This is a genomic window from Mesorhizobium sp. EU05-FHT14A09, assembly GCF_058790995.1.
Window position 1 is genome coordinate 565,308 of record NZ_JBYTDF010000004.1, and the last position, 53,911, is coordinate 619,218.

52 protein-coding genes (1 of these 52 running past the window's edge) are annotated in these 53,911 nt (G+C 61.6%); 27 read left to right on the plus strand and 25 right to left on the minus strand.

The genetic code is table 11. The features are described 5' to 3' along the window. The 3 genes from AC3WTO_RS17740 to pth form a co-directional block, all read left to right on the plus strand. On the plus strand, positions 1-1,224 hold the 3' portion of the coding sequence (locus AC3WTO_RS17740; RefSeq protein ID WP_492462058.1) for an MFS transporter. Its footprint begins 3 nt before the window's first position; only the last 1,224 of its 1,227 coding nucleotides appear in the window; the start codon falls outside the window, past its left edge; it ends in the stop codon at positions 1,222-1,224. A gap of 341 nt (positions 1,225-1,565) precedes the next feature. Beyond that, on the plus strand, positions 1,566-2,201 hold the full coding sequence (locus AC3WTO_RS17745; protein ID WP_492462059.1) for a 50S ribosomal protein L25/general stress protein Ctc: 636 nt from the start codon (positions 1,566-1,568) through the stop codon (positions 2,199-2,201). A 27-nt stretch (positions 2,202-2,228) separates the two neighbouring features. Then, positions 2,229-2,972 carry an aminoacyl-tRNA hydrolase gene (gene pth / locus AC3WTO_RS17750; RefSeq protein WP_492462060.1) on the plus strand — a complete coding sequence of 248 codons (744 nt, stop codon included), beginning with the start codon at positions 2,229-2,231 and terminating at the stop codon, positions 2,970-2,972. A gap of 5 nt (positions 2,973-2,977) precedes the next feature. Here the strand turns inward: pth and AC3WTO_RS17755 are convergent, their stop codons facing one another. Further along, positions 2,978-3,346, minus strand: coding sequence for a hypothetical protein (locus tag AC3WTO_RS17755; RefSeq protein ID WP_492462061.1), 369 nt, complete (start codon positions 3,344-3,346; stop codon positions 2,978-2,980). Between the two features lie 143 nt (positions 3,347-3,489). On the opposite strand from AC3WTO_RS17755, the gene AC3WTO_RS17760 reads away from it, so the two are divergent. From AC3WTO_RS17760 to AC3WTO_RS17775, 4 genes are all read left to right on the plus strand, one after another. Next, positions 3,490-3,897, plus strand: a complete 408-nt coding sequence (locus AC3WTO_RS17760; RefSeq protein ID WP_492462062.1) for a GFA family protein — start codon at positions 3,490-3,492, stop codon at positions 3,895-3,897. A 104-nt stretch (positions 3,898-4,001) separates the two neighbouring features. Then, on the plus strand, positions 4,002-5,105 hold the full coding sequence (gene ychF, locus AC3WTO_RS17765; protein ID WP_492462063.1) for a redox-regulated ATPase YchF: 1,104 nt from the start codon (positions 4,002-4,004) through the stop codon (positions 5,103-5,105). A 146-nt stretch (positions 5,106-5,251) separates the two neighbouring features. Next, positions 5,252-6,163, plus strand: a complete 912-nt coding sequence (locus AC3WTO_RS17770) for an MBL fold metallo-hydrolase (RefSeq protein WP_492462064.1) — start codon at positions 5,252-5,254, stop codon at positions 6,161-6,163. A 16-nt stretch (positions 6,164-6,179) separates the two neighbouring features. Then, positions 6,180-6,962 (plus strand): APH(3')-II family aminoglycoside O-phosphotransferase, encoded by a 783-nt coding sequence (locus AC3WTO_RS17775; protein ID WP_492462065.1) that lies wholly within the window; start codon positions 6,180-6,182, stop codon positions 6,960-6,962. A 45-nt stretch (positions 6,963-7,007) separates the two neighbouring features. Here the strand turns inward: AC3WTO_RS17775 and trpB are convergent, their stop codons facing one another. Both trpB and AC3WTO_RS17785 read right to left on the minus strand, forming a co-directional pair. Continuing rightward, positions 7,008-8,225, minus strand: coding sequence for a tryptophan synthase subunit beta (trpB, locus tag AC3WTO_RS17780; RefSeq protein ID WP_492462066.1), 1,218 nt, complete (start codon positions 8,223-8,225; stop codon positions 7,008-7,010). 180 nt (positions 8,226-8,405) lie between these two features. Continuing rightward, positions 8,406-9,215: a helix-turn-helix domain-containing protein gene (locus AC3WTO_RS17785; RefSeq protein ID WP_492462067.1), complete on the minus strand. Its 810-nt coding sequence runs from the start codon at positions 9,213-9,215 to the stop codon at positions 8,406-8,408. Positions 9,216-9,445: 230 nt separating this feature from the next. On the opposite strand from AC3WTO_RS17785, the gene corA reads away from it, so the two are divergent. From corA to AC3WTO_RS17805, 4 genes are all read left to right on the plus strand, one after another. After that, the gene (gene corA / locus AC3WTO_RS17790) at positions 9,446-10,420 is read left to right on the plus strand and encodes a magnesium/cobalt transporter CorA (protein WP_492462068.1); all 975 of its coding nucleotides are present in this window, start codon (positions 9,446-9,448) and stop codon (positions 10,418-10,420) included. A 125-nt stretch (positions 10,421-10,545) separates the two neighbouring features. Beyond that, a complete protein-coding gene (locus AC3WTO_RS17795; protein ID WP_492462069.1) occupies positions 10,546-11,010 on the plus strand; it encodes a MaoC family dehydratase in 465 nt (154 codons plus the stop codon). Next, the gene (locus AC3WTO_RS17800; protein ID WP_492462070.1) at positions 11,007-11,474 is read left to right on the plus strand and encodes a MaoC family dehydratase; all 468 of its coding nucleotides are present in this window, start codon (positions 11,007-11,009) and stop codon (positions 11,472-11,474) included. The genes AC3WTO_RS17795 and AC3WTO_RS17800 overlap by 4 nt, the downstream gene beginning before the upstream one ends. 160 nt (positions 11,475-11,634) lie before the next feature. Next, on the plus strand, positions 11,635-12,267 hold the full coding sequence (locus AC3WTO_RS17805; protein WP_492462071.1) for a LysE family translocator: 633 nt from the start codon (positions 11,635-11,637) through the stop codon (positions 12,265-12,267). 48 nt (positions 12,268-12,315) lie between these two features. On the opposite strand, the gene AC3WTO_RS17810 is transcribed toward AC3WTO_RS17805, so the two are convergent. From AC3WTO_RS17810 to AC3WTO_RS17860, 11 genes are all read right to left on the minus strand, one after another. Next, entirely contained in the window at positions 12,316-12,858 is a 543-nt protein-coding gene (locus AC3WTO_RS17810; RefSeq protein WP_492462072.1) for an adenine phosphoribosyltransferase, read from the minus strand. A 192-nt stretch (positions 12,859-13,050) separates the two neighbouring features. After that, positions 13,051-14,415, minus strand: a complete 1,365-nt coding sequence (locus AC3WTO_RS17815; RefSeq protein WP_492462073.1) for an MFS transporter — start codon at positions 14,413-14,415, stop codon at positions 13,051-13,053. 152 nt (positions 14,416-14,567) lie between these two features. Further along, a complete protein-coding gene (locus AC3WTO_RS17820; protein WP_492462074.1) occupies positions 14,568-15,260 on the minus strand; it encodes an acid phosphatase in 693 nt (230 codons plus the stop codon). Between the two features lie 131 nt (positions 15,261-15,391). Further along, entirely contained in the window at positions 15,392-16,264 is an 873-nt protein-coding gene (locus tag AC3WTO_RS17825) for a cytochrome c1 (protein WP_492462075.1), read from the minus strand. A 28-nt stretch (positions 16,265-16,292) separates the two neighbouring features. Then, complete coding sequence (locus AC3WTO_RS17830) at positions 16,293-17,594, minus strand: cytochrome b (RefSeq protein ID WP_492462076.1); 1,302 nt, start codon at positions 17,592-17,594, stop codon at positions 16,293-16,295. A gap of 17 nt (positions 17,595-17,611) precedes the next feature. Then, positions 17,612-18,178, minus strand: a complete 567-nt coding sequence (gene petA / locus AC3WTO_RS17835; protein WP_492462077.1) for a ubiquinol-cytochrome c reductase iron-sulfur subunit — start codon at positions 18,176-18,178, stop codon at positions 17,612-17,614. Between the two features lie 334 nt (positions 18,179-18,512). Beyond that, positions 18,513-18,836, minus strand: a complete 324-nt coding sequence (locus tag AC3WTO_RS17840) for a DUF6665 family protein (RefSeq protein ID WP_492462078.1) — start codon at positions 18,834-18,836, stop codon at positions 18,513-18,515. 50 nt (positions 18,837-18,886) lie between these two features. Further along, positions 18,887-20,776, minus strand: coding sequence for an ABC transporter ATP-binding protein (locus AC3WTO_RS17845; protein ID WP_492462079.1), 1,890 nt, complete (start codon positions 20,774-20,776; stop codon positions 18,887-18,889). A gap of 139 nt (positions 20,777-20,915) precedes the next feature. Then, complete coding sequence (locus AC3WTO_RS17850) at positions 20,916-22,820, minus strand: ABC transporter ATP-binding protein (protein WP_492462080.1); 1,905 nt, start codon at positions 22,818-22,820, stop codon at positions 20,916-20,918. 268 nt (positions 22,821-23,088) lie between these two features. Continuing rightward, a complete protein-coding gene (locus tag AC3WTO_RS17855; protein WP_492462081.1) occupies positions 23,089-24,978 on the minus strand; it encodes an ABC transporter ATP-binding protein in 1,890 nt (629 codons plus the stop codon). Between the two features lie 39 nt (positions 24,979-25,017). After that, positions 25,018-25,398: a hypothetical protein gene (locus AC3WTO_RS17860; protein ID WP_492558424.1), complete on the minus strand. Its 381-nt coding sequence runs from the start codon at positions 25,396-25,398 to the stop codon at positions 25,018-25,020. Positions 25,399-25,879: 481 nt separating this feature from the next. Between AC3WTO_RS17860 and AC3WTO_RS17865 the strand changes: the two genes are divergently transcribed. Beyond that, positions 25,880-26,338 carry a tRNA (cytidine(34)-2'-O)-methyltransferase gene (locus AC3WTO_RS17865; RefSeq protein ID WP_492462082.1) on the plus strand — a complete coding sequence of 153 codons (459 nt, stop codon included), beginning with the start codon at positions 25,880-25,882 and terminating at the stop codon, positions 26,336-26,338. 241 nt (positions 26,339-26,579) lie between these two features. Here AC3WTO_RS17865 and AC3WTO_RS17870 read toward each other — a convergent pair whose 3' ends face one another. Continuing rightward, positions 26,580-26,831 (minus strand): hypothetical protein, encoded by a 252-nt coding sequence (locus tag AC3WTO_RS17870; RefSeq protein ID WP_492462083.1) that lies wholly within the window; start codon positions 26,829-26,831, stop codon positions 26,580-26,582. A gap of 99 nt (positions 26,832-26,930) precedes the next feature. Here AC3WTO_RS17870 and hemF point away from each other — a divergent pair, with 99 nt between their 5' ends. Together hemF and AC3WTO_RS17880 are read left to right on the plus strand one after the other, a co-directional pair. Continuing rightward, positions 26,931-27,845: an oxygen-dependent coproporphyrinogen oxidase gene (hemF, locus tag AC3WTO_RS17875; RefSeq protein WP_492462084.1), complete on the plus strand. Its 915-nt coding sequence runs from the start codon at positions 26,931-26,933 to the stop codon at positions 27,843-27,845. 203 nt (positions 27,846-28,048) lie between these two features. Further along, positions 28,049-28,234: a DUF1059 domain-containing protein gene (locus AC3WTO_RS17880; protein WP_129413804.1), complete on the plus strand. Its 186-nt coding sequence runs from the start codon at positions 28,049-28,051 to the stop codon at positions 28,232-28,234. A 12-nt stretch (positions 28,235-28,246) separates the two neighbouring features. Here the strand turns inward: AC3WTO_RS17880 and AC3WTO_RS17885 are convergent, their stop codons facing one another. Genes AC3WTO_RS17885 through AC3WTO_RS17895 form a run of 3 tightly spaced genes read right to left on the minus strand, consistent with a single transcriptional unit; the run spans position 28,247 to position 30,779 of the window. Then, positions 28,247-29,515, minus strand: a complete 1,269-nt coding sequence (locus AC3WTO_RS17885) for a CCA tRNA nucleotidyltransferase (RefSeq protein WP_492462085.1) — start codon at positions 29,513-29,515, stop codon at positions 28,247-28,249. Then, positions 29,515-30,150, minus strand: a complete 636-nt coding sequence (locus AC3WTO_RS17890) for a CoA pyrophosphatase (protein ID WP_492462086.1) — start codon at positions 30,148-30,150, stop codon at positions 29,515-29,517. Before AC3WTO_RS17890 ends, AC3WTO_RS17885 begins: the two co-directional genes overlap by 1 nt. Continuing rightward, entirely contained in the window at positions 30,150-30,779 is a 630-nt protein-coding gene (locus AC3WTO_RS17895; RefSeq protein ID WP_492462123.1) for a DUF1285 domain-containing protein, read from the minus strand. Before AC3WTO_RS17895 ends, AC3WTO_RS17890 begins: the two co-directional genes overlap by 1 nt. 163 nt (positions 30,780-30,942) lie before the next feature. Between AC3WTO_RS17895 and AC3WTO_RS17900 the strand changes: the two genes are divergently transcribed. The 4 genes from AC3WTO_RS17900 to AC3WTO_RS17915 are packed head-to-tail and all read left to right on the plus strand — an operon-like array spanning position 30,943 to position 37,760. Next, complete coding sequence (locus AC3WTO_RS17900) at positions 30,943-31,947, plus strand: AAA family ATPase (RefSeq protein WP_492462087.1); 1,005 nt, start codon at positions 30,943-30,945, stop codon at positions 31,945-31,947. Positions 31,948-31,958: 11 nt separating this feature from the next. Further along, positions 31,959-32,876, plus strand: coding sequence for a DUF58 domain-containing protein (locus tag AC3WTO_RS17905; RefSeq protein ID WP_492462088.1), 918 nt, complete (start codon positions 31,959-31,961; stop codon positions 32,874-32,876). Further along, on the plus strand, positions 32,873-35,686 hold the full coding sequence (locus AC3WTO_RS17910) for a DUF4159 domain-containing protein (RefSeq protein ID WP_492462089.1): 2,814 nt from the start codon (positions 32,873-32,875) through the stop codon (positions 35,684-35,686). Before AC3WTO_RS17905 ends, AC3WTO_RS17910 begins: the two co-directional genes overlap by 4 nt. Before the next feature lies 1 nt (position 35,687). After that, positions 35,688-37,760 (plus strand): hypothetical protein, encoded by a 2,073-nt coding sequence (locus AC3WTO_RS17915; RefSeq protein WP_492462090.1) that lies wholly within the window; start codon positions 35,688-35,690, stop codon positions 37,758-37,760. 110 nt (positions 37,761-37,870) lie between these two features. Here the strand turns inward: AC3WTO_RS17915 and AC3WTO_RS17920 are convergent, their stop codons facing one another. The 3 genes from AC3WTO_RS17920 to AC3WTO_RS17930 all read right to left on the minus strand — a co-directional run bounded on the left by AC3WTO_RS17920 (position 37,871) and on the right by AC3WTO_RS17930 (position 39,169). Next, a complete protein-coding gene (locus tag AC3WTO_RS17920) occupies positions 37,871-38,107 on the minus strand; it encodes a hypothetical protein (RefSeq protein ID WP_492462091.1) in 237 nt (78 codons plus the stop codon). A gap of 344 nt (positions 38,108-38,451) precedes the next feature. Continuing rightward, positions 38,452-38,697 carry a hypothetical protein gene (locus tag AC3WTO_RS17925; protein WP_492462092.1) on the minus strand — a complete coding sequence of 82 codons (246 nt, stop codon included), beginning with the start codon at positions 38,695-38,697 and terminating at the stop codon, positions 38,452-38,454. A 37-nt stretch (positions 38,698-38,734) separates the two neighbouring features. Further along, positions 38,735-39,169: a hypothetical protein gene (locus AC3WTO_RS17930; protein ID WP_492462093.1), complete on the minus strand. Its 435-nt coding sequence runs from the start codon at positions 39,167-39,169 to the stop codon at positions 38,735-38,737. 207 nt (positions 39,170-39,376) lie between these two features. On the opposite strand from AC3WTO_RS17930, the gene AC3WTO_RS17935 reads away from it, so the two are divergent. Together AC3WTO_RS17935 and AC3WTO_RS17940 are read left to right on the plus strand one after the other, a co-directional pair. Next, positions 39,377-40,099, plus strand: a complete 723-nt coding sequence (locus AC3WTO_RS17935; RefSeq protein ID WP_492462094.1) for a response regulator — start codon at positions 39,377-39,379, stop codon at positions 40,097-40,099. Continuing rightward, a complete protein-coding gene (locus tag AC3WTO_RS17940; protein WP_492462096.1) occupies positions 40,096-41,499 on the plus strand; it encodes an ATP-binding protein in 1,404 nt (467 codons plus the stop codon). The genes AC3WTO_RS17935 and AC3WTO_RS17940 overlap by 4 nt, the downstream gene beginning before the upstream one ends. Before the next feature lie 27 nt (positions 41,500-41,526). Here the strand turns inward: AC3WTO_RS17940 and AC3WTO_RS17945 are convergent, their stop codons facing one another. The 4 genes from AC3WTO_RS17945 to choX form a co-directional block, all read right to left on the minus strand. Next, on the minus strand, positions 41,527-41,991 hold the full coding sequence (locus AC3WTO_RS17945; protein WP_492462097.1) for a hypothetical protein: 465 nt from the start codon (positions 41,989-41,991) through the stop codon (positions 41,527-41,529). A gap of 192 nt (positions 41,992-42,183) precedes the next feature. Beyond that, positions 42,184-43,365 (minus strand): choline ABC transporter ATP-binding protein, encoded by a 1,182-nt coding sequence (gene choV / locus AC3WTO_RS17950; RefSeq protein WP_492462098.1) that lies wholly within the window; start codon positions 43,363-43,365, stop codon positions 42,184-42,186. Beyond that, positions 43,362-44,216, minus strand: a complete 855-nt coding sequence (gene choW / locus AC3WTO_RS17955; RefSeq protein ID WP_492462099.1) for a choline ABC transporter permease subunit — start codon at positions 44,214-44,216, stop codon at positions 43,362-43,364. The genes choV and choW overlap by 4 nt, the downstream gene beginning before the upstream one ends. A 123-nt stretch (positions 44,217-44,339) precedes the next feature. After that, complete coding sequence (choX, locus tag AC3WTO_RS17960) at positions 44,340-45,275, minus strand: choline ABC transporter substrate-binding protein (protein ID WP_492462100.1); 936 nt, start codon at positions 45,273-45,275, stop codon at positions 44,340-44,342. A gap of 206 nt (positions 45,276-45,481) precedes the next feature. Between choX and AC3WTO_RS17965 the strand changes: the two genes are divergently transcribed. The 7 genes from AC3WTO_RS17965 to AC3WTO_RS17995 all read left to right on the plus strand — a co-directional run bounded on the left by AC3WTO_RS17965 (position 45,482) and on the right by AC3WTO_RS17995 (position 53,610). Further along, positions 45,482-46,093: a thymidine kinase gene (locus AC3WTO_RS17965; RefSeq protein ID WP_492462101.1), complete on the plus strand. Its 612-nt coding sequence runs from the start codon at positions 45,482-45,484 to the stop codon at positions 46,091-46,093. A gap of 107 nt (positions 46,094-46,200) precedes the next feature. Then, entirely contained in the window at positions 46,201-46,596 is a 396-nt protein-coding gene (locus AC3WTO_RS17970) for a c-type cytochrome (protein WP_492462102.1), read from the plus strand. 151 nt (positions 46,597-46,747) lie between these two features. Then, positions 46,748-47,836 (plus strand): hypothetical protein, encoded by a 1,089-nt coding sequence (locus AC3WTO_RS17975; protein WP_492462103.1) that lies wholly within the window; start codon positions 46,748-46,750, stop codon positions 47,834-47,836. 90 nt (positions 47,837-47,926) lie between these two features. Next, a complete protein-coding gene (locus AC3WTO_RS17980) occupies positions 47,927-49,072 on the plus strand; it encodes a hypothetical protein (protein ID WP_492462104.1) in 1,146 nt (381 codons plus the stop codon). Positions 49,073-49,178: 106 nt separating this feature from the next. Further along, a complete protein-coding gene (locus tag AC3WTO_RS17985; RefSeq protein ID WP_492462105.1) occupies positions 49,179-51,089 on the plus strand; it encodes an AAA family ATPase in 1,911 nt (636 codons plus the stop codon). Next, positions 51,089-52,375 (plus strand): DUF6638 family protein, encoded by a 1,287-nt coding sequence (locus AC3WTO_RS17990; RefSeq protein ID WP_492462106.1) that lies wholly within the window; start codon positions 51,089-51,091, stop codon positions 52,373-52,375. Before AC3WTO_RS17985 ends, AC3WTO_RS17990 begins: the two co-directional genes overlap by 1 nt. A gap of 113 nt (positions 52,376-52,488) precedes the next feature. Next, positions 52,489-53,610 carry a DUF2333 family protein gene (locus tag AC3WTO_RS17995; protein WP_492462107.1) on the plus strand — a complete coding sequence of 374 codons (1,122 nt, stop codon included), beginning with the start codon at positions 52,489-52,491 and terminating at the stop codon, positions 53,608-53,610. Positions 53,611-53,911: the final 301 nt, after the last annotated feature.

A 53,911-nucleotide genomic window follows, 5' to 3' on the forward strand; every position in this document is an offset into this window, starting at 1 on the left:
ATCTTGACCGATACCGCAGCGACAGCCGGTCGCGCGACGAGCGCGGCGACCACCACAGCCTTCACCGTCATCCTGGCGGTGAGCTTTGGCCACTTCATCAACGACATTATGCAGTCGCTGCTTTCGGCCATCTATCCGCTCCTTAAGGACAATTACAGCCTCGACTTCTGGCAGATCGGCCTGTTGACCTTCACCTTCCAGGTCACCGCCTCGTTGCTGCAGCCGGTGGTCGGCATCATCACCGACAAGCGGCCGATGCCGTTCTCCCTGCCCTGGGGCATGGCGTCGTCGCTGGTCGGCCTGATTGTCCTGGCTTATGCCGGCCACTACTGGCTGCTGCTGCTCGGCGCTTCGCTCATCGGCATCGGCTCGTCGATCTTCCACCCGGAATCCTCCCGCATCGCCAGGCTGGCGTCCGGCGGCAAGCACGGCCTTGCCCAATCGCTGTTCCAGGTGGGCGGCAATTTCGGCCAGGCAATGGGTCCGCTGGCCGCGGCCTTCATCGTCGTACCGTTTGGCCAGACCAGCATCTCCTGGTTCGCCATCGGCTCGCTGATCGGCATCATCGTGCTCTGGCAGGTCGGCAACTGGTACATCCGCTACCGCAAGGCGACCGGCAACCGGCCTGCGGCGGTGCACGTCTCGCCCTTCTCGCGCGGCCGGGTGACGTGGTCGCTGGTGATCCTGACGGTTCTGGTGCTCTCCAAGAACGCCTACATCGCCAGCCTGTCCAGCTACTACACCTTCTATACCATCGAGAAGTTCGGCGTTTCCGTGCAGATGTCGCAGGTGTTGCTGTTCGCCTTCCTCGGCGCTTCAGCACTCGGCATCCTGCTCGGTGGGCCCTTCGGTGACCGCTACGGCCAGAAGGCGATGATCTGGTTCTCGATCGTCGGCGTGCTGCCGTTCACGCTGATCCTGCCTTATGCCAACCTGGAATGGACGGTGATCCTCACCATCCTGATCGGCCTGATCCTGTCGTCGGCCTTCTCCAACATCGTGGTGTTCGCGCAGGAACTGGTGCCGGGCCGCGTCGGCATGATCGCCGGCATCTTCTTCGGCTTCGCCTTCGGCATGGGCGGCATCGCCGCCGCCATCCTAGGCGTGGTCGCGGACGCCAAGGGCATCGACTTCGTCTACCAGATCTGTTCGTACCTGCCCCTGCTCGGCCTGCTCACCATCTTCCTGCCCAACATGAAGGAAGCCCGAAAGAGCGCGGCATAATATCAGAGGTCCTGGATGCTAACACATCCAGGACGCCTCAAACGCCGGCGCGGCCCATCCGGGCCACTTGGCTAACGCGCCAACGGGCGCGGCGCGCAAGAACACAGTCAATTGGCGCGCGCTTCAACGGTCATTCATAATGACCGTTGGCTAAGCTGTCGGCAAACCAGAAAAGGCGGCCATGCTTGCGCGTTTGGCCGCCTTCCGCTATAGAGCCGCCACCCGCGTAGACACCCTTGGAGGCAACGCGGACGAGGGCCGCGGATTTCGCGGCTTTCGACATTTTCGGAACCCGGCTTGCCGGATACCGGGAATGCTCCAGCAACGCGAAAGGAAATACCATGAGCCACGATACTTACGAGCTCAAGGCCGAGTCGCGCGAACAGGTCGGTAAGGGGTCCGCCCGTGCAGTTCGCCGCGAAGGCAAAGTGCCTGCAGTTATTTATGGCGACAAGCAGCCCCCTCTGGCTATCGCCCTGTCCTACAAGGACGTCTTCTACAAGATCCATGGCGGTGGCTTCCTGACCACGGTCGCGACGATCGACGTCGACGGCAAGAAGATCCAGGTCCTGCCGAAGGACTATCAGCTTGACCCGGTCAAGGACTTCCCGCTGCATGTCGACTTCCTGCGGGTCGGCAAGAACACCGAAGTCAACGTCGAAGTTCCGGTTCACTTCATCAACGAAGAGAAGTCGCCCGGCATCAAGCGCGGCGGCGTGCTCAACATCGTTCGCCACGAAGTGGAATTCCACTGCCCGGCCAACGCGATCCCGGAATTCATCGAAGTCGATCTGGCCGGTGCCAACATCGGCGACTCGATCCACATCTCGGCAGTCAAGCTGCCGGCTGGCGTGAAGCCGGTCATTTCCGACCGCGACTTCACCATCGCCACCATCGCCGGCTCGGCCGCGATGAAGCCGGAGACCGAGGAAGCAGAAGCCGCCCCGGCCGCTGCGGAAGCCGGCGAAGAGAAGTAATTTTCGCAGCCCGGGAGGGCCGTCACCATGCTTTTGTTCGCTGGTCTCGGCAATCCTGGCGCGAAATATGCCAACAACCGGCACAATGTCGGTTTCCTGGCGGCGGACGTCATCGCCCGCCGCCATTCCTTTTCGCCCTGGTCGCGCAAGTTCCAGGCCGAGATCGCCGAAGGTAGGATCGGCGGCGAGAAGGTGCTGCTCATCAAGCCGCAGACCTTCATGAATCTGTCTGGCCAGGCTGTCGGCGAAGCGCTGCGCTTCTACAAGCTCGACGCTTCGGCAGTGACTGTTTTCTACGACGAAATCGAGCTGCCGGCCGGCAAGGTCCGGGTCAAGATCGGTGGCGGCTCCGCCGGTCACAACGGCATCCGCTCGCTCGACCAGCACATCGGCAACAACTACCGGCGCGTCCGCATTGGTGTCGGCCATCCCGGCGCCAAGGAAATGGTGCATGGCCACGTGCTGGGCGATTTCTCAAAAGCCGACCAGGAATGGCTGGACGTGCTGCTCGACAGCATCGCTGACAGCGCGGATATGATCGCCAAGGGCGACGACAACTCCTTCATGAACCGGGTGACGCTGGCCCTGCGCGACAAGCTGCAGCCGACCGGCCCGGACGACACACCGCCGGCCAAGGCGCCAAAACAGTCAGCCGCGCCCAAGGCGCAGAGCCATATCCGCCAGGCCAGGCCGCAGCAGTCCGCAGTCAAGGTTCCGGAGAACGGGCCGATGGCCGCCATGCTGAAGAAGCTGCTCGGCAACAAGGATTGAGAACCTCACCAGGGGTTCGCCAACCGATATTGGACACGCTCCCACAGCCAGTGGGCACAAGAATCCATCACATCGGCAAAGAGTGTCCGCGCATTGGGAACGCAGACGAGCAGCAGCACACCGAAAAAGACCATCAGTCCGATCGCGACCCTTAGATTTTTCGAGCTGTCCAGCCGATAGTAGCCGTCTTCGTCAAACTCCGTATCGTAGATGAAATCGCTCCACCGATACCCGCCGGGAATGAGGACACTGTCCACTCGCGGAGAATCGGTCAGCCGATCCGGCAGAGGCAGCGGAATGGATCGCCACAAGTGCCACAACAAGCCCAGCAGGGCGAAGACGAAGGGTGCCGCGATATAGTGCCAGATTGCCATTTTACGCATCAATCCGCATCGATACGCTGTGATACGATGAAAGCACGAACCGTTCGGTTAAAGGACTGCGCTCAAATTGAACCATCGGCTTTACCTCATGCAATGAAGGACGGCCGATGCGCTCGCCAGATGAGGTGCCTGCCATGCAAACCCGGACTGCATCCTGTTCCTGCGGACAGCTGAGCATCGAGGTCGACAACCCGCCGCTGGGCGTCGGCATCTGCCATTGTCTTGCCTGCCAGCGCCGTACTGGCAGTGTCTTTGCCGCGCTTGCCGCCTTTGCCCCGCCCTACAGGACAACAGGCACCGCCACCGAATATCTGCGCGTCGGTGACAGGGGATCGCATTATCTGTTCCGCTTCTGCCCGGTCTGCGGCACCAGCCTTTTCCATACCGAGGAAGGTGCCGAGGCCATGTTCGTGGCCGTGGCGGTCGGCGGCTTCGCCGATCCGGATTTCCCGGCACCAGAGGACTCCGTCTACGACTGCCGCCGCCATTCATGGGTCGTCCTGCCCGAGGGGATCAAGGCCTACGACCAGAATCCCGACTGACGGCAGCGGCAATGGCCGTTGCGACGCCGAAAGACTTGACGATCCAAGGCCGTTTCCCCCATAGCCCTGAACAAATTTCGAACTCCCGATAGGACCACATCATCATGGGTTTCAAATGCGGCATCGTTGGGCTGCCCAACGTCGGCAAGTCCACGCTGTTCAACGCGCTGACGCGCACCGCGGCAGCCCAGGCGGCCAACTATCCTTTCTGCACCATCGAGCCGAACACCGGCGAAGTGGCGGTGCCGGATCCGCGCCTGAAGAAGATCGCCGAAGTGGCCAAGTCGAAGGAAATCATCCCGACCCGCATCTCCTTCGTCGATATCGCCGGCCTGGTGCGTGGCGCCTCGAAGGGCGAAGGGCTGGGCAACCAGTTCCTCGCCAACATCCGCGAGGTCGATGCCATCGTGCACGTGCTGCGCTGCTTCGAGGATGACGACATCACGCATGTCGAAGGCCGCATCAACCCGGTGGCGGATGCCGACACGGTCGAGACCGAGCTGATGCTCTCCGACCTCGAGAGCCTGGAGCGGCGCATCGTCAACGTGCGCAAGCGTGCCCAGGCCAAGGACAAGGAATCCATGACCGTCCTGCCGGTGATGGAACAGGCGCTGGCGCTGCTGCAGGACGGCAAGCCCTGCCGCGTCCTGCTGAAAGGCATCGCGGCCGAGGATCTCAGGATCCTGCAGGATCTCAACCTGCTCACCGCCCATCCGGTTCTCTATGTCTGCAACGTCGCCGAGGCAGAAGCCGCGACCGGCAACGAGCACACCAAGGCGGTCGAAGCGATGGCAGCCTCTCAGGGCGCCTCAACCGTCATCATCTCGGCGGCGATCGAGGCCGAAGTCGCGCAGCTTCCGGACGGCGAGCAGAAGGAGTTCCTGGAGGCGATGGGCCTGCACGAGCCGGGTCTCGACCGGCTGATCCGCGCCGGCTACGAGCTGCTGCACCTGATCACCTACTTCACCGCCGGCCCCAAGGAAACGCGCGCCTGGACGATCGAGCGCGGCACCAAGGCACCGGGCGCGGCCGGCGTCATCCACACCGATTTCGAGCGCGGCTTCATCCGGGCCCAGACCATCGCCTATGACGACTTCGTCTCGCTGGGCGGCGAAGTGGCAGCCAAGGAAGCTGGCAAAGCGCGCGACGAAGGCAAGGAATATGTCGTACAGGACGGCGACGTCATGCTGTTCAAGTTCAACACCTGATCGTCCGCATGGCATGAGCCCCGGAGCATTTTGTAGCCATGTGGAATCACCTGGCGTTACAAAATGCGGCGAAAACAAAACCTGGAGCGTTTCCGCGTTTCCGTAAAAAACGGAAACGCTCTAAAGGGCAAAGCAGTAGGTGAGCGATGGTTTCGGCAGCAACCCGACATATGCGCATCCTGCAGCCGGCTCCCGACGTCTATGCCTTTTACGACGGCCGCGTCGAAAACCAGCGATTTGCCGACCACCCGAACTGGGTGGACGACGGAGCGCTCTCGCTCGGCGTCGCCAGCTATGCGCTGGTCAGCGGTGACGAAGCTCTGGTCTACGACACGCATGTCTCGCTCGACCATGCGGCGTTGATCCGGTCCACCCTCGAAGCCAAGGGGGTGAAGAGGTTCACGGTCGTGCTCAGCCACTGGCATCTCGATCATGTCGCCGGCACCGGCGTTTTTGCCGACTGTGCCATCATCGCCAATCGGCGCACCGCGGCTCACCTCGATCGACAGGAGGCCGAGATCGAGGCCGGGACGCTCGAAGGTCCGCCGGCGATTTCACCGCTGGTGCTTCCAACCATCCTGTTCGATGGCGAAATGACACTCGTGATCGGCAGATATAAAGTCAGGCTGATCGAACTCAACATCCACAGCGATGACGCAACGGTGCTGTGGTTGCCTGAGGCACGGTTGCTTCTTGCCGGCGACACGCTTGAAGACACCGTCACCTATGTCGGCGAACCACAGCATTTCGCGCAGCATCTTGTCGACCTGGAACGGCTTCGTTCGCTGTATCCCGCAGCGATCCTGCCCAATCACGGCGCTCCCGAAATGATCGCCGCCGGTGGCTATCGCGACACGTTGATCGACGCCACAGCTGCCTACATCAAAGGCCTTTTGCGCTGCGTCGAGGAACCCCACCGGCGTTCGCTGGGCCTGCGCGAATTCATCGCGCCGGAACTGGAGGCCGGCTGGGTTCACTATTTCGAGCCCTATGAAGCCGTCCACGAAAGAAACGTCGCCACGACGCTGTCCTTCGCCGCGACGTCGACCGACTCGTGAGATCGCGAGCCAGAACATGAATGCCATCCCCTTGCCGCTGCCATTCCCGGAGCTCGTCATCGGCTATGGCGCCCGCCAGCAGACGATCGGCCTCTCGGATGCCGGCGTGTTCAGACTGGAAGCGCCCGGCAAGCCCAGCCTGTTCCTGAAGGTCGACGAGGCGAACGGCTTCGCCGAAGTACCGGCGGAGACCGCACGGCTGCGCTGGCTTGCAGCTCAGGGGATATCTTGCCCCGAGGTGCTGGCTTTCGCGGTGCATGGCGGCCGCAACTGGCTGCTGATGAGCGCCATGCCGGGCAAGAACCTGGAATCTGCTGGCCCCCTGCCCGCCGAAACCACAATCGCCATCATGGCCGACGCGCTGCGGACCCTGCATGCGCTGGATGTGCGCTCCTGCCCGTTCAACCACAGGCTCGAACGACGCATCGCCGATGCCGGCGCGCGCGTGGAAGCGGGGCTGATCGACGAAGAGGATTTCGACGGCGAACGCCTGGGCCAGACCGCGCAGCAGGTCTTTGCCGATCTCGTCGCCCGGCGTCCGGCAAGCGAGGACCTCGTCGTCACCCATGGCGATGCCTGCCTGCCGAATTTCATGGTCGACGGTCACCGCTTCTCCGGCTTCATCGACTGCGGCCGGCTTGGCGTCGCCGACCGCTGCCAGGATCTCGCGCTTGTCTGCAGGAGCATCCGCGACGATCTCGGCGAGGAATGGATCGCGCCCTTCCTCGCTCTTTACGGAAAGCCCGACGCCGACCCGGCCAAGCTCGCCTACTACCAGCTGCTCGACGAGTTTTTCTGATTGCCTGGTGATCTGCCCGCTTGGTGCAGCGATTTTCGCCGCAGATCAGCCGCCGTAGTTCGTCGTCACGAAGTCCACATCCTTGTCCCCCCGGCCTGAAAGGTTGATAAGGATTCGCTCCGACGGCCGGCATCGCTCCGCCAGTTGCATCGCAAACGCGACGGCGTGCGCGCTCTCGAGCGCGGGAATGATGCCTTCAGCCCGGGATAATCGATAGAATGCCGAAACGGCCTGCATGTCGTCCACTGCGGTGAACGACACACGTCCCGCATCATGGAGCATGCAGATCTCGGGGCCGACGCCCGGATAGACAAGCCCGGACGCGATTGAGGACACCTTGGCGACATTGCCCTCCGCGTCCTGAAGAACGATGCAGCGCGCGCCATGCAGCGTTCCAGGCGTTCCGAAGCTCAACGTCGCGGCATGCTCGCCAGGCTCGGCCGATTTTCCCAATGGCTCGATGCCGTGCAGCGACACATCCCTGTCGTCTAGAAAGCCGGCATAGATGCCCATGGCGTTCGACCCCCCGGCCACGCATGCCACGACATGGTTGGGCAGAGCTCCATCGTTCATCGCCATGAACTGTTGCCGGGCCTCTTGTCCGACCACCGATTGAAAATCGCGGACAATCATTGGAAACGGATGCGGGCCGATCGCCGAGCCGATCGCATAAAGTGCCTGTCGATGCTGCCGCACATAAGCATCGTAGGCGGAATCGCTCGCTTCCTTGAGAGCGGACTGCCCGCGTGTCGCGACAACAACAGTTGCCCCCAGAACCTTCATGCGGCTCACATTGGAGTGGGCCTTCTCGAAATCGACCTCTCCGATATGGACCTCGCATTCCAGGCCGAAACAGGCAGCAGCCGTGGCAAGCGCGACCCCGTGCTGGCCGGCACCTGTCTCGGCAATCAGCTTGGTCTTGCCCATGTGGCGCGCCAGCAGGGCGAAACCGACGCAATGATTGAGCTTGTGGGCACCGGTGTGGTTCAGATCCTCGCGCTTGACGAACAGCATCGCGCCGCCGATCTGGGCGGAAAGATTGGCGAGGCGGTGCACGGGGGTGGGACGGCCCTGGAAATGCGCGCGAGCATCCTGGAGCTTGCGCTGAAAATCCTCGCTGCCCAAGGCGCGTCTGTATGTTTCAGCCAAGGCAACCAGTTCGGGCCGCAGCGCTTCGGGATAATCGATACCGCCGTAGCTGCCATAGCGGCCTTCGCTGTCCGGATGGTTTTTCAGATAGGTTTCCGAGGCTTGGCGGGACATAGGATCGACCTCCTGGAGTTGAGGTCCTGTCGATAGGCCAAGCGAAGAATCGTTTCTTGAACGGGATTTGCGTGCCTGGAGCATTTTGTAGCCGAGTGGGGTCACTCCGCGTTACAAAAATGCCGGGAAAACAAAACGAGAGCATTTCCGTGAAAAACGGAAACGCTCCGGTCGGCGCTCCTAATGGCGGGAGGTCCGGAGATCGCGTGACAAGCGGCCGGGAGGAACTCCATAGACCTTCTTGAATTCGCGCGTGAGGTGCGCTTGGTCACAGAAGCCGACTGACTGTGCTGCCTCGCACAATTCAGCGCCTTCGCAGATCAGATCCCGCGCCCTCGCGATCCGCAACTGTCGGAGGTAGGTCTGCGGCGCTATGCCCGTAGCCCGATGAAATGTCCGAATGAAATGGCTCTTGTGAAGCCCGACATGACGGGCGAGCAGGTCCGTGCTGACGGCGTGCATGTATCGTTCTTCGATAAAATCGCAGGCTGCCCGGACCGCGCTCATACCATGTTCGGGAAAGCTGGCCGTCTCGAACGAGCACCTGCGCAACAAGATGCCTAGCGCCGTCTCGACCTGGGTGATGCCCGATGTCGCCGACGACAGCGCATCGATGAATGCCTCGGTCGCTGCGCATTTGCGCAGAACGTCGGTTTGGAACAAGGGAATGGAGGTCCTGCATCCTACGCCGGACAGGCAATCAACGATGAGGTCGCGTGAGGGATAGAGAACCTCATAGTGGACCGATTGATCCAGGCTGCCGCCACCATGGACCTCGAACGGATTGAAGAAAAATACGTCACCGGCCTGCGCCTTCTTGCTCCATCTGTTCGAATACAGCGAAGCGCTTCCGGCGATGACGACAACCACCGAGAATGTCTCGTGCATGTGCAGAGCGAAACGACGCGCAGAAGCGCGCGCGCGGAGAAGATCAGCCGAGCCGAGAGCAAAGCTGCAGGATTCGACAATGGTTCTGGCGCCGGACTGCACTTGAAACCGCGATCATGTCCCCGAGAGCAATGCGACGTTTATTCTACACCGATCACCTTGCGGCAAGTGCATGGCCTGCTCTGCGCGAGGAATCTGGCCATCTTTGAAGCTTGACGCGGCTCGACCCCGGGTCTATCGCGCCCTTGCACCGGCTGGATTTCTCCCCTCGGTGCCGTCATGAGCCTGTGCCCTTTGGGCCTCATATCGTTTCCAGCATGGGAGACCACGCGATGATCAAAGCCTTCGCCGTGGACAATGACCGCCTGCGTCTCGCCGACGACATCGAGCAGAACCGTGACGCCATCGTCTGGGTAGACCTGCTCAATCCCACCAAGGAAGAAGAAGCGGCCATCGAGGCCCTGTTCGGCATCGCCGTGCCGACGCGCGAGGAGATGGAAGAGATCGAGATCTCCAGCCGTCTCTATGTCGAGGACGGCGGATATTTCATGACCGCCAACCTGCCCTCGCAGACCGAAGGCGAGAAACCGGAAATGTCGCCGGTCACTTTCGTGCTGGCGGCAAAGCGCCTGATCACCGTGCGTTATCACGAGCCGCGCGCCTTCAAGACCTTCCCGCTGCGTGCAGAGAAGGTGGCCACCGGCTGCACCAGTGCCGACACCATTCTGCTCGGCTTGCTTGAAGCGATCGTCGACCGCCTCGCCGACATCCTGGAAAAGGCCGGCCGCGACATCGAGGCGATCTCGCGCGACATTTTCGAAGCAACGGCCACCAAGGCCTCGCGCCGTGACCGCGACTTCCAGGAACTCTTGAAGAGCATCGGCCGCAAGGAGGATCTTGCCTCCAGCGTGCGCGACAGCCTGACCTCGCTGCAGCGGGTGGCGGGGTTCCTGGCGCACGCCGCCACGCAGACCAAGATGGGCAAGGACACCCGCGCCCGCATCAAGACGCTGGCTCGCGACGTGCTGTCGCTCGCCGACCACGCCACCTTCCTCTCGCAGAAGATCAGCTTCCTGCTCGACGCCACGCTCGGCATGATTTCGATCGAACAGAACGCCATCATCAAGATCTTCTCGGTCGCAGCCGTGATCTTCCTGCCCCCGACGCTGGTTGCCTCAATCTACGGCATGAACTTCGAGATCATGCCGGAGCTGAAATGGGCGGTAGGCTATCCATTTGCGATCGGCCTGATGATCGTTTCGGCGATATTGCCTTACCTCTATTTCCGGCGGCGCGGCTGGCTTTGACGGCCTGAGACCGGCCGGGCCACGCCATCCACATGGTTTAAAGCGCTGAACCAAGACCCACATGGTCTTGCGGGAGGCCCGGGCAACAGTCACAATAATCGTACAAGCTTGAACGAGGTTGCGGGATGACCGGCAAGACATGGGCCTATGAGGATTTCGAGGAAGGCGCCATCCTCGACCTCGGCACCAAGAAGGTGACGGCGGCAGAGATCATCGAGTTCGCTTCCGAATTCGACTTCCAGCCGATGCATCTCGACGAAGAGGCCGGCAAGGCGAGCCTGCTCGGCGGCCTCTCCGCTTCCGGCTGGCACACCTGCTGCATGTTCATGCGTATGCTGTGTGATGCCTTCCTGCTGGACTCCACCTCGCAGGGAGCGCCCGGCGTCGACCAGGTCAAATGGAAGAAGCCCGTGCTTGCCGGCGACACGCTGACCGGCCGCACCACAGTGCTTGCCAAGCGCCTGTCCAAATCGAAGCCGCGGCTCGGTTTCGTCACCATGCGCGCGGAGCTGTTCAATCAGCGCGACGAGCCGGTGTTCGAACTGGAAAACACCGGTATGTTCCTGACGCGGGCGGGAGGCGAGGCATGACGCTCGACGAGTATTTCGGTATCGGTGTCACCGTCACCCTCGGTTCGCATACCTTCGAGCCGGAGGCGATCAAGGCCTTTGCCCGCAAGTTCGACCCGCAGGTCTTCCATGTCGATGAGGAGGCGGCCAGGAAAAGCCTGCTCGGCGGCCTGTGCGCATCGGGCTGGCACACCGCTTCGACCTGGATGAAATACAATCTGAAGACACCGAAGCGGCCCGATATCGTCTGGGATGGCCCCGGTCCCGAGCCGGAATACGGGCCCTCGCCCGGTTTCCGCAATCTCAAATGGCTGAAACCGGTGTTCGCAGGCGAAACGGTCACCTTCACCCGGACCGGCGTGGCGCATCGCGCGCTGGCCTCACGGCCCGGCTGGCGCCTGCTGACCATCCTGTGCGAGGCTTTCGATTCCACCGGTGACAAGGTTATCGAGTTCGAAAGCTCCGTGCTGGTGAAGGCCGAATAACCCTTACAAAGCTGGGCATTGCCATCGCATGCTGACACCAAGGTGTCAGCATGGCTGCGCTATTGGATCGGCCGTTTAGAGCGCCGCGCGTCCTTTCGGACGCGCAAGCTAGGGACCCGAGGTTCGCCATGGCGGCGCACCCGATTGGGGGATGCGGCCGATGGATACCAGCACCTTGTGGCTCTACTTCGTGTTGTTGGTCGGCATCATCGTCGTGCCCGGCATGGACATGCTGTTCGTGCTGGCCAATGCACTTACCGGCGGACGGCAGGCCGGTGCGGCGGCGACAGCCGGCATCATGATCGGCGGCATCTGCCACACTATCTTCGGCACGGTCTTCGTGACCGGCCTGTCCACCCTGCTGCCGGTGGTGGCGCCAGCCATGATGGTGGCCGGCTCGCTCTACATGCTGTGGATCGGCTTCACGCTGTCGCGCAGCGCGATCGAGGTCGACCGGGTCGAGGCGGCAGCCGCGCGCCCGCTCGGCACGATATTGGCGCAAGGTGTGCTCACCTGCGTGCTCAATCCCAAGGCCTGGCTGTTTGTGCTCGCCGTCTATCCGCAGTTCATGAAACCGATCTACGGCCCGATCTGGTTGCAGGCGCTGATCATGGGAACGATGACCATCACCGTCCAGATGGTCGTCTATGGCGGACTTGCGCTCGCTGCCTTGCGCGGCCGCGACGCCCTGACCGAAAACCATGCGGCAACCGTCTGGATCGGCCGCGGCGCCGGCTGGCTCCTGATGGCCGTTGCTGCCTTCACGCTGTTCAGGGCGCTGAAAGGGATGTGAGGTTCCCTGCCGCAGACAGGAATATTCCTGCAGCGGAAACCGGCCTTCTTAGTGTCCGTCGAAGGCGATCAGCGTGCGCACCGGCACACCCAGCGCTTCGAGCTTCTTGCGCCCGCCAAGATCGGGCAGATCGATGATAAAGCAAGCCGCAACGATATCGGCGCCGATCTGGCGCAGCAGCTTGACCGCGGCTTCCGCGGTGCCGCCCGTGGCGATCAGATCGTCGACCAGGATGACCTTTTCGCCGGGCACCACGCCGTCCTTGTGCATCTCCATCTCGTCCAGCCCGTATTCCAGACTGTAGGCGACGCGCACGGTCTCATGCGGCAGCTTGCCCTTCTTGCGGATCGGCACAAAGCCGGCCGAGAGCTGGTGCGCGATGGCACCGCCCAGGATGAAGCCGCGCGCCTCGATGCCGGCGATCTTCTCGATCTTCTGCCCTGCATAAGGATGCACAAGCTCATCGATGGCCCGCCGAAAGGCACGCGCATTGCCGAGCAGCGTGGTGATGTCCCGGAACAGGACGCCCGGCTTCGGATAATCCGGAATGGTGCGGATAGCGGAAAGCAGCGTTTCTTCGATCGATGACATCAAGAATCCATTCCCTGTTCCGCCCATCGATAGAGCAGTTCCAGCAAAAGTGTGTAGCGGTTTACGTCCGAAATCGCGCAAAACAAAAAAGCTAGAGCGTTTCCGCGAAAAACGGAAACGCTCTAGCGGCTGCGGCAGGCAAAGAAAAGCCGAAAGCCATTACAGCTTTGACTTCCGGCGCATGTTTGCAGGCTACGCCGCCTGCGTGTCGGTCTCCGCCACCCGCTCATCGTCTGCAGCCGGCGCAGCCTTCAGCAGGACGGCAACGATGCCCGCCGCGATCATGAAGGCGCCGACCACCCACAGCCCGGCCTTCGGATTGCCGGTCAGGTCGGTGAGCCAGCCCGTCACATATGGGCCAACGAAGCCGGCGAGGTTGCCGAGCGAATTGATCAGCGCGATGCCGCCCGCCGCCGCTGCCCCTGTCAGGAAGCGTGTGGGCAACGCCCAGAAGGTCGGCAGCGCCGAACAGATGCCGATCGCGCATATCGTCACCGCGATCATCGTGGTGAAGGGCGACTGCATGTAGAGCGCAACCGGAATGGCCAGGCCGCCGACGATCGCCGGAAGGGCTACGTGCCACACGCGCTCGCCTGTATTGTCGCCATGGCGCGCCCACAGATACATGGCAATCGCCCCGAAAGCGTAAGGGATCGCGACGATGAAACCCTGCTCGATGATCGAGTATTCCGTGTTGAACGCCTGCTTGAAGCCGGCGATGATCGTCGGCAGGAAGAAGCCGACTGCGTAAAGCCCGTAGACCACACCGAAATAGACGAAGGCCAGCGCCAGGATGCGAGGCTGCGTCAGCGCCTTTCTGAGCGGGTAGTGGTAGCGTTGGCTGGTCTGCGCATGTTCGGTGTCCATCTCGTTCTGCAGCCAGTTGCGCTCCTCCGCCGTCAGCCAGGCGGCATCCTGTGGCTTGTCCGTGAGGTAGAACCAGCACAGCACGCCGATCAGGATCGCCGGCAGGCCTTCGACCAGGAACATGAAGCGCCAGCCGTCCAGCCCGAACACCAGTCCGTGGCCGACCGAGATCAGCCATGCTGACAACGGCGAGCCGATCACGGACGATACCGGTATCGCGATCATGAACAGTGCCACCGCGCGCGCGCGTTCGCGCTTGGGGAACCAGAACGTCAGATAGAGGATGATGCCCGGAAAGAAGCCGGCTTCGGCGATGCCGAGCAGGAAGCGCAGGCCATACATCGAGAGCGCATTGGGAACGAATGCCATCAGCGAGGCGACGATGCCCCAGCTCACCATGATGCGCGCGATCCAGCGCCGCGCTCCCACCTTGTGCAGGATGAGGTTGCTGGGCACCTCGAGCAGGAGATAGCCGATGAAGAAGATGCCTGAGGCCAGTCCGAAGGCGGCCTTGTCGAAGCCCAGCGCATCGTTCATGCCGTGCGGCGCGGCAAAGCCGATGTTGGTGCGGTCGAGATAATTGATGAAATAGAGCAGACCGAGAAACGGCATCAGTCGCCAGGCGACTTTTCGAACGACGCGCTCGCGCATACCGGGTTCTGCGGCAGTCGAGTGAGATGGACCAGCCACGGCTTTCCTCCCTAACCACGCCCCCCGCTCGCCACCGTAAACATGCGCGCGTATGGGTGTCTATCAGGCAGGCGACTTATCCAGAAAAGCCAAAAGGGGCACCACCCGGGCACCCCTCTTCGATTTTAGCAGCGCCGGCCCAGGACCGCCGGCTACATACCCAGGTCCGAGCGCAGTTCGGCCTTCGCCGCAGCATATTCGGTCTCGAATTCAGCGTTGTGTTGCAGGTTGGAAGCAATCACCGCCCCAGAAATCCGCCCCATCTCGATATCGGAAGGATAGTGGATCCCGGCGACGACCCGATTGTGACCATACTCCCATGCCCGCGCCATGATCTCGGCACGCTTCTCAGGCACCATATCGGACAGGACGATACCCATCATCGTGCCCAGGGTCGTGTGGCCTGACGGCCAGGAGCCCGAGGTGGACGGCTTGACGATCGGCTTGACCAGATCGCTCAGCATGTGTGGCCGGGGACGCTTCCAGACGTCCTTGGCAGGGTCGACGACAGCGCCTTCGGTGGCCACCACCCGTTCGAAAAACGCATTGAACTTCGGCAACGCTTCCTTGGTGAACTTCGGGCCCATGACGTCCGCAAAACGCCAGACATTCTCTTCGGCGTCAGCCTTGGCCCGCACCTCCATTTCCGGCGTGCGCGTGAGTTGCAGCGTCAGCACTTCGGCCAGTTCCTCCTTGGTCTTGGCGGAATCATTGGCCGGCGGAGGCGGCAGGATTGCAGTCAGGTCGACATCGGCATTTGTGATGAAGGGCTTGGCGTCTTCCGCTTGACCGGAGGCGGTCAGGACAAGAAGAAAGACGCCGGCGAGGAAGCTGGTTTTGCGCATGAAAGACCATCCTGTGGCAGTGGGATGGTGGAGCTTCCGCCGATGCCGTGACAGCCATATGACGCCATTGGCATACAAAAGGGTCGGCCCGAATGAACAGGCCGACCCTTTTTAACAGAATATCCCAAATGTCAGTGAGCGATGTTCGACCAGACCTTGCGCTTGGTCAGATACATCAGCACCGCGAACAGCAGCAGGAAGATGATGACGCGGAAACCGGTCTTCTTACGATCCTCCAGATGCGGCTCGGCGGTCCACATCAGGAAAGCGGTAACGTCTTCCGAATACTGCTCGACCGTCTGCGGCGTGCCATCGTCATAAGTGACCTGGTCCGCCGAAATCGGCTTCGGCATCTTCAGCGACAAGCCCGCATTGAAATACGGATTGTAGTGCGTGCCTTCCGGAACGTTCATGCCGGCCGGCGGCTGCTCGTCATAGCCGTTGAGCAACGCATGAATGTAGTCCGGGCCGCTCTCTGCGTACTGCGTGAAGATATCGATGATGAACTGCGGGAAACCGCGCTCAATGCCGCGTGCTTTGGCAAGCAGCGACATATCCGGCGGCACCGCGCCACCGTTGGCAGCCGCAGCAGCCTGATCGTTCGGATATGGCGACGGGAAATGGTCCGATGCGATTCCAGGGCGCTCGAACATCTCGCCGGCGTCGTTCGGACCGTCCTGGACGGTATAGCCGGCTGCGAAAGCTTTCACCTGCGCTTCAGAGTAGCCAAGGTCCGAGAGCGTGCGGAAAGCCACCAGCTTCATCGAATGGCAGGCCGAGCAAACTTCCTTGTAGACCTTGAGGCCACGCTGCAACTGCGCCTTGTCGTAGGTACCGAACGGGCCGGCGAACGACCAGCTCATCTCCTTAGGCTTGTGGATCGGGAAATGGGTCGGGTTGGCTTCGTGCGAAGCCTCGCCTGCCTTCCCGGCTTCCTCGGCATAAGCGGTCGCGCCGATGAACAGCGCCGAGACCGCAGCCAGCGAAATGAGAATCTTCTTCATACCATTATCCCCTGGATTCTCTTCTCGCTCAGCCCTTGGTTTCCGGCGAAGCGGTCGCCCCGGCCGGATGCCCGCTGCCACCCTTGTTCTTTTCCAGCACGGCTTCGGTGATGGAATTGGGCAGGCGACGCGGCGTCTCGATCAGGCCGAGCACCGGCAGGATGATCAGGAAGAAGGCGAAGTAGAACAGCGTCGCCAGCTGCGCCATCAGCACGTAGGAACCTTCCGCCGGGCGCGAGCCAAGCCAGCCGAGCAGGATGGCGTTGATCGCGAAGAGCCAGAAGAACAGCTTGTACCACGGACGATAGACAGCCGAACGCACCTTCGAGGTATCGAGCCATGGCACGATGAACAGCATCGCGATCGCGCCGAACATGGCGATGACGCCGCCGAGCTTCGAGTTGATCGGCCCGATATTGAAGGTGATGGCGCGCAGGATCGCGTAGAACGGCAGGAAGTACCATTCCGGAACGATGTGGGCCGGGGTCTTCAGCGGGTCGGCAACGATGTAGTTGTCCGGATGGCCGAGATAGTTCGGCATGTAGAAGATGAAGTAGGCGAAGAACAGCAGAAACACCACCATGCCCAGCGCGTCCTTGATGGTCGCATAGGGGGTGAAGGCCACGGTATCGGTCTTCGATTTCACTTCGATGCCGGTCGGATTGTTCTGGCCGGTGACGTGCAGCGCCCAGATGTGCAGCACCACGACGCCGGCGATCATGAACGGCAGCAGGTAATGCAGCGCAAAGAAGCGGTTCAGCGTCGGGTTGTCGACGGCGAAGCCACCGAGCAGCAGTTCCTGGATCCAGTTGCCCACCACCGGAATCGCGGTGAAGAAGCCGGTGATGACGGTGGCGCCCCAGAAGGACATCTGGCCCCACGGCAGCACGTAACCCATGAAGCCTGTTGCCATCATCAGCAAGTAGATGATGCAGCCCAGGATCCACAGCAGCTCGCGCGGCGCCTTGTAGGAGCCGTAGTAGAGACCGCGGAAGATGTGCAGGTAGACAGCAACAAAGAAGAACGATGCGCCGTTGGAGTGCATGTAGCGCAGCAGCCAACCCTGGTTGACGTCGCGCATGATCTTCTCGACCGAGCCGAAGGCCAGCGTCGTGTCGGACGTGTAGTGCATCGCCAGCACGATGCCGGTGATGATCTGCGACACCAGCATGATCGAAAGGATGCCGCCGAACGTCCACATGTAGTTCAGGTTGCGCGGCACCGGATAGGCGATGAAGGAATCATAGACAAGCCGCGGCAGCGGCAAGCGCGCATCGAACCAGCGTCCAAGGCCGGTCTTCGGCGTATAGGTCGAGTGTCCCTCGCTCATGGAAATGTCCCCCTGCCTCAGCCGACGCGGATCTTGGTATCGGAGATAAATGAAAAGACCGGCACGGCCATGTTCTCCGGCGCCGGGCCTTTGCGGATGCGGCCGGCGGTATCGTAGACCGAGCCGTGGCACGGGCAGAACCAGCCGCCATATTCACCCTGCTGGCCGAGCGGGATACAGCCGAGATGGGTGCACACGCCCACCATCACCAGCCAGTTTTCCTTGCCCGTGCCGGCAGAGCGGTCGGTGTCGGTCGCCTGTGCGTCCGATGCCAGATTGGCGTTGCGCGCCAGCGGGTCCTTCAGCTCTTCGAGCTTGACCTCCTGCGCGGCCTTCACCTCTTCCGGCGTGCGGTTGCGGATGAAGACCGGCTTGCCGCGCCACTTCACCGTCAGCGACATACCAGGCGTCAGCGAGGACACGTCCACCTCGACCGAGGCCAGCGCGCGCGTCGAGGCGTCGGGCTGCATCTGGTCGATGAACGGCCATGCGACAGAAGCCGCGCCAACCACGCCGGCCATGCCGGTGGCTATGTATAGAAAATCACGGCGATTGGGATCGTGGGTTTCGTCGGTTGCGCTCACGGTGCCTGGTCCTTTCGCCTCTTCCGTACCGAAAGGCGAGCCCCTGTCCCGCTTGAGCATCCCCGCTCAATTCGCACCGGCCCGACAGCGCATGGCAACAGGCTAGCGAATTCCTCCGGCATTTGGATTTCGGTTTATGCGTGCAGCCCGTTTTTGTCCAGTCGGGTGAAGACTACAGGGCAGATTGTCGCGGGGACAAATGCCGCGCCGGAAAATGATGCTACACAAACGGCCACTTTGGTGACCGTTTGAGCATGTGACCGCGCGCCGCGCCTGATGGCGCGAAGCCAAGCGACCCGAATGGGTCACGCCGGCGATTGAGACATCACGCTGGTTATGACGCTCCCAGCCTGACAAGCACTTCGCGCGGTATCTGCAGGTCACGGATCACCGCATCATGGCGGCGAAAACCGCACAATTCACGCTGGATGAACCAGGCATAGACGAGGTTGGCCGTCTCCTTGAGCACCTTCGCCCTGCCCGCTTCGTCGCCTGCGTAGGTTTTGAGTCGCAACAGCGCCTTTTCGGCGCGTTCGCCCGCCCGGCCGAGTGCGGCAGCCTTCTCCGCCAGCACCTCGTGCCCCAGCGCATCGAACATCGCCTCGGCGAGCGAGCCGCTGGAGAAACCTGAGTAGCCCGAAGGAGGCCTAAGCGTCATAATTCTCCCTTTCGCGTCTCATGCTGCTATCCGCCCGGCTCCTTCAGAGCTCACTCCGCCGCGCTCGCGGTATCCAGTGAGTCGTCGCCGCTGAACAGGAAACCGCCGGACTGCCGTTTCCACAACCGTGCATAGAGGCCGTCGGTGGCAATCAGTTCCTCATGCGTCCCTTCCTCGACGATTCGGCCCTTGTCCATCACGACAAGCCGGTCGAGCGCCGCGATCGTGGACAGCCGGTGCGCGATCGCGATCACGGTCTTGCCCTCCATCAACTGGTAGAGATTGTCCTGGATGGCCGCCTCGACCTCCGAGTCGAGTGCAGAGGTTGCTTCGTCGAGGATAAGGATCGGCGCGTCCTTCAACATCATGCGGGCAATCGCCACGCGCTGGCGCTGACCACCGGAAAGCTTGACGCCGCGTTCGCCGACCTGTGCCTCGTAACCTTTACGGCCGCGCGGATCTTCGACATCGACGATGAAGTCGTGGGCGGCTGCCCGCCTTGCCGCCTCGACGATCTCCGCCTCGGAAGCCCCCTCGCGACCGTAGCCGATATTGTCGCGGATCGAACGATGCATCAGCATCGCTTCCTGGCTGACCACGCCGAACTGCGCCCGCAGTGAAGCCTGGGTCAGCTCGCGGATATCGCGGCCATCGATCAGTATCCGGCCTTTTTCGACGTCGAACAGCCGCAGCATCAGGTTGACGATTGTCGTCTTGCCCGCCCCCGAGGGGCCGACGATCGCAACACGTTCGCCAGGCCGGATATGCAGGTTCAGGTTATCGATGACGCCGCCTTCCTTGCCATAGTGGAATGAGACGTTTTCGAAGCGGATATCGCCGCTGGCACGCGGCAGCATCACGGCGTCCTTGGCATCTCGGATCGCAGGTATCACCGAGATGGTGCGCGTTGCGTCCTGCACCGTGGCGTAGTTGCGCACCAGTCCGTTGATGTTGAACATCATCCAGCCGGACATCTGGTTGAGCCGGAAGACGAGGCCGAGCGCAGCAGCGATCGCTCCGGTCGAGATGTGGCCTGATGTCCAGTTCATGACGGCGATGATGGCGATCAGGCTCATCATGATGCCGTTGAGGATGGCGACCGAAGAACGCACGGTGGTGATCGCCCGTGTCAACCGCACCACCGCTGTCAGGAAACCTTCCAGGCCGTCGCGGATATAGGCATGCTCGCGCTTGCCGCTGTCGAAAAGCTTGACCGCCACGATGTTGGTGAAGGCATCGACCAGCCGCCCGTTGAAGACCGAGCGCTGGTCGGCGGTCTCACGGCCGGCACGCCGCATCTCCGGCAGCAGGAACCAGACGATGCCGGCGTAGCCCGCGAACCACAAAGCCACGACCACGCCCATCAGCGGATCCAGCGATATCAGGATGGTGATCGCCAGGATCAGGAACGTCAGGAACGACCACATCGTCTGCAGGACATTGATGATGAAGTCGCCGACGGCTTCGCCGCCCTGCATGATCTTGGTGGCAATGCGGCCGGCGAAATCGTTCTGGTAGAAACCATAAGGCTGCTGGATGACTCGCCGGAAGGCCTGCCAGCGCACCATCGAGTAGAAACCGGGCACCACCACCTGCTGTTCGACCACCGCCGAAGCGATCATGATGAGGGCGCGCACGACCAGGATCAGCAGCAGCAATCCGGTCAGCGCCGGCCAGTGGTCGGCAAGCAGCCTTGCGGGTGAAGACTTGTCGAGCAGATCGATCAGCCAGCCGACCGACCAGTACATAGCCGCGTCCACGGCACCAGCCAGCCCTCCTGTTATCAGCAACAGAACGAAGGCACCCTTGGCCTGATTGGCGAAATAGAGAATGAACCGCCAGGCGTCAGCCGGGAGCACTTCCCGATCGGTGTCGCTGAACGGATCGATGGCCCCCTCGACCGAGCGCCAGATGCGGTCACGGAAACCTCCGCTGTTCACGTATCAGCATCCTCACTGTTGACATCAAAAACTTGAATCAAGGCATCAATTGCCATGCCCATCCTTTTGTTCCGATTCACCTCTTGGCAAAGATGGCGGTGAGCCTTCGCCGGCCACATACGCAAGCCCGCCGTCGATGTCATCGCTCCACTGCCTCCGCGACCTCCTCCGGCTGCATGCCGTCCGCAGGTCCGAGATCATCGTGCAATTGGAAGCCGCCCGACTGTCGTTTCCAGAGCTGGGCATAGAGCCCGCCGCGGGTAACCAGTTCGTCATGCGAACCTTCTTCGATGATGCGGCCATGGTCCATCACCACCAGCCGATCCATCGCCGCGATGGTCGACAGGCGGTGGGCGATAGCGATCACTGTCTTGCCCTCCATCAGGCGATAGAGGTTCTCCTGGATAGCCGCCTCGACCTCCGAATCGAGCGCGGAGGTCGCCTCGTCAAGGATAAGGATCGGCGCGTCCTTCAACATCACCCGCGCGATCGCAACGCGCTGACGCTGTCCGCCCGAGAGCTTGACGCCACGTTCGCCGACATGGGCATCGAAGCCGATCCGCCCCTCACGGTCCACAAGACCTGCGACGACATCAGCCACCTGGGCTGCTTCCACCACCCGCGAGATGTCGGCATCCATGGCGTCCTGGCGCCCATACTTCAGGTTCTCGCGCACAGAGCGATGCAACAGCGATGTGTCCTGGCTGACGAACCCGATCGCGGCGCGTACGCTCTCCTGCGTCACGTCGCGCACGTCCTGCCCGTCGATCAGGACGCGACCGTCCTGAACATCGTAGAGGCGTAGCAGCAGGTTCACCAATGTCGATTTGCCCGCGCCCGACCGTCCGATGATCCCGACCCGTTCGCCCGGCGCGATCTTCAGCGAAAGGTTTTCGATAAGACCGCCTTTTCCGTCCTTGCGTCCATAGTTGAAGTTGACGCGGTCGAGCTCGATCGCGCCCTTCGTCACCCGCAGCGTCTCGGCGCCGGGCTTGTCGAGCATCCTGATTGGCCTGGCGATCGTGGTCATCGAATTGGCTGCCGTGCCGATCTGCCGGAAGATGTTTCCGCCGGCATCCAGGATCCGATAGGAGATGCCCGCGATCTGCAGCGCAAAGGGGATGGCCGTGGCCACAGCCGCGGCGCTCATTCCACCGCCGCTCCAGCGCGCCAGCGACAGCCAGCTGATCGCGACCAGCAAGCTGGCATTCATGAAGAACAAGGCCGACCACATGCCAGTGAAAACGCGCATCAGGCGGTAAAAAGTCTGAGCGTGCCGAACGACGGCCTGCGAGACGTACCTGTCTTCGTGTTCGCCGGTCGAAAACGTCTTCAACGTCAGGATGTTGGTGTAGCTGTCGACGATCCGGCCACTCATCACCGACCATTCCTCGGAAAGATCCGTCGAACGCCGCGCGATCAGCGGCATACAGTATCTGAGCAGCAGACCATACAGCACCAGCCACACAGCGATTGCGCCGACCAGCGTGATGTCGAAGCGTGCCAGCACGGTGATGGCTACGACGACGAACACTACCGCATACCAGACTGTATCGATGGTCAGGTTGACCGCGATCTCGATGGAATCGCCGCTCTGCATGACCTTGGTGCCGATGCGGCCGGCAAAATCGTTCTGGAAAAACGTCCAGTCCTGCCGCGTCACATGCCAATGGCTCTGCCAACGGATGAGATCGATGAAGTTCGCGGCGATCGAGTGGTTGCGCACCAGCGCATCGAGCACAATGGTCAGCGGCCGCAGGAACACTACGCCGGCCATGACGAGCAGCGTTGTTCCATGCTCCGTGAAGAAACCGCGTGGATCGGAACTCGCAAGCATGCCAACGATGACGCCGACGAAGATCGGCAACATCGCATCCACGATGGCACCGGCTGCGACGAACAGCATCCGCATGGCAAAGCCAGTGCGGAATTGCATGATGAAATAACGGAAGAAATTCCAAAGCCCCATCGGCGGCTGGCGATCTTGCGCCAGCGCGACAGGGGAATAGCGGGTCTCAAACCAGGCGAAGACTTTAGCAAACATCTTCTTCACTCATGCGGGTGCGGCCCCTGAGGACCCTAGAGCGTTCCGTTTTTAACGGAAACGCGGAAACGCTCTAACTCTTTGTTTTTTCTTAATTCCGGACGGAAAACCGTTACACACTTTTCCTGGAATTGCTCTAGGTCCGGCGGCCGGACCCGATCGATTCGTCATAGATTCTTTTTCGAGCCGGACCTCGCCCAGCATTCTCATTCCGACGGCCCAGGAGGTACCATCCGCTCCAGCCGGAGCGGATGGTACAAGGCGAAACCTATTCAGCTGCCTCTTCGGTCACCTCGAGTTTCATCTTGGCAGCCGGCTCGTGCCCGGGATCGTCGTGGAGCAGGAAGCCGCCCGACTGGCGCTGCCACAGCTGGGCATAGAGCCCGCCTTTGGCGACCAGTTCGTCATGCGAGCCTTCCTCGATGATGCGGCCCTGGTCCATCACCACCAGCCGGTCCATCGCTGCAATCGTCGACAGACGGTGCGCGATGGCGATCACGGTCTTGCCCTGCATCAGCTTGTACAGGTTCTCCTGGATCGCCGCCTCGACCTCTGAATCGAGTGCGGAAGTCGCCTCGTCCAGGATGAGGATCGGCGCGTCCTTCAGCATGACACGGGCAATCGCGATACGCTGGCGCTGACCGCCGGACAGCTTCACCCCGCGTTCGCCGACATGCGCATCGAAGCCCTTGCGCCCCTTCGCGTCGGACAGACCGCCAACGAAGCCAAGCGCTTCGGCACGCCGTGCCGCTTCGAGCATCGCCTCTTCGCCGGCATCGGGACGGCCATACAGGATGTTGTCGCGCACCGAACGATGCAGCAGCGAGGTGTCCTGTGTAACCATGCCGATATGCGCGCGCAGCGAATCCTGCGTAACGTCGGCGATATTGTCGCCGTCGATCAGGATGCGGCCGCCTTCCAGGTCGTAGAAACGCAGCAACAGGTTGACCAATGTCGACTTGCCGGCGCCCGAACGGCCGACGATGCCCACCTTTTCGCCTGGCTTTACCGTCAGCGAAAGGTTCTCGATGACACCCTTCTGCTTGCCATAGTGAAAGCGGATGTCGTCGAAACGGATCTCACCCTTGCGCACATCGAGATCGCCAGCACCTGGCTTGTCTTCGACGAGGCGTGGCATCGAAATCGAGCTGATACCATCCTGCACCGTGCCGATGTTCTCGAACAGCCCCGACACTTCCCACATGATCCATTGCGACATGCCGTAGAGGCGCAGGACAAGGCCGACGACCACCGCGACAGCACCAACCGTCACGATCTCATGCAACCAGAAGCCGATCGCCAACCCACCGATGGCGAGCAGCAGCGCCGAGTTCAGCAGATACACAACGATGTAAAACTTGCTGATCAGCCGTCCCTGCGCATAGGCAGTATCGAGGAACTCGGTCATGCCTTCGCGAGCGAAGTCGGATTCGCGCCGCCCATGCGAGAACAGCTTCACCGTCTGGATGTTGGTGTAGCTATCGACGATGCGGCCGGTCATCACCGACCGAGCGTCGGCCTGCGCCTCCGAGACCTTGCCGAGGCGCGGAACGAAATAACGCAGGGCGACAAGATAACCGCCGAGCCAGACCACTATCGGGGCAGCGAGACGCCAATCGGCCGAGCCGACGATGAAGAGCATGCCGAGGAAATAGACCACGACATAGTTCAGCACCTCGGCGAATTTCAGCACCGTCTCGCGTACCGCAAGCGCCGTCTGCATCAGCTTGGTGGCAATGCGTCCGGCGAACTCGTCCTGATAGAAGGCCATCGACTGCTTGAGCAGGTAGCGATGCACCTGCCAGCGAATGCGCATCGGATAGTTGCCGAACAGCGTCTGATAGGTGTTGAACGATGAAAGCGTGACCGCTGCCGGCAGCAGGATCGCAATCACCAGCGCCATTCCCGCCAGCTTCCACCATTCGGTCTGCAGGAAGGTTTCCCGGTTCTGTGCGGACAGCCAGTCGACGATGTGGCCGAGGAAGCCGAACATCCAGACTTCCAGGAAGGCGATCAACGCCATCAGCACGGTGGCCAGCAGCACGAACGGCCATGCGGGCTTGGTGAAATACCAGCAGAATGCCCACAGCGTTTTCGGCGGCTCAACCGGCTCCTCGGCCGGAAACGGATTCAGTTTCTTTTCAAACCAGCGGAACATGGTTTCGTACTCTAATAAAGAATGGGAGCGCGTGCAGCCTCAGGCTGCACGCGGCAAGGTCTCGCGATTATCTTCGGTTCGTAGCATTGCCGGACCGAGGTGGCGGGCGCCATCGATATGTGCACCCGAATGCCCGCTATCGACAACGCCGCGCTCTCCCTCCTGACAAGTCGTGGCAGGAGCTTCGGTTTTCACCAGGCGAGGCCGCAGCAACCGGATGAACCGACGCACCAGCGACGGCCGGCCGGGGGCCGGCACGGCGCGGGAAAAGTCGACGTCCGGCAGCATGCCACGATGCGGCCTGCGGCGAATTTCGGCATGGACCGCCGATGAGCGGGTCTCGCCGACCAGCAACGCCCAGGTCGCCAGTTTGCGATCGTGCAGGCTGCGGGAGCCCGGTATCTTAAAGGGATCGAACATAGGTCCGTCCTCCATTGAAAAGAAAAGGTCGAAAGATGGATTGCGGCCACCGGCGCAATGCGAGCCGGAGGTGCCAAATGGTTGAGACTGGTTAGTCTCGGATGGGACCGGAGGTCCCTTGGACAAGTGAGAAAACATCGCAGGATTCCCTTGGTTGCCGGAAAGAAGATCCGGCTGGAATCGGTGCGAGTGGGCCTAAAAAATTAGGAGAAATGTCGAACCGAGCCAGCCGTCGGGCATACGCCCCAGGCGAGAAAGCGTGCATTACGCATGGTCATCATTTCCATGAACGCCTCCGTCGGCTCGTGTTGACAATGCCGGCCTGATACACGCATTCGCAGAAAATGACCAGACGCCAGTCCGGCAATCGTCGAAACCATGGGATGCCTGTGGCCGATCTGCCACGCAACGAAAAGGATCCGCAAAAATGTCCCGTTGTTTCGCGGTCGGAACCTGCGACAGGATTTGAGAACGCCTTGAAATGAAACACGGCCTGCGCATCGCGCTCTACCAGCCGGATATCGCCGGCAATACCGGGACGATCCTTCGTTTTGCGGCCTGCATGGGACTTGCCGTCGATATCATCGAACCGGCCGGCTTCGACCTTTCCGATCGCAATCTCAGGCGCGCGGGCATGGATTATCTCGAAATGGCGGCGCTGACCCGCCACGTCGACTGGGCGAGCTTCGAAGACTGGCGCCGCACCGAGCAGCGCCGACTGGTGCTTCTGTCGACCAAGGCGGCCGTGCCTTACACCAATTTCGTTTTCGACAGGAACGATATCGTGTTGTTTGGGCGAGAATCGGCCGGCGTACCTGAAACCGTCCACACTGTTTCCCATGCCCGCCTGCTCATTCCGATGCAGGCTGGTGCGCGCAGCCTCAATGTCGCGCTTTCGGTAGCCATGGTCGCAGGCGAAGCGTTGCGGCAACTCGGTTGACCCGGCCCGCTTTGAACTTCCGTTCGATCCGCTCCTGCCGTCGGCGTGTTCCGAGACTCTGCGACGGAGCCCAATCTGTTCCAGACATCGCTCAAACCTTCGTTCGTCTGCCAAAGGTCATCGTTATAGAAGTTCAAGTGAACTTTAAGTCAAGCGACAAGGCCGACTTTGTTTTTCTCTTCAACGCTCTGATTGTCTGGTTTGAAGAACCTTCAATCGCTTTTTGGAGCGCCGGCGGCACTCAATCCGCCACCGGCAACCTGCGGATGGTGAACTCGATCACGTCACCCGGACGCTCGAACCAGCTCTCTATACTGGTCCAGTAGGCCTGTTTCGGCCAGCGTTCGAACCATTCCTTGGCTTTCAGCCTGGCATCGGTCCGTGGCAGCACAAAGGTTTCGCGTAGAAAACCGTCACGTGGCACAGCCTCGGCGCGGGCGCGATCCAGCCTCTTTTTAAGGCCATCCAGCGGTGGTCTTGATGGAGTACGCACAAAAGAACTCCTTGACCCAACTTCTCAAGAGATTAGGGATCGCGCCCGAAAAAGACGAGTCATTTGTCGGGCAACCATGCCCGCGAGCGGAGATGGCAGTTGGAAAGACCCGAAATACCGGTCGGCTTGCCGGCGGACATCGAAGACAGGAAGCAACGCGCACGGACCTGGTTTGAGGAGTTGCGCGATCGCATCTGCACCGCCTTCGAGGCGATTGAGGACGAACTGACAGGCCCGCAGTCGTCGTGGGCACCCGGGCGCTTCGAGCGTACCCCCTGGCAGCGCGACGAAGGCCGAGGCGGCGGCGGCGTCATGTCGATGATGCGCGGCCGCGTCTTCGAGAAGGTCGGCGTACACGCCTCGACTGTCTACGGCGAATTCTCGCCCGAATTCCGCAAGCAGATGCCGGGCGCCGAAGAAGATCCGAGTTTCTGGGCCAGCGGCATCTCGCTGATCGCGCATCCATGGAACCCGAATGTGCCCGCCGTGCACATGAACACGCGTATGGTCGTCACCTCCCGGCACTGGTTCGGCGGCGGCGCCGACCTGACGCCGGTGCTCGACCGTCGCCGCACACAGGACGATCCAGACACACTGCGTTTTCATCGGGCCATGCAATTCGCGTGCGAGAAAAACACCACCGTGGCTGATTACGCCAGGTTCAAGGACTGGTGCGACGAGTATTTCTTCCTGCCGCATCGCAACGAGGCGCGAGGCATCGGCGGCATCTTCTTCGACTGGCTCCACTCGTCGCAAGAGCAAGGTGGCTGGGAAGCGGACTTCCGCTTCGTGCAGGACGTCGGCCGCGCCTTCCTGGTCGTCTACCAGCATCTGCTGCGCGGCAATTTCAACGAGAACTGGACCGATGGCGACCGTGACGAGCAGTTGGTGCGGCGCGGCCGCTACGCCGAATTCAACCTGCTCTACGACCGCGGCACCCTGTTCGGACTGAAGACCGGCGGCAACGTCAATTCCATCCTGTCCAGTCTGCCGCCGCAGGTGAAATGGCCCTGATCCATTAGAGCGTTTCCGTTTTTTCACGGAAACGCGGAAACGCTCTAAGTTTTGTTTTCGCCGCGGTTTTGTAACGCCAAGTGTTTCCACTTGGCTACAAAATGCTCCGATCACAATATCCCCGTCCCGCCATTTTCAACGCAACCAAAATGGCGGGCGCGTGTTATGCTGGACGTTCCAGATGACGAGATAGGAGGACTCCGATGAAGGAATTTCATTGCGGCTCGCTGGTCCCCGGCTGCGAATGGCATACACGGGCAGACGAGGAAGCCGAAGTCATGCGCCGGGCCGTCGAGCATATGCGCGAGACCCATGGCGAGACCATTATCCGTGAAACCATGATCGAAGCGATCCGGTCCCGCATCGACAAGGTACGCGACGCGGCCTGATAGGGACGTGTCCTAGTCGGCTGCGAGCATTTCGGCGGCGCGTTCGAGCAGCGCGCCGCGGTCAGGCTGGAAGCCCTTGTTGAGCCACTCGCCTTCCAGGTTTTTCAGCAGGGTTCCGAATTTTGGCCCGGGTGGCACGCCGAGTGCCGCAATATCAGCGCCTTTGACCGGAAACACCGGTTTTTCCCACTTTTCCGAGAAGCTGAGCAAACGTGCGTAGCCGCCGGCGTCGGTCAACGCCTTATCGTCCGTCGCGACGCGCGCTCGCGCCGAAGCAAGCGACAGCTTCAGCCTGTCGGTGATGGCTTGCCGGTCGCCCAGATAGAGTGTCTTGGCCAACATGCCTTCCGTCATTTTCGCGTCGACAACCGGAGCGAGCGCCCAGCGCTGCAGCCGGTTTCCCTCGTCGGTTGAAAGACGCAGCCGCTCGGCGAGGATCTTCATGCGCGCGGCATCCGGCGGCACGATAGCCTCCAGCCTGAGCAGCGCCTGTCCGGGCCAGCCGAGATCGCGCTCGGCGGCAACCAGCCCGTGAATGGCGTCGATGCCCCATTTCTCGCTTTCGGGCAGGACGCGCGTCAGCACACCGGCCTGGCGCATCCACAGCAGCGCGCGCGAAGGGTCAGGCGCCGACAGCAGCTTCTTGAGTTCGGTCCAGACACGTTCCGCGGAGAGCCGGTCCAGTCCTTCCTTCAGCCGCGCACAAGCCTTGAGGCCATCGGCGTCCGGCCGCCCAGCCCCATACCAGGCGAAGAAACGGAAGAAGCGCAGAATGCGCAGATAGTCTTCACGGATGCGCTTTTCGGCGTCGCCGATGAAACGCAACTGACGAGACGCAATGTCAGCGATGCCGCCAACGAGATCGATCACGGTGCCGTCGGCCTTGGCATACAAGGCGTTGATGGTGAAGTCGCGGCGCTCGGCATCCGCCTTCCAGTCGCGGCCGAACCGCACCTTGGCATGACGCCCGTCTGTCTCGACATCGGCGCGCAGCGTCGTCACCTCATAGCCCTTGCCGGCGGCCACGACAGTGATCGTGCCGTGGTCGATGCCGGTCGGCACCGCCTTGAACCCGGCAGCTTTGGCGCGCCGCATCGTCTCGTCGGGCAAGTTGGTGGTGGCGACATCGATGTCGGCCACCGGCTCGCCGATCAACGCGTTGCGCACCGCACCGCCGGCAATGCGTGCATCCTCACCGTCGCTGGAGAGAGCTTCGAGCAGTCGCCTGAGATGCTTGTCCTTGAGCCAATCGGCCTTGTCAGCAATGGAGACCGCGCTCATCAAGCATACAGCCTTTCATAAAGCGTTCGGATGATGCCCGCCGTGACGCCCCAGATGCGCTGTCCGTCATAGGGCATTTCATAGAAGAACCATTCCAGGTCGTTCCAGAAACGGCTGTCGCGGCGATGGTTGGCCGGATCCATAAGGAAGGAGAGAGGCACTTCGAAGGCAGCATCGACCTCATCGCGGTTCAAGGTCAGCGTAAAGCCCGGCCGCACGATCGAAAGCACCGGCGCGATGCGGTAGCCGCTGCCGGAGACATAGTCCGGCATACGGCCGATGACCTCGATGAACTCGCGCCCGAGTCCGACCTCTTCGTCGGTTTCGCGCAACGCCGCGAATTCGGCGGAACGATCGCCGCTGTCGATGCGTCCGCCTGGAAAGGCGACCTGGCCGGTATGGCTGCGCAGCGTCTCAGCGCGTTTGGTCAGCAGCACCGTCGCCTGTGCGCCCCGGTCGACCACTGGGATCAGCACGGCGGCATCGCGCAACGGCTCGCCGCGCTTCAGGCGCGGGTGCCCTGGATTGAACCGATGATCGCCGTCTTCTTCCGGATGGACGATGAAATTTTCCTCGCGCGCCGCACGCATCCTGAAATCGGCGGCCGAAAAAACCGCGGGAACCGACTGATCCATCAGGCACTCAACTCCGCAAGCCGCGCCGCTGGCATGATCGGATATGTCTGTCCGTTCGAGCGCACCGCAAACATCGAAACATCGCCAACGTCGATCTCTTCGCCATGCCCGACCAGCTCATACATCACCGCGCGTGACACCAGGGCCTCCAGCCGGCCACGGACCAGCACATAAGGTTTCAGCCCACCGGTCTCTGCCTCATCCACGAAACGCAGCGGATTGGATGGGCCGACCTCGACGACATCGCCGACATTGGTGCGGAAAGTGATGACCTGGCCGTCCCCGGAGCCGGAGATATTGACTTCGACCGCTACGAAAGGAGCGTCGGCCACCCGTATGCCGACCCGTTCGACAGGCGTGACCAGATAGGTCCTGCCGTCATCGTCCTTGCGCAGAACGGTGGAGAACAGCTGCACCAGCGGCATGCGGCCTATCGGCGTACCGAGATAGAACCAGGTACCGTCCTGCCGGATCTCCATGTCGATGTCGCCGCAGAAAGGCGGATTCCAGCGCTCCACCGGCGGCAATCCCTTGCCGGCGCGGGCTGCACGGGCGACCAGCGCCTCCAGTCCGCGCGCATCGGCGACGGCTGTCATGCTGTCAGGCGTTTGTCCGGAAGCTTCGGTCATCGTCACGAAATAGTCACTGTTGTTGCGCTTGTCAGCCGTACACGGTCAAATAAGCTCGGGACCAGCGCCCGGCGACGGCCGAATCGCCGCATAATGCACGCTGAAATGATGCGGGCCAGTGTTCACAACACAAGGCTGTCCCAACGACAAGGATCGATGCCTGATGAGCGTGATAGTCAAGGAAAGCCCGATCGACGAGAAGCAGATGATCGCCGAAGCGGAAAAGGCGCTCTCCGACATCTCGCGCGTCCGTGACGGCGTCGGCAAGGTCATCTTCGGACAGGAAAGCGTCATCGAACGCACCTTGGTGGCGATTCTGGCCGGTGGCCACGCTCTGCTGGTCGGCGTGCCTGGCCTTGCCAAGACCAAGCTGGTCGAGACGCTGGGCGTCGTCCTGGGTCTCGACGCCCGCCGCGTTCAGTTCACGCCGGACCTTATGCCTTCCGATATCCTGGGCTCGGAAGTGATGGAGCAGGATGACATCGGCAAGCGTTCCTTCCGGTTCATTCGCGGCCCGATCTTTGCGCAATTGCTGATGGCGGACGAGATCAACCGCGCCTCCCCCCGCACGCAATCTGCACTGCTGCAGTCGATGCAGGAATACCATGTCACCATCGCTGGCGCCCGCCACGACCTGCCCGCGCCGTTTCATGTGCTCGCCACGCAGAACCCGCTGGAGCAGGAAGGCACATACCCGCTGCCCGAGGCACAGCTCGACCGCTTCCTGATGCAGGTCGACATCCTCTACCCCGAGATCGAGGCCGAACGGCGCATCCTGCTCGAGACGACCGGCATCGACGAAGCCAAGCCCGAAAACGTGCTCGACCCGGCAAGATTGCGTGACATCCAAACCTTGATCCGCCGTATGCCGGTGCCCGAAAGCGTTGTCGAGGCGATCCTCAAACTGGTGCGCTCGGCCCGTCCGGGCCAGGGCGACGCTGAGACCGACAGGAACATTGCCTGGGGCCCCGGCCCGCGTGCCAGCCAGGCATTGACGTTGTGTGCCCGCGCCCGCGCGCTCTACGATGGTCGCCTTGCCCCATCCGTCGACGACGTCAGGGCGCTGGCCGAACCGGTATTGCAGCACCGCATGGCGCTGACTTTTGCGGCGCGCGCGGAAGGCATGAGCGTACGCGATGCGGTGGCAAAGCTGATCAAGGGACTTTAGGTAACAGCCTGATGGTTAGGATAGGCGAGGCTCAGGCACCGGTCGCCGCGCGGGATGCGCTGGCCAGGGGACGCTTGCGCGCTTCGCTGGTGCCGGATCTGCTGATCGAGGCTCGCCGCATCGTCAACACCGTGATCGCAGGCTGGCATGGCCGCCGCAAACGCGGCATCGGCGAGGATTTCTGGCAGTTCCGGCCCTATGTCGAAGGCGAAGCCATTGCCAACATCGACTGGCGCCGCTCGGCGCGTGACGACCATATCTATGTGCGCGACCGCGAATGGGAAGCCGCCCATACCGTTTGGTTGTGGGCCGACCCCTCCTCGTCCATGCTCTACAAATCGGCGGGTGCCAAGGTTTCCAAACAGTCGCGCGCACTGGTGCTGACGCTGGCGATGGCCGAGTTGCTGTCGCGTAGCGGCGAGCGCATCGCCTGGCCTGGGCTCATCGATCCGTTCATCAACCGGAACGGTGCCGAGCGCATCGCCTCCCATCTGGTTCAGGCCACCCTGTTGCCGCCCAAGCCGGATTTCTCCGGCGTCCGTCGCTTCTCCGACGTCATCCTGGTCAGCGACTTCCTCGATCCAGCCGAAGAAACGCTTGAATGGCTGGATGGCCTGGCGCGCCGCGGTGCTCGTGCGCATCTGGTCGAGGTGGTGGATCCGGCCGAAGAGACTTTCCCCTATGCCGGCCGTACGGAATTCACCGACCCCGAGACCGGCGCCAAGCTCACTGCAGGCCGCGCCGAGATCCTGGCCGACGAGTATCGCAACCTCTATCTCGCCCGCCGCGAGGCGGTCGCCGCCTGGGCGAAACGCCTGGGCTGGAGCTATACCGTCAACCATACCGACCGCCTGGCCTCCGAAGCACTGGTCGGCCTGCATATGGCATTGAGTTCCGACGACAGCCATCTCGGAAGGGTTGGCGCATGAGCTGGCTTCCGCTCTCCTTCGGCGCGCCAATGGTGCTGTGGGGACTGATTGTCCTGCCCATCATCTGGTGGCTGCTGCGCTTCACGCCACCCAAGCCGCAGACGGAAGTGTTTCCGCCCCTCAGGATCCTGGCCCGGGTTCTGAAATCCGACGACACGCCGAACCGTAGCCCATGGTGGCTGACGCTGCTCAGGCTGGTGATGGCGGCGCTGGTCATTTTCGCCCTCGCCGACCCGGTGTGGAACCCGCGCGAGCGCATCCCCGTCGGCGGCAATTTGCTCGCCCTCGTCATCGACAATGGCTGGGCAAGCGCTCCGGACTGGGACAAGCGCGTTGCGACCGCGGGTCGCCTGATCAATGACGCCGAGAAGAAGAATATGCCGGTCATCCTGGCGTTCACGTCGGAGAAGGCCAACCAGGAAATCGGTCCGTACAGTGCCGGTGAAGCACGCAGCCGTCTCAACGCTGTGAGGCCCCGCCCCGTACCGGTCGATCGCGAAGGTGTCTTTCTGGCGGTCGGCAACACGATCGGCGACAAGACCGGCGTTACGCTGGCTCTGCTGACCGACGGTCTCGCCACGAAAGACGATGCCAAGGCTTTCACGCCCCTGCTTGAACGCAAGCTGGCCAACATCGTCTGGGCGACGCCCGATCGCCTCGACATCGTCGGGCTCACGGCCGCCGACAACGGCCTCGATCGCTTCAGCGTCACGGCGGTGCGCGCGCCATCTGGCGCAACGCCCCGCCGCATGACCGCCGGAGCTTTCGATGAAAAAGGCCGCCGCATCGGAGACGCCGCCATCACTTTCCGGCCGGGGGAAACGACGGCATCCGGCGAGATCGCCGTTCCCTTCGAGCTGCGCAATGATTTTGCTGCCATTGCTCTCGATGGCGAAAACCAGGCGGCCGGCGTGAGGTTGTTGGACGGCACAGCCAAACGCCGGCGTGTCGGGCTGCTGTCCCAGGCACCGGCAGACGACACGCGGCAACTGCTCTCTCCGCTTTATTACATCCGCCGCGCATTGGAGCCTTCGGCCGATATCATCGAGCCGAAAAGCCCGGACCTGCTGCAGGCCATTCCGGAGCTCCTCGAACAGAAGCCCGCCGTCATCGTGATGGGTGACGTCGGCACGGTGCCGGATGCGACGCGCGAACCACTGATCAAGTGGATGCAGAACGGCGGCACCCTGATCCGGTTCGCCAGCACACGGCTGCTCAGCGCCGGCAATGACGAAGACTTGCTGCCGGTGAAACTGCGGCTGGGCGAGCGTCAGCTCGGCGGCGCCTTGTCCTGGACCGAACCGCAGAAGGTCACCGAGTTCCCGCCCAACGGTCCGTTCGCAAAGCTCGCGCCGCCGATGGACGTCACGGTGACGCGCCAGATCCTCGCGGAACCCACGCCAACGCTTGCCGAACGCACCTGGGCCACACTGGCTGACGGAACCCCACTGGTGACGGCGGATCGCCGCGGCAAGGGCATCGTCGTCCTTTTCCACGTCACACCTGCAGCAACCTGGTCGAACCTGCCGATTTCGGGCAGTTTCGTGGAAATGCTGCGGGCGATCGTCCAGCTTTCGCGCAATCAGGGTGCCGCCGGCACGACCGCGGAAAGCGGACTGGCTGCATCACTGCCGCCGTACAGGATGATCGCTGCGGATGGGCAGATCGGAACGCCAACGGGTGAGGCAAAGCCATTGCAGACCGGCAAAGCACCGCTTGCCGTGACGATCGAGAACCCGCCGGGCCTGTACGGCACCGAGGACGGCGTATTCGCGCACAACCTTTTGACGGGCGACGCCACGCTTATGCCGATCACCAAGCCGACGACATCGGTTCCCATGATTACCGAAAGCTACGCCGTCGACGAATCGCGCGACATGAAAGGACCGCTGTTGTTCGGTGCGCTCGCCCTGTTGATCCTGGATGGCCTGATCGTGCTCTGGCTAGCCGGTCTCTGGCGCCGCAATGCCCGGCGCCTCACTACGGCTGCCCTGGCATTGATCGTGCTTCCCGCACTGTTCCTGCCGGTTCCGCCTGCGTCAGCAAACGATGCGAAACCCGACGACCCTCAGGCGATCGAGGCCACTTCGGTGACCCGTCTCGCCTATGTCCTGACCGGCAACTCCAGCATCGATTCCGTCAGTCGGGCTGGCATGGCCGGACTGACCCGTTTCCTGCGCGAGAAGACCGCGCTTGAGCCGGGAGAACCGACCGGCGTCAACGTCGAGAACGACGACCTGGCGTTCTACCCGCTCATCTACTGGCCGGTCGACGCCAATGTCCCGGCACCGTCACAAGCGGCTGTAGCCCGCATCGATGAGTACATGAAGAATGGCGGGACCATTCTGTTCGACACGCGCGACCAGTATGCAGTTTCACTCGAGACATCGACCAGTCCGGCGACCCTGCGTCTGCGCGAGATCCTCGGCAATCTCAACATACCGCCGCTTGAGCCGGTACCGTCCGATCATGTGCTGACCAAGTCGTTCTACATCCTCAACGATTTCCCGGGACGTTTCGCCGGCAGCCCGCTCTGGGTGGAAGCTTCGCTGGAAGCGACAAACCCCGACAACCGCCCGGTACGAACGGGAGACGGCGTTACCCCGATCATGATCACCGCCAACGATTTCGCCGGCGCGTGGGCGGAAGATGCCAGCGGCAGCCCGCTGTTGCCGACGGTCCCTTCAGACGCGATGCAGCGCGAACTGGCATTCCGCTCGGGCGTCAACATCATGATGTACATGCTTACCGGCAACTACAAATCCGATCAGGTCCACGTACCGGACCTGCTGCAGCGGCTTGGGCAGTGACATGAACTGGTCGGTCGCTTTCGAACCCCTGCTCTCCTGGCCGTTGCTGGCTGCAATCCTGCTGCCACTCGCCCTGATCGCAGGCGCCGGCCTGTGGTTTCGGCAGCGCGGCGCCTATCTGCGCCTGACCGCGCTCGCCGCCTTTGCCCTCGCCCTCCTGAACCCTGTCCTGCTCGACGAAGAGCGGGAAGCGCTGAAAAGCGTCGTCGCGGTCGTCGTCGACCGCAGCCAGAGCCAGGATATCGGCGATCGCAAGGCACAAACGGACGCGGCGCTGGCGGGCCTGAAAGAACGGATCGGCCGCTTCAAGCAATTCGACATTCGTGTCGTCGAGGCTGGCAAGAGCGGAGCAGCCGAGGAACGCACCGAAACACGGCTGTTCTCGGCATTGAACGGCGCACTGCGTGACGTGCCGCCCTCGCGTGTCGCCGGTGCAGTGATGATCACGGACGGCGAGGTGCACGATGTGCCGGCCGGACGTTCAGACCTCAACGCGCCGCTGCATGCGCTGATCACCGGTCGCGAGGGCGAGAAGGATCGCCGCGTCCGCTTCGACAAGGCCCCGCGCTTCGGTTTGGTCGGCAAGCCGCTCGATATGACCTATCGTGTCATCGCCACCGACGGCGCAACCGGCCCTGTGGAAGTGCGCGTCTCCGTCAATGGCCAGCAGGTCGCTGTCGAGCGCGCCTTCATTGGCCAGGAAATGCCGCTGCAGGTGACAATCCCGACCGCCGGCCGCAACATCGTCGAGCTTGCCATCCCGAAGGAAGACGGCGAACTGACCGACGTCAACAACCGCACGATCGCGCTGGTCGACGGCATCCGCGAGAACCTGCGCGTCCTGCTCGTCTCCGGAGAGCCGCATGCCGGCGAACGCACCTGGCGCAATCTGCTGAAATCCGACGCTTCGGTGGATCTGGTTCATTTCACCATCCTGCGACCACCGGAAAAGCAGGATGGCACGCCGATCAATGAACTGTCGCTGATCGCCTTTCCCGTCCGCGAATTGTTCGTGGAGAAGATCAACGAATTCGATCTGATCATTTTCGACCGCTATCAGCATCGCGACGTGCTGCCGACCCTCTATTACGACTACATCACCGAGTATGTCGAAAAGGGCGGCGCGCTGCTCATCGCCGCGGGCCCCGAATATGGCGGTCAGGCCACGATCGCGCGCACCCCTTTGATGGGGGCCCTGCCCGGCATGCCGACAGGTGAAGTGATCGACAAGGCCTTCTATCCACGCCTGACCGATCTGGGCGAGCGCCACCCCGTGACCCGCGGTCTCGACGGCTCGCAGATGAACCCGCCTCGCTGGGGTCGCTGGTTCCGCACCATCGGCATCGACAGGCCGGAGGGCGAAGTTGTCATGAAGGGCGCTGATGATCGCCCGCTGCTGGTGCTCGACCGCAAGGGCGAAGGTCGCGTCGGCATGCTGTTGTCCGACCAGGGCTGGCTGTGGGCACGTGGCTTCGAAGGCGGCGGTCCCTATGTGCAGCTCTATCGCCGCATCGCGCACTGGCTGATGAAGGAGCCCGAACTGGAAGAGGAGCGCCTGACCTCGGAGGGTCGAGGCATGACGCTCGAAGTCCGCCGCCAGACCATGAGCGAGGACCCCGGCACAGCACGCATCATCACCCCTTCCGGCAAGGCTCTGACGATCAAGCTGCAGAAGTCTGACCCCGGTATCTTCACCGGCAGTGTCGAAGTCAGCGAAATCGGCCTCTATCAGGTTGCCAGCGGCGACCTCACCGCACTCGCGCATGTCGGCCCGGTCAACGCGCCGGAATTCGGCGACGTCGTCTCGACGGAAAGCAGGTTGAAATCCGCAACCGAGGCCACCGGCGGCAGCGTGCGGCGTGTGGCAGCCGGCGCCGGCAGCGATGTTGCCTTGCCCTCGGTCGTGCCGATCAGGGACCAGGCCGAAGCGGCTGGCCGGGATTGGATCGGACTGCGGACCACCGACGACAGCGTGCTGAAGGCGGTCTCACGTGTCCCGCTTTTCGGTGGCTTCCTTGGCCTCGGTCTGCTGCTCCTGGCAATGGGCAGCATGTGGTACCGCGAGGGTCGTTAGCGAGTTACGTGCTGCGGTGCAGGCGGCAGGAAAACCATCTGCCGCGATCGAAACAAAAAGGCCGCTCTCCAGATACCGGAGGCGGCCTTTTCTCTTCAACGGGAAATGTCTCAGGCCTGCTTGGCCATGTGAGCGTGATGTCTGCGGGCGTGATGACGGCTGTGCTTGCGGGCGTGATGCTTGCCGGCATGGTGCCTCTTGTGAGCCACGTTGTGATGGCGATGATGCTTCTTGTGTACGACATGCCTTGCGACTTCGGCAGCGTTGGCCGAGGTGGTGCCAAGAGCAGGCGCCGCGAAAGCGAGCGCGACAGCAAGACCGAGGGCAGAGAGGATGGACTTCTTCATGGGAGTTGTTCCTGGTTGCGCGGGCCTGTCCGGAGGCGTCGCCGAGGGGCGGCAACCACCAGTCTTCAAGATCCCTGGTGCTGGGGCGGAACAGCGGGCAGCCATCAGGCTTGACCCGTTCTGCGCGTCGAAGCGCCTATCCGCTGTGGCCCGCATGGCCGCGGCGGGGTCTCAAACGAAACCGTCTAGAGCAATCCCAGGAAAAGTGCGTAGCGGTTTTCCGGCCGGAATTGCGCATAAACAAAGAGTTAGAGCGGTTCCGCGTTTCCGAACGGAAACGCTCTAGTTGGCAAGGCCGCCTTCGTGAGGGGGTGCGAAGACGGCCTCGAGGTCGCCAGGACGAATTACATCGTCTTCTTGGCTTCGGCCTTCTTGGCAGCCTTCTTGTGCTTCTTCACCTTCTTGACCGCCATCTTTTCGACCGGCTTCTTGGCGGTCGTGGTGGCGGTAGCCGCCGGGGCAGCCGCTGGGGCAGTCGTCGTGGTCGTTGCGGTCGCGGAGGCAGCGTTGGCAGCGGAAGTGCCGAGAACCGGCATCGAGAAGGCGAGAGCGACGGAGAGGCCGAGAGCGGAGAGAAGGGTCTTTTTCATGATCGACTTTCCTTTGTTCGCAGGCTGGTTTCGAGTGTTACTGACTGGAATCGTCCGGTGTCACTCCAAGGAGCTTCAGCGCGTTGGCAAAAGTCCGGATTCCCTGCGCCTGCTTGTGGTCGGCACAGTACCGGGTCGCCTTTTTCTGGAGCACCTTTGCCTGGGCGACCTGCACCGCCTGGGCGTGGTTTTCGATGGCCTCGTCGAGTTGCCGACTTAGCCGGTTGCAACGTTCGCTTCGGGTGATCGCCGCTTCCGCGCTCGAATGTCCTGCACCGAGCATGGCGAGCGAAATGCCAAACAGCGCTCCCATCCATCGATACGAACGTCTTTGCATGGCCGGGCTCTGATCTCCCTGTTGCGAGGCGCCGCGACCGGTGTTCTGGCCGCTGCGGATATCGTTATGCCATTGATTTTTTTCGGGAGTTTTTCTGGCTTGTTGAATTTTGTTTCTGGATTGTTTCTGGAGCAATTCCAGGAAAAGTGTGCAACGGGTTTTCCGTCAGGAATTGCGTAAAAACAAAGAGTTAGAGCATTTCCGCGTTTCCGTGAAAAACGGAAACGCTCTAGCTGCATTTTGTCGATCCGCTGGCCAAGACACCTGAGCGGTCCTATCCTATATGACGCAAATCACGACCTCCCCACCGGTCGAGAGACCAGACCAGAAGACAGGCATTGAGTGAAAACCGATCCGCATATTCTCATCGTCGACGACGACAAGGGCATCCGCGATCTGCTGCAGGAATTCTTCGAGAAACGCGGCCTTCGTACCTCGGTGGCGCGCGACGGCACCGAGATGGAAACCATCATGCGGCGCGGTCATTTCGACCTGGTTGTCCTCGACGTGATGCTGCCCGGCAAGAGCGGCCTGGAGCTCTGCCGTGACCTGAGAAGCGCCAACCAGGACATCCCGATCATCATGCTGACGGCAGTCAACGAGACGACGGACCGCGTCGTCGGTCTCGAAATGGGAGCCGATGACTATCTGCCGAAACCCTTCGACCCGCGCGAGCTTCTGGCGCGCATCCGGGCCGTGTTGAGGCGTAACAGCGGTGCCGTCGAGGCGAAGCGTCTGCCATCCCGGCAGATCTACCATTTTGCCGGCTGGATCATGGATTGTTCCCGTCGCAGCCTGGTGGCGCCCGGCGATGTGCGGGTGGAACTGACCGCTGCCGAATTCAATCTGCTGCACACGTTCGTCAAGAGCGCTCAGCGCGTTCTGACCCGTGATCAGCTCATCGAGCTTTCCGGTGGCGACGGCGCCATCGCCTACGACCGCAGCATCGACATCCTGGTCAGCCGTTTGCGTCGCAAGATGGAAGACGATCCGAAAACGCCGCAGTTGATCCAGACGGTGCGCAGCGGCGGCTATCAGTTCATTCCAGAGACCGTCAGCGAATGAAGCGTTTCCTGCCTCAGACCCTCCCCGCCTGGGTCCTGTTGGTGGTGATCGCCAGCCTGCTCGTCAGCCAGGTCGCGACGCTTTACATCGTTGCGCGCGATCGAGCTGCGGCTTCCGACGTCGTCGACTATTACCGTCTGAACGACCGAGCTTTCGCCGTCGTGCAGTTGCTTTATTCGGCGACGCCCGTGGATCGCAAGCGCATGGCGTCCGGTGTTGCAAGCACCAGCTATGCGCTGACGGTTTCGGACACACCGGTCGTCGCTTCGTCGATTGCGCAGGACGACCAGTTGGCGGAGCTGGAAGATATCCTGGTCAGCCGCCTGTCGCGTTTCGGTGTCACGGAAGCCAGGGTCCGGCGCGACGCCGCCACCGAGTCCGAAAAGCCGCCGCGCAGGCCCGGCACCGACATCGGCCAGGTCGAGAAGGACCTGCTGACCCTCTCCGCCGGTTTTGCGCACAGCGACAAGCTCACCGCCTCCATCCAGTTCTCCGACGGCCAATGGCTGAACTTCACCGAGCCGATCATCCCGCCGGGACCCGTTTTGAGCCCAGAGAGCCTGCCGCTCTACGCCATCATGGCCGGGCTGGTCGTCGTCATGTCGGTCTGGTCCATCCGTCGCCTGACTGCCCCCTACAGGATCATGGAAACGGCGGTGAGACGCATCAGCAAGGATCTGAAAAGCCCACCGGTTTCCGAAGCTGGCAGCCGCGAGATCAGAACCGCGGCGCGCGCCATCAATGGGATGCAGTCACGGTTGCGAGAGTATGTCGAGGATCGCGAACAGCTGGCGGCCGCACTGGCGCACGACCTGCGCACGCCACTCACCCGCATGCGCCTGCGCCTCGCGCTCCTGCGCAAATCCAAGCTGCGTGAAGACCTTGCCAGGGACCTCGCCGATATCGAGGACATCGCCCGCTCCGTCATCGACTTCGCCACCTTCGAGGTCGCCGACGAAAAAAGCGAGCGCATCGATTTCGTATCGCTGGTGGAGTCGATTGCCGATGGCTTCCCGGACGTGACGCTCGACGACAACGGGCTGCCCTCGCGTGAATTGATCTGCAGGGCGAGACCGGTCGCGCTCAGGCGTTGCGTCACCAACCTTGTCCAGAATGCGGTGACCTATGGCCAGCGGGCACAACTCAGCCTGCACCATTCGAACAACCAGGTTGCGCTGGTGATCCGCGACGAAGGTCCCGGCATTCCGCAGGCCAAGCTGGATGCCGTGTTCAGTCCGTTCATCCGGCTGGAGAAATCACGCAATCGCGAAACCGGCGGTCTGGGCCTTGGATTGACGATCGCCCGCAACATCGCGCGCGCCGCCGGCGGCGAAATCTACCTGTCAAACCACCCCGAAGGCGGGCTTCAGACTGAATTGCGCCTGCCGCTGGCCACCTAGAGCGTTCTGCTTTTCGCGGGAATCGCTCTAGGCCGTCCGAGTTGCCGTCGGGCGGCGAAAATAGGCGCTGGCGTCGCTGCGATAGGCGAAGATGACGCCGCCCCAGACAGCCGCGATATGCAGGACGCGGCTGACGATCATAGACCACATCGCGATGCCGGCCTCACTGAGGAAGCTTGACGCATTGCCGCCATCAGCAACCCACATGACCGGCTCCAGCACCAGTGAAAGTGTGCCCAGGCCACCATAGATCAGCGTCAGCAGATGCCGCGCCACGTTCGAACCGCGCAGCATGAAGGTCGCCAGCGAAAACAGCAGGACATAGGCGCAGACACGAACAGCGAGCTCGGTGCCGCTTTCGGAAATGGCCTGCATCGGGCCACGCGGGTCACTCAAGAAACGGGCGGCCAGCTCGGTCAGCGCGGTAACGATCGCGACGATCCAGAACCAGTAGGCGACACGAACCGAAGCAGGAGCATTCCGGGCACTCATCTCATCCCCTCCCAGGAGACCGGCCCTCCCAGGAGACCGGACGAGCGATATGGGTCGAAACCGAAAACCAGCAAGCCTGCCCTGGCCCAATGGACCATGGAATGGCAAGCCCTGGCACAACATACTTGTATACGAATACGCTGCGGAGCCAGCCCGCAGCGGCGACTTTCAAAGCATTCGCCTTGCGATGGCCTAGCGTCGCAGGACGGCCGAAAGCACGTCGCGGATACCGATGGCACCAACGAACCGGGACTGGTCGTCGAACAGCGCGACCGGCGCCGTCTGCGAACGATGCATGGCCAGCATCACGGTCTTCAACGAGGTTCCGGGCGTTGCCCAGAACACCTGCGAAGCCTCGTCCGGCTGGCGTTCCACATCGGCGCAGGAAATCCAGACCGCCGGCTTGCCGTCGCGTTCCGCTGCGGCCACCAGCCCGTGGCTGTCGATCTTGAACCGTGTCGTCTTGCGCCGGTCGAGCCAGATCCAGCCGTCATCCGTGGTTTCGAGGTCCCGGCGATCCCGCATGACGTTCCAGGCGGTCAGGACGGAAAGCGGATTCACATTGGAAATGAACTCGCGCACATAATCGTTGGCCGGCTTCAGCACGATGTCTTCCGGCGGGCCGGATTGCACGATGCGCCCGCCCTCCATGATGGTGATCGTGCTGCCGATCTTGAGCGCTTCCTCGAGGTCGTGGCTGACGAAGATGATCGTCTTCTTCAGCGTCTTCTGCAGTTGCAGCAATTCATCCTGCAGCTTGGTGCGGATCAGCGGATCGAGCGCCGAAAACGGCTCATCCATCAAGAGGATCGGCGCTTCGGTGGCGAAGGCGCGTGCCAGGCCGACACGCTGCTGCATGCCGCCGGACAGCTCATGCGCATATTTCTTCGCCCAGGGCTCGAGATTGACGAGCTTGAGCTGCTTCTCCACACGCATCTTGCGTTCAGCTTCCGGCACGCCGGCAAGTTCGAGGCCGAGACCGACATTCTCCTCGACAGTGCGCCAGGGCAGAAGACCGAACTGCTGGAACACCATGGCGACCTGATGCTGGCGCAGCTGGCGCAAAGTCGCCTCGTCGCAGGAGACGACATCGACCATGCCGTCGCCGTTCTTCACCATCACCTGGCCGCGGCTGACTATGTTGAGCCGGTTGACGGCGCGCAGCAGCGTCGACTTGCCGGAACCCGACAAGCCCATCAGCACCGAGATCTCACCTTCATTGACGGTGAGGTTGGCTCCGGCACAGCCCAGCACATTGCCGGTCTGTTCCAGGATCTCGGCGCGGGTGGCTCCCTTGTCGACCAGAGCCAATGCATCGCGGGTGTCGGGGCCGAAGACGATATCGACGTTCTTGAAATCGACGGCGACGGTCATTTCTTGCCTCCCACGCCGATACGCGTCATGCGGTCGAGCACGATCGCCAGCACCACGATGGCAAGGCCGGCTTCAAGTCCGAGATCGATCTTGCGCGAACCCAGCGCGCGGTTGATTTCCGTGCCGAGACCGCCTGCGCCGATCAGTGCGGCAAACACCACCATCGACAGCGACAGCATGATGCACTGCGTCAGCCCGGCCATGATGGTCGGAAGTGCCGCCGGCAGCTCGACCTTCCAAAGCAGCTGGCGCTTGGTTGCGCCAAAGGCTTCACCTGCCTCGATGATCGCTTTCGGCACCGAAGTGACACCGAGATGGGTAAGACGCACCGCCGTCGGGATGACAAAGATGATGGTGACGATCAGGCCCGGCGCGTTGCCGAGGCCGAACAGGGTGAGCACCGGGATCAGATAAACGAAGGTCGGCAGCGTCTGCATCAGGTCGAGCACCGGCAACATGACCTTGTAGACCTTTGGCTTGTGAGCGGCCCAGATGCCGAGCGGCACGCCGATCGCCATCGAAGCGGTTGCAGCGGCCACGACCAGCACGAGTGTCTGCACGGTCTGCTTCCACAGGCCCTGGTTGATGATGAAGAGCAGGCTGAGAAGCACGCCGATCGCCAGCGCCTTGGAGCGCTGCAGCCACCACGCCAGCAGCGCGATCAGCAGCACGACGACCACCGGCGGCATTATCAGCAGCAGATTGACGATGCCGTCGAGCAGCGTATTCAGGCCGTTCGAGAAGCCACGGAAAATGGTGTTGAAGTTGTCGGTGAGGAACGTGAAGAACGCTTTTCCCCACAAGCCGACCGGTATTTTCCAGGCGACCAGGAAATTCGAAACGGGATCCATCTGCCCTCCCTCGTCATGCCTCCGTCCCACCCCCGGGGCATGGTTATCTTGTCACAGCCTGCAAAAAAGGGCAGCCCCCGACGGACGGCTGCCCTATCCGATCGCCCGCAAGAGCGATTGCGGTCAGCCGCCGATCGCGCTCTTCACGGCAGCGGCGGCATCGCCGCCATCGAAGGTCGTCACGCCGGCAAGCCAGGGCGTCGCTGCGTCCGGGTTCTTTTTCAGCCACTCCTTGGCGACGTCATTGGCATTGCCGCCCTTGAGGATGCCGTCCATCATCTGGCCTTCCATATCCAGATTGAACTTCAGGTTCTTGATGAAGGCACCGGCATTCGGGCATTCCTGCAGATAGCCCTTGCGAACGTTGGTGGAGACGGTCGCCGCGCCGAAGCCAGAGTCGCCCATGCCATCGAGATAGGTGATCTTCATGGCACCCATCACCGGATGCGGCGTCCAGCCAAGGAAGGCGATCCACTTGTTTTCCTTCATCGACTGCTCGGCCTGCGTCAGCATGCCAGCCTCCGAGGATTCGACCAGTTCGAAGCCCTGCAGGTTGTCAGCAGGATTCTTGATCATGTCGAGGATGATGCGGTTGCCGTCATTGCCCGCCTCAATGCCGTAGATCTTGCCCTCGAACTTGTCCTTGAACTTGCCGAGGTCGGTCAGCGTCTTCACGCCACCTTCCGCGACATAGGTCGGCACGACGAGGCCATAGCCGGCACCCGAAAGGTTCTCCGAAATGGTCTCGACCGAGCCGTCGGCGGTGTAGTCCTTGATGTCGTTGGTCATCGACGGCATCCAGTTGCCGAGGAAGACGTCGAGGTCCTTGTTCTTCAGCGAGGCATAGGTGACCGGCACCGAGAGCTGGATGACCTCCGGCTCATAGCCCAGCGCGGTCAGCAGCACGGATGCGACGCCCGTGGTCGCCTGGATGTCGGTCCAGCCGACATCGGACAGACGCACCTTCTTGCAGCTTTCGGCGTCGCCGGCGAACGCCGCGCTGGTGGACAGCAAGGCAGCCAGACCGAATCCTGCGACGATAGACTTCATGCGCAACATGAACTTTCTCCCATTGTGTTTGTTTGGCGAAGCGGATTCCTGCGCCTGGCCTTGTTACGTCAGCCAAACACCATTCTTGTGCCGTTTCAAGCACCACGAGATACGATTGACGGCGCGCATTGGCCGATCAGCGACACGGCCGAGCTTTTTTGGTGGACGGCCAAACTGCCCCCTCCCCGCCGCCTGCAACTTCTGCATAAAGGGTCATGGCCAAGCTTTACTTCAACTATGCAACCATGAACGCCGGCAAGACGACCATGCTCTTGCAGGCCTCATACAATTACCGCGAGAGCGGCATGACGACGATGCTGTTCGTGGCTGGCCACTACCGCAAGGGCGACACCGGCTTCATCTCCTCGCGCATTGGCCTGGAAGCGGAAGCCGAAATGTTCCGCGCCGGCGACGATCTCTATGCCCGCATCGCCGAGCATCATGAGCACACCACCGTGCATTGTGTCTTCATCGACGAGGCGCAGTTCCTCGAAGAGGAGCAGGTGTGGCAGCTCGCCCGGGTTGCCGACCGGCTTGGCATTCCGGTGATGTGTTACGGCTTGCGCACCGATTTCCAGGGTAATCTCTTCACCGGCTCACGCGCGCTGCTGGCCATCGCCGATGACCTGCGCGAAGTGCGCACCATCTGCCGCTGCGGACGCAAGGCGACGATGGTCGTGCGCCTCGGCGCCGACGGCAAGGTTGCCCGGCAAGGCGAGCAGGTGGCGATCGGCAAGGATATCTACGTTTCGCTTTGCCGCCGTCACTGGGAGGAGGAGATGGGCCGTGCCCAGCCGGACGACTTCATCGGCTTCTCGCGCCCCTGACACTGGCCGCGCTCCGCTTGGGCCATAGGCTGTGACCAAGAGTACCATGGCCGTTCGACTGCGGCTGCTGCTAGGTTGACCTCCTCAGTGACTTCCGAGGAACAATCATGAAACGCCAGGCACTCGGCCCAGCCATCGCCATTCTCGCCACGCTCACCGCCCTGCCCGCACTGGCGGATGGTGATGCTGTCGCCGGCAAGAAGGTCTTCAACAAATGCGTCGCCTGCCATGACGCCACCTCCGAGAAAGACAAGCTCGGGCCGCATCTGCTCGGTGTCATCGGCCGCACCGCCGGCACCGCGCCGAGCTACGCGGCAAAATATTCGCCAGCCATGAAGGATGCCGGCGGCGCCGGTCTCGTCTGGGACGAGACCTCGCTCGCCGATTATCTGCGCAGCCCGAAACAGAAAGTGCCAGGCAACAAAATGGCCTATGCGGGCCTCAAGGACGATGCCGAAATCGCCAATGTCATCGCCTATCTGAAAGCCGATCCGAAGCCGTAACGCCGGCACGAGCCTCGCAAGCATCGCCGCGAGAGATCATCATGCTCGCGGCGAAAGCAGAGCAAGCGTCTTTCAATCGCCAATTGCCCCACATATATTCGTCTCTGGCTGCCACGCGCAGTTTTAGGTTTGCCACCGCTAGGGGGATCTGATGGCGACATTGCAAAACTTCGACAGCGAAATTGCCAAGACCAGGCAGGTTGTTGAAGACATGCGTTCCAAGATCGAGCAATCGGGTACCGTGCTCGACACGTTCGCCAAGGCTGATCAGAAGATCGGCGATGCCAATTTCGATATCGAGAATGCCCGCATCCAGGACGTTCTCAAGCAGCAGAAGACGATGGAAGCCAACATCGCCGATCTCATCATCGGCCTTGAGGATGCGACCAACGTGTTCGGCTCCGAATTCGAGAGCATGAAGAACTACACCGGCTGGGAAAGCTTCGTCGGTATCTTCTCGGCCCAGAAGAAGCAGCGCATGCGCACCGACCGTGTCCGCAACATGTCGCTTGCCGGCAACCTGCAGGAGCTTCTGGCCAAGTCCGACACGATCGTCGGCATCCTGAAAGCCCAGAAGGAAGTGCTCGACCAGCGCTACAAGACTTCCGAGGCCAGCCTTTCGCAGGTGATCGAGCGCCGCAAGGCGACCATGACGGAACTCGAAGCCGTGCAGAAGCGCATCCAGGAACTCAACCCGCTGCTGCTCGACATCGAAAACAAGATCGCCGCCTCGACCAGCCAGAAGGAGCGCACAGCGCTGGAGAGCGAGCGCACCAAGCTCGCCACCGAATACAACGAGCGCCAGGCCAAGGAGCAGGAACTGCTGGCGGCCAGCCAGACGCTGGAACGCTACACCTCCATGTTCCAGACCTTCGTGGACTCGCTGAACAACCAGATCGCCGCACAGTCGACGCTGATCAACAAACTGACCATCGATACCGAACAGCGCATCGTTCTGTACAAGGCGCTGGAAGATTCATTGAAGACGGCTGCCCAGCAGGATGTCGCGCACAAGATCAACACGCTTGGCTCGCAGGTGGACACCACGGCCGAGGAAACAATGGCCGGCATCGGCGCTGCCGCCCAGAAGCACATTGGCGACCTGCTCGAAATGCATGAGAAGAACATGGTGGCGACCGCTGACATCCAACGCCGCAAGAAGCTGGCCGACGATGCCTTCGCGCGCCGCTTCGACGAGGTCATGAAGAAGCACAACTCAGCGAATTATGTGCAGTCCTGACCGCAGACGGCAGGATTGTTCGCGCTTATCAATGCCCTCTCGTAACCCCAACCGCGCTTTTGCTCCTTTCGCCGCAGAGGGAGCAGAAGCATGAGCATCGAAACCGATGCGGCCGAGCGTTATTTCTCTGCCATCACGGCTGCTCTGACCGGTCTCGAAATCTTCATGCGCGACGACCGTTCGCCGCTCTATCGGCATGGCATCGTCGCCAAGATCGTGGCCGAGTATATCAGCCGCCTCGACAAGTCCTTCACCTGCTGGCGCAACCGCCTCGGCTTCATGGAGACGTTCAAGATCTCCCGAGCCGAAAGCGGCTATCCGGTATTCCAGAACCTGCTTGAGCTGGAAAACGACCGGCGTCAGGCCGACAGCCGGCTGGCCACCATTCCATCCGCGCGCGAACTGCGCGCCGAGATGGCCGACTTCATCCTGCGCCACAAGGAATTCCCGACGACGCTGCAGAAGTCGATGGCCGAACGGCTGTATCTGGAAGACATCAAGGGCGGCGAGACTTTCGGCCCCTTCACGCTGGCCCAGACCGCCAAGGTCTCGGTCAATCCGAAATCCGGCCTGCCCTACTATCTCGTGCATTGGGCGAGCTTCGACGGCAACGCCAACCTGCCGCTGGTCTATATGGCCACGGTGGAGGATTCCTCGGACAACATCGTGCGCCAGTTGGTCGGCAAGGACGGCCGCCTCAATGAAGACGTCGAGATCCCGCTGCCTGTTGACGGTCTGCTGAACCCAGACCTTGCCCGCCGCTTCGACGATTTCACTGAGAAGAACTCGGCCTATTCGCTGTCCCCGCTGACCATTGCCGTCAATCTCGACAAGGATTTCGAACCGCTGCACCCCAAGCAGTTGCGGCGCGTGGTCCTTGGGCCCTTCTATTCGGCCGGCATTACCGACAACAATTCGACGGTGACCGAGGTTCTGGCCAAGGTGCGCAAGCCGGAAAACGCCTGGCTGCTCACCTGGACCATCCAGGAAGTCTATTCGAAGGGCGAAAAGCCTGGCCGCCGCGGTCTTTTCTCCAGCGAGAAAACCACGCAGGAATTCTTCATCAACACCGACGACCTGGAGGCGACGCGCCAAGGCGTTTCCAGTTTCGAGAACCACGCGCTGGTGCCGCACGAAGCCTATCAGGCGCTTTATGCCGCAGGCGAAGCCCAGAAGATATTCGGCGGCTACAAGGTGCATATCCTGTCCGGTGGACGGGTGATTTCGGACGTCTGAGGCAGGATCCTGAACTGAAAGTCAGCGAAGCGGAAAATTGCAGACTTTTCGGACAGGGAACATGCGAAACAATGAGCCTGTTTGAGACGGCATAACGAGGGATCGAATGGACACCGGGCTTACCACCATTCCAGAGGCCGACATCGAGAAACACCGCGCTACCGCGCAGAGTTTCATCACCCGTGTCGTCGTGCTGGAGGATTCGTCCGGCGAATCCGGCACCGCGCTTGCCGGCACGGGCCGTCGCTTCGTCTCCACCGTTTCGACCGGGTCGCTGCGCAAGACGCGCGAAGTAGAGCTGCAGAAGACCGTTACCTCCATCCGGCCGGACGACCAGTTGATGTCGATCCCGCAACACACGCTGCTTTACCGCGCCCGACGCGGCATCTCGGTGGCATTGGCGGTTTCGGACATTTTCGCGCGCTCGACCGATCTTGAAAGCCTGCAGGCACAGAACGCGCGTTCCCCACTCGAGGGGGAGCAGGCAACGCAATTCAAGAAACTGCTTTCCGCATCGGCCTATGTCGCCGCCTTCGCTTTTGCCTCTTATCTGGCTCAACTGATCGACAGCGATGGCGAAGCACCGAACGACATCGCCGAACCGGACTTCCTGTTCGACACGCCACAGGATGCGGTGAAGTCGCTTGTTGCCGGTCTCGACAAGGCTCTCGCCGGCACGAAAGACGATGCAGATCTGCTGACGCGTGCAAAGAGCTTCGCTCGCGTTGCCATCGATGGCCTGCTGGCGCGCAAGGGCCGCTTCGATGGACTTGGCACCTTCGAGAACACGCATCTGCGCATAGACACGGACGACTTCACCATCGACGGTTTCGATGTCGCACCCGGCAAGAAGTCGAAGCCGCTGGTGATGACCTTCAAGAAGCCGGAAGAGGTTGTCGGCAACCACATCGCCAAGTACCAGTCGGTGAAACTGGCCAAGATGCTGATGGCCTATGATTTCGACCGGGAACTGAACCCGTTTGTCGAACTCGGTGGTTTTCTGTTCACCTTCATCGGTGATGGTGCGCCGGGCACCGGCAAGACGACACTGATCCAGATGATTGCCGGTCTGGTCAACGACTACTGCAAGGTCGCCGGCTATCCCTTCGCCTACGAGAATTTCGGCGTCGACCAGATCTCGTCCTACCAGGGCAAGTCCGGTCAGAACTGTCGGCAGTTCATCAACAATGTGCTCAACCCGCGCGCGATCGGCTTCGGCACCATCGACGACATCGACCAGGTGGCGGCCAAGCGTTCCGACGACCGGGCCTCGGCCGGACAGCAGGAAATCACCGGCGTGCTGATGGACGCCTTCGCCGGTGCCGGCACGGTCGTTCGCGGCAACTGCGCTTTCGGCATGTTTTCCAACTATCCCGAAAATGTCGACGACGCGCTGCGCCAGCGCGCAGGCGCCCGCTGGCTGGTCGACGGCCCGCAGACGCGCGACGACTACATCGACATTTTCGTGCTGCTTGCCGGCAAGAACCACAAGATTCCGCTCGGCGACCACAAACTCTATGCCGCTCAGGAGATTCAGCGTGCCGTGACCGAAGCCTATGAAGGCCACGACAAGCCGCATGAAGACGGGCTTGTGAAGGTCTACGAGCGCTTCATCAAGGAAAGCGGCGAACCGAAGACGCTGGAAGATGTCGGCAGCTATTTGCACCTGATCAAGGAAGCCGAGCCACGCTTCACCGGCCGCGCCATCAAGAACGTCACCGACGCCATCAAGATGCGCGCCATGGATATTGAGCTGCCCGACGAGTGGTTCGAAAAACCGGAAGCCTTCATGCACAAGAGCTATGATGACAAGAAGGCGATGATCGAGGAACTGCGCCGCCCGTTCGACATGGCCATGATCATGCAGGAGATCAACCGCTACGCCGATTCTGAATTCCGTTATGCCGACAAGTCCGACGATGCGACAGTCGACAGATTGCTCCGTGACGCCCGCCTGCGTGAACGCGCAGGTCGGGAAATGGAAGACTTGAAGAAGAAGGGGCTGTGGAGCGCGTAATGGATCTCCTGCGCGACAACGAGCTCATCTACGGCCGCCTGCTGCCGATCGACGAGCCGCATCTCATCGACCGCTACAACAAGGCACTGAAGGCGTTCGGTTTCAAGGCGACGAAGCTGAAGAGCTTCCACGTCGACCGCACCGGTTTCTCGCCCGAGATCGCTGAGGAGTGCGGCGACTATGATTATCTCGACCCCAACGGCATCAATCGCCGCTTCATCATTCTGACCCCGTCGCAGATCGACCTGCCGGTCGTCCACACGGCTTTCTCGAACACGTCGCAGTTGATGTTCGAATTCATGTCGAAGAACAGCCGCGCCATCGACGCGCTGACCATCAAGGACGTCATCTATGGTGAGATCGAGGATTCGGTCTCGACTGTGACTGACATTGAAGACCTGCTCTCCATCAATCAGGTGGAGTTCCGCGTCCTCTCCGCAGAAGACGTGCTCGGCAAGGCCTCGGAACTCGGCACGCTGGTCGACCGGCTGAAGCAGGAACCCGACGCCTGGCGCGACAACAAGATGCTCGAGCGCATGGTGGAACTCGCCAAGGTCACCGGCGACATCCGAGAGAACGCGCTGGTACCGGATCAGGTCATCTTCCGTCACAATGCCTATTGGACGAGCCATTTCGGCGGGCTTTACGTTTTCGTCGACTCGGACGTGACCACCGTTATCGGCGACCCGGCCGCGCCGGGATTCCGCCGCTCGCGACCGTGGCAGGTGAGCTACCTGTCGATCAAGGATCCCGATGCCGTCTTCCGTTTCCTTGCCAGCAGCGGCCGCATCGAACTGCCGCGCGCCTCGTGGATCGAAAGCTCGGGTTATCTCGAACACCGCGCTGAAATGGTAGTCCGCAACCTCATCTGGCAGGCCGATCCCGACCGCAACCTCTCCAGCGTCGACAAGGTCTGGCTGCAGACCTGGATCCACAACAATGCCTCCACGATCAACCGCGACGGCGATTTTCCGTTTCTCAACGCAGCCAAGCGCGAGATCGGCCAGCTCGGCCAGTTGAGGATCGACGATGTGCAGCCCAGGCAACGCTTCCTGGTCGTTCGCGCAAAACCAAGGCATCCAGATGCCTGGCTGACCAACCGGTTGATCTCGGATTTCGTACCGTCGGACTTCGTTTCCCGCTACGTCTTCAACAAGCAGGGTTTCTACAAGGACTATGAAGGCTTCAGCGAGGCCTGGCGGTCACATGTTGTCGACGTGCTGAAAACCACATATCTCAGGGACAAGGAGACGTTCAGGAACCGTCTCTATGGACTGACCAACTAAATCAGGATGATGTTTGGTTGAAGCGTCATCTGATTTAACTTTTTATTTTGCCGCATGATCTTTTCCGAAAGGTCTTCAACTTTTCGGGGTCATGCTCTTAGGGGTGCCACGGCATGCTAGATCCGATCGTGAATTTCATCACCCGGATATTCCAGTGGATCGGCCGTGGCATCGGCCTCCTCATTGGCGTCATCCTGTGGCCATTCATGTGGCTCGGTCGCTGGTATTTTCAGCGCGGCTGGATCCTGAAGACGCTGGTGGGGGTCGGCCTGCTCATCCTCCTGGCGCTCTACGCCAATTTCTTCTACGCCACGCAATGGTGGAACAATTTCGATACGAACTATGTCGACAAGTACAAGTTCGAAAGCCGCAACGTCTCGGCGGGCGAGCAGGTCACGGCCGGTGCCGGCACAGATACGACAAAATCATGCGGGCGCTCCGCGATCGCCGACGTTGCCGCAGACCTGACCGATTTCAACGTGAACCAGAATGCCTGGATTTCGTCGATGATCCTCTACAAGGTCGGCCTGTTCGGCTATGACTGGGACAAGACGCCATTCATGGACAACAAGGCTTCGTTCCAGCGCGGCATCAACCAGGCCGTGCGGCGCACTGCCACCGAGCTTGCCGACAATATGGGCCGTGTCCGCACCACCTCGCAGATCGACGGCGACCTGCAGGATGCGCGCGGCAACCTGCAGTTCGACGAATACACCTGGTATTTCGGATTGAGCCCGTTCGGCCCCAAGACACCGACGCCGAGCTACTATCGTGACGCCATCAAGAAGCTGCGCGCCTTCAATGACAGGCTCGGTGCCTGCCAGGCGGTCTTCGATGCGCGCGCCGACAATCTCAAACAATATCTCGACCGTATCTCATCCGACATCGGCTCGACCTCGGCGATCCTCAAGGATCGCGCGGAGAACTACAATTACGGCTTCTTCGACCCGCGCGCCGACGACCGTTTCTGGTTCGCCTACGGCCAGCTCTACGCCTATTACGGGTTGATGATGGCGGCGCAGGCCGACTACGAGGACGTGCTCAAGCAGAAGAACCTGAAGAGCCTGTGGGACACGATGGACGCACAGTTCGTCTCCGCGCTGCGCATCCAGCCATGGCTCATCGCCAACAGCGATGAAACCGGCATCTTCGCGACACATCTGACGACGATGGGCTTTTATGTTCTGCGCGTCCGCTCGAACCTTGTCGAAATCAGCAACGTGCTGGCGCAATAGCGAATGAAGTTAGCCGGTTGTGTTATGTCGCAAGCTGGCTTGCGATAACAGCTGCTCCTTACCCTATTCGCTGCTCGCCACTCGCTATTCGCTCCAAATACCGCTGTCGCATTTCGCGTATTGCGCGGCTGTTTTGAGACGGCGGAAACGACCCACACTCGGCTTCTATGCCGCACGACACCGATGGCGAATGCCTCGCCTGATGATTTGGGAGATCACTGGATATGGCCGAGTACAAGAGTGACATCGAGATCGCGCGAGGCGCGAAGAAGCAGCCGATCCAGGCGATCGGTGAGAAGAT

What these genes read in the sequence shown, in the direction of transcription:
- AC3WTO_RS17745 (WP_492462059.1), top strand. Translation starts at nt 1,566, where the DNA reads ATGAGCCACGATACTTACGAGCTCAAGGCCGAGTCGCGCGAACAGGTC.
- pth (WP_492462060.1), top strand. Translation starts at nt 2,229, where the DNA reads ATGCTTTTGTTCGCTGGTCTCGGCAATCCTGGCGCGAAATATGCCAAC.
- AC3WTO_RS17755 (WP_492462061.1), bottom strand. Translation starts at nt 3,346, where the DNA reads ATGGCAATCTGGCACTATATCGCGGCACCCTTCGTCTTCGCCCTGCTG.
- AC3WTO_RS17760 (WP_492462062.1), top strand. Translation starts at nt 3,490, where the DNA reads ATGCAAACCCGGACTGCATCCTGTTCCTGCGGACAGCTGAGCATCGAG.
- ychF (WP_492462063.1), top strand. Translation starts at nt 4,002, where the DNA reads ATGGGTTTCAAATGCGGCATCGTTGGGCTGCCCAACGTCGGCAAGTCC.
- AC3WTO_RS17770 (WP_492462064.1), top strand. Translation starts at nt 5,252, where the DNA reads ATGGTTTCGGCAGCAACCCGACATATGCGCATCCTGCAGCCGGCTCCC.
- AC3WTO_RS17775 (WP_492462065.1), top strand. Translation starts at nt 6,180, where the DNA reads ATGAATGCCATCCCCTTGCCGCTGCCATTCCCGGAGCTCGTCATCGGC.
- trpB (WP_492462066.1), bottom strand. Translation starts at nt 8,225, where the DNA reads ATGTCCCGCCAAGCCTCGGAAACCTATCTGAAAAACCATCCGGACAGC.
- corA (WP_492462068.1), top strand. Translation starts at nt 9,446, where the DNA reads ATGATCAAAGCCTTCGCCGTGGACAATGACCGCCTGCGTCTCGCCGAC.
- AC3WTO_RS17795 (WP_492462069.1), top strand. Translation starts at nt 10,546, where the DNA reads ATGACCGGCAAGACATGGGCCTATGAGGATTTCGAGGAAGGCGCCATC.
- AC3WTO_RS17800 (WP_492462070.1), top strand. Translation starts at nt 11,007, where the DNA reads ATGACGCTCGACGAGTATTTCGGTATCGGTGTCACCGTCACCCTCGGT.
- AC3WTO_RS17805 (WP_492462071.1), top strand. Translation starts at nt 11,635, where the DNA reads ATGGATACCAGCACCTTGTGGCTCTACTTCGTGTTGTTGGTCGGCATC.
- AC3WTO_RS17810 (WP_492462072.1), bottom strand. Translation starts at nt 12,858, where the DNA reads ATGTCATCGATCGAAGAAACGCTGCTTTCCGCTATCCGCACCATTCCG.
- AC3WTO_RS17820 (WP_492462074.1), bottom strand. Translation starts at nt 15,260, where the DNA reads ATGCGCAAAACCAGCTTCCTCGCCGGCGTCTTTCTTCTTGTCCTGACC.
- AC3WTO_RS17825 (WP_492462075.1), bottom strand. Translation starts at nt 16,264, where the DNA reads ATGAAGAAGATTCTCATTTCGCTGGCTGCGGTCTCGGCGCTGTTCATC.
- AC3WTO_RS17830 (WP_492462076.1), bottom strand. Translation starts at nt 17,594, where the DNA reads ATGAGCGAGGGACACTCGACCTATACGCCGAAGACCGGCCTTGGACGC.
- AC3WTO_RS17840 (WP_492462078.1), bottom strand. Translation starts at nt 18,836, where the DNA reads ATGACGCTTAGGCCTCCTTCGGGCTACTCAGGTTTCTCCAGCGGCTCG.
- AC3WTO_RS17850 (WP_492462080.1), bottom strand. Translation starts at nt 22,820, where the DNA reads ATGTTTGCTAAAGTCTTCGCCTGGTTTGAGACCCGCTATTCCCCTGTC.
- AC3WTO_RS17855 (WP_492462081.1), bottom strand. Translation starts at nt 24,978, where the DNA reads ATGTTCCGCTGGTTTGAAAAGAAACTGAATCCGTTTCCGGCCGAGGAG.
- AC3WTO_RS17860 (WP_492558424.1), bottom strand. Translation starts at nt 25,398, where the DNA reads ATGTTCGATCCCTTTAAGATACCGGGCTCCCGCAGCCTGCACGATCGC.
- AC3WTO_RS17865 (WP_492462082.1), top strand. Translation starts at nt 25,880, where the DNA reads ATGAAACACGGCCTGCGCATCGCGCTCTACCAGCCGGATATCGCCGGC.
- AC3WTO_RS17880 (WP_129413804.1), top strand. Translation starts at nt 28,049, where the DNA reads ATGAAGGAATTTCATTGCGGCTCGCTGGTCCCCGGCTGCGAATGGCAT.
- AC3WTO_RS17885 (WP_492462085.1), bottom strand. Translation starts at nt 29,515, where the DNA reads ATGAGCGCGGTCTCCATTGCTGACAAGGCCGATTGGCTCAAGGACAAG.
- AC3WTO_RS17890 (WP_492462086.1), bottom strand. Translation starts at nt 30,150, where the DNA reads ATGGATCAGTCGGTTCCCGCGGTTTTTTCGGCCGCCGATTTCAGGATG.
- AC3WTO_RS17895 (WP_492462123.1), bottom strand. Translation starts at nt 30,779, where the DNA reads ATGACCGAAGCTTCCGGACAAACGCCTGACAGCATGACAGCCGTCGCC.
- AC3WTO_RS17900 (WP_492462087.1), top strand. Translation starts at nt 30,943, where the DNA reads ATGAGCGTGATAGTCAAGGAAAGCCCGATCGACGAGAAGCAGATGATC.
- AC3WTO_RS17905 (WP_492462088.1), top strand. Translation starts at nt 31,959, where the DNA reads ATGGTTAGGATAGGCGAGGCTCAGGCACCGGTCGCCGCGCGGGATGCG.
- AC3WTO_RS17910 (WP_492462089.1), top strand. Translation starts at nt 32,873, where the DNA reads ATGAGCTGGCTTCCGCTCTCCTTCGGCGCGCCAATGGTGCTGTGGGGA.
- AC3WTO_RS17915 (WP_492462090.1), top strand. Translation starts at nt 35,688, where the DNA reads ATGAACTGGTCGGTCGCTTTCGAACCCCTGCTCTCCTGGCCGTTGCTG.
- AC3WTO_RS17920 (WP_492462091.1), bottom strand. Translation starts at nt 38,107, where the DNA reads ATGAAGAAGTCCATCCTCTCTGCCCTCGGTCTTGCTGTCGCGCTCGCT.
- AC3WTO_RS17925 (WP_492462092.1), bottom strand. Translation starts at nt 38,697, where the DNA reads ATGAAAAAGACCCTTCTCTCCGCTCTCGGCCTCTCCGTCGCTCTCGCC.
- AC3WTO_RS17940 (WP_492462096.1), top strand. Translation starts at nt 40,096, where the DNA reads ATGAAGCGTTTCCTGCCTCAGACCCTCCCCGCCTGGGTCCTGTTGGTG.
- AC3WTO_RS17945 (WP_492462097.1), bottom strand. Translation starts at nt 41,991, where the DNA reads ATGAGTGCCCGGAATGCTCCTGCTTCGGTTCGTGTCGCCTACTGGTTC.
- choV (WP_492462098.1), bottom strand. Translation starts at nt 43,365, where the DNA reads ATGACCGTCGCCGTCGATTTCAAGAACGTCGATATCGTCTTCGGCCCC.
- choW (WP_492462099.1), bottom strand. Translation starts at nt 44,216, where the DNA reads ATGGATCCCGTTTCGAATTTCCTGGTCGCCTGGAAAATACCGGTCGGC.
- choX (WP_492462100.1), bottom strand. Translation starts at nt 45,275, where the DNA reads ATGTTGCGCATGAAGTCTATCGTCGCAGGATTCGGTCTGGCTGCCTTG.
- AC3WTO_RS17965 (WP_492462101.1), top strand. Translation starts at nt 45,482, where the DNA reads ATGGCCAAGCTTTACTTCAACTATGCAACCATGAACGCCGGCAAGACG.
- AC3WTO_RS17970 (WP_492462102.1), top strand. Translation starts at nt 46,201, where the DNA reads ATGAAACGCCAGGCACTCGGCCCAGCCATCGCCATTCTCGCCACGCTC.
- AC3WTO_RS17975 (WP_492462103.1), top strand. Translation starts at nt 46,748, where the DNA reads ATGGCGACATTGCAAAACTTCGACAGCGAAATTGCCAAGACCAGGCAG.
- AC3WTO_RS17980 (WP_492462104.1), top strand. Translation starts at nt 47,927, where the DNA reads ATGAGCATCGAAACCGATGCGGCCGAGCGTTATTTCTCTGCCATCACG.
- AC3WTO_RS17985 (WP_492462105.1), top strand. Translation starts at nt 49,179, where the DNA reads ATGGACACCGGGCTTACCACCATTCCAGAGGCCGACATCGAGAAACAC.
- AC3WTO_RS17990 (WP_492462106.1), top strand. Translation starts at nt 51,089, where the DNA reads ATGGATCTCCTGCGCGACAACGAGCTCATCTACGGCCGCCTGCTGCCG.
- AC3WTO_RS17995 (WP_492462107.1), top strand. Translation starts at nt 52,489, where the DNA reads ATGCTAGATCCGATCGTGAATTTCATCACCCGGATATTCCAGTGGATC.